The organism is Flavitalea plasmicola, assembly GCF_030546645.1.
Lineage (GTDB): Bacteria > Bacteroidota > Bacteroidia > Chitinophagales > Chitinophagaceae > Puia.
On the sequence record NZ_JAUOTO010000008.1, the window covers coordinates 173015 to 230685 of the forward strand.

24 protein-coding genes (2 of these 24 running past the window's edge) are annotated in these 57671 nt (G+C 52.0%); 4 read left to right on the top strand and 20 right to left on the bottom strand.

Features of this window, described 5'->3' with window-relative positions:
- The 15 genes from Q4E93_RS28640 to Q4E93_RS28710 form a co-directional block, all read right to left on the bottom strand.
- Positions 1–3859, bottom strand: partial view of an SDR family NAD(P)-dependent oxidoreductase gene (locus tag Q4E93_RS28640; RefSeq protein ID WP_303591247.1) — the 5' portion only. 641 nt of this gene lie to the left of the window's left edge; 3859 of the gene's 4500 nt are visible here — the first part of the coding sequence; it begins with the start codon at positions 3857–3859; its stop codon lies beyond the left edge, outside the window.
- Positions 3849–10043: a MupA/Atu3671 family FMN-dependent luciferase-like monooxygenase gene (locus tag Q4E93_RS28645; protein WP_303591248.1), complete on the bottom strand. Its 6195-nt coding sequence runs from the start codon at positions 10041–10043 to the stop codon at positions 3849–3851. Before Q4E93_RS28645 ends, Q4E93_RS28640 begins: the two co-directional genes overlap by 11 nt.
- A 22-nt stretch (positions 10044–10065) precedes the next feature.
- Positions 10066–10800 carry an aspartate/glutamate racemase family protein gene (locus Q4E93_RS28650; protein WP_303591249.1) on the bottom strand — a complete coding sequence of 245 codons (735 nt, stop codon included), beginning with the start codon at positions 10798–10800 and terminating at the stop codon, positions 10066–10068.
- Between the two features lie 19 nt (positions 10801–10819).
- Positions 10820–12718 carry a MupA/Atu3671 family FMN-dependent luciferase-like monooxygenase gene (locus Q4E93_RS28655; protein ID WP_303591251.1) on the bottom strand — a complete coding sequence of 633 codons (1899 nt, stop codon included), beginning with the start codon at positions 12716–12718 and terminating at the stop codon, positions 10820–10822.
- 29 nt (positions 12719–12747) lie between these two features.
- The gene (locus Q4E93_RS28660; RefSeq protein ID WP_303591252.1) at positions 12748–19074 is read right to left on the bottom strand and encodes a condensation domain-containing protein; all 6327 of its coding nucleotides are present in this window, start codon (positions 19072–19074) and stop codon (positions 12748–12750) included.
- The gene (locus tag Q4E93_RS28665) at positions 19074–22517 is read right to left on the bottom strand and encodes a non-ribosomal peptide synthetase (RefSeq protein ID WP_303591253.1); all 3444 of its coding nucleotides are present in this window, start codon (positions 22515–22517) and stop codon (positions 19074–19076) included. Before Q4E93_RS28665 ends, Q4E93_RS28660 begins: the two co-directional genes overlap by 1 nt.
- 29 nt (positions 22518–22546) lie before the next feature.
- Positions 22547–32404 (bottom strand): non-ribosomal peptide synthetase, encoded by a 9858-nt coding sequence (locus Q4E93_RS28670; protein ID WP_303591255.1) that lies wholly within the window; start codon positions 32402–32404, stop codon positions 22547–22549.
- Positions 32401–41763, bottom strand: a complete 9363-nt coding sequence (locus tag Q4E93_RS28675; protein WP_303591257.1) for a non-ribosomal peptide synthetase — start codon at positions 41761–41763, stop codon at positions 32401–32403. Before Q4E93_RS28675 ends, Q4E93_RS28670 begins: the two co-directional genes overlap by 4 nt.
- Positions 41764–41790: 27 nt before the next feature.
- Positions 41791–42147: a hypothetical protein gene (locus Q4E93_RS28680; RefSeq protein ID WP_303591259.1), complete on the bottom strand. Its 357-nt coding sequence runs from the start codon at positions 42145–42147 to the stop codon at positions 41791–41793.
- Positions 42148–42158: 11 nt separating this feature from the next.
- On the bottom strand, positions 42159–44522 hold the full coding sequence (locus Q4E93_RS28685) for a penicillin acylase family protein (protein ID WP_303591261.1): 2364 nt from the start codon (positions 44520–44522) through the stop codon (positions 42159–42161).
- A gap of 190 nt (positions 44523–44712) precedes the next feature.
- On the bottom strand, positions 44713–46356 hold the full coding sequence (locus Q4E93_RS28690) for a cyclic peptide export ABC transporter (RefSeq protein WP_303591263.1): 1644 nt from the start codon (positions 46354–46356) through the stop codon (positions 44713–44715).
- Positions 46357–46385: 29 nt separating this feature from the next.
- Positions 46386–47195 (bottom strand): FkbM family methyltransferase, encoded by an 810-nt coding sequence (locus Q4E93_RS28695; protein WP_303591265.1) that lies wholly within the window; start codon positions 47193–47195, stop codon positions 46386–46388.
- A 9-nt stretch (positions 47196–47204) separates the two neighbouring features.
- Positions 47205–48293, bottom strand: coding sequence for a glycosyltransferase family 2 protein (locus tag Q4E93_RS28700; RefSeq protein ID WP_303591266.1), 1089 nt, complete (start codon positions 48291–48293; stop codon positions 47205–47207).
- Positions 48294–48303: 10 nt separating this feature from the next.
- Positions 48304–48825 (bottom strand): UpxY family transcription antiterminator, encoded by a 522-nt coding sequence (locus Q4E93_RS28705; RefSeq protein ID WP_303591268.1) that lies wholly within the window; start codon positions 48823–48825, stop codon positions 48304–48306.
- A complete protein-coding gene (locus Q4E93_RS28710) occupies positions 48818–49078 on the bottom strand; it encodes a hypothetical protein (protein ID WP_303591270.1) in 261 nt (86 codons plus the stop codon). The genes Q4E93_RS28705 and Q4E93_RS28710 overlap by 8 nt, the downstream gene beginning before the upstream one ends.
- A gap of 183 nt (positions 49079–49261) precedes the next feature.
- Between Q4E93_RS28710 and Q4E93_RS28715 the strand changes: the two genes are divergently transcribed.
- Entirely contained in the window at positions 49262–50434 is a 1173-nt protein-coding gene (locus tag Q4E93_RS28715; RefSeq protein ID WP_411162138.1) for a cation:proton antiporter domain-containing protein, read from the top strand.
- Between the two features lie 13 nt (positions 50435–50447).
- On the opposite strand, the gene Q4E93_RS28720 is transcribed toward Q4E93_RS28715, so the two are convergent.
- The 4 genes from Q4E93_RS28720 to Q4E93_RS28735 form a co-directional block, all read right to left on the bottom strand.
- Entirely contained in the window at positions 50448–51131 is a 684-nt protein-coding gene (locus tag Q4E93_RS28720; protein WP_303591272.1) for a response regulator transcription factor, read from the bottom strand.
- Between the two features lie 330 nt (positions 51132–51461).
- Positions 51462–51947 carry a cytidine deaminase gene (locus tag Q4E93_RS28725; protein ID WP_303591273.1) on the bottom strand — a complete coding sequence of 162 codons (486 nt, stop codon included), beginning with the start codon at positions 51945–51947 and terminating at the stop codon, positions 51462–51464.
- A 48-nt stretch (positions 51948–51995) separates the two neighbouring features.
- Positions 51996–53534, bottom strand: coding sequence for a signal peptidase I (gene lepB, locus Q4E93_RS28730; RefSeq protein ID WP_303591274.1), 1539 nt, complete (start codon positions 53532–53534; stop codon positions 51996–51998).
- Between the two features lie 165 nt (positions 53535–53699).
- Complete coding sequence (locus Q4E93_RS28735) at positions 53700–54863, bottom strand: sigma-54-dependent transcriptional regulator (RefSeq protein ID WP_303591275.1); 1164 nt, start codon at positions 54861–54863, stop codon at positions 53700–53702.
- A gap of 69 nt (positions 54864–54932) precedes the next feature.
- Between Q4E93_RS28735 and Q4E93_RS28740 the strand changes: the two genes are divergently transcribed.
- The 3 genes from Q4E93_RS28740 to Q4E93_RS28750 all read left to right on the top strand — a co-directional run bounded on the left by Q4E93_RS28740 (position 54933) and on the right by Q4E93_RS28750 (position 56700).
- Complete coding sequence (locus Q4E93_RS28740; RefSeq protein ID WP_303591276.1) at positions 54933–55739, top strand: DUF4846 domain-containing protein; 807 nt, start codon at positions 54933–54935, stop codon at positions 55737–55739.
- A gap of 9 nt (positions 55740–55748) precedes the next feature.
- Positions 55749–56426 (top strand): 4'-phosphopantetheinyl transferase family protein, encoded by a 678-nt coding sequence (locus Q4E93_RS28745; RefSeq protein ID WP_303591277.1) that lies wholly within the window; start codon positions 55749–55751, stop codon positions 56424–56426.
- Between the two features lie 136 nt (positions 56427–56562).
- Positions 56563–56700, top strand: coding sequence for a hypothetical protein (locus Q4E93_RS28750; protein WP_303591279.1), 138 nt, complete (start codon positions 56563–56565; stop codon positions 56698–56700).
- A 54-nt stretch (positions 56701–56754) separates the two neighbouring features.
- Here the strand turns inward: Q4E93_RS28750 and Q4E93_RS28755 are convergent, their stop codons facing one another.
- Positions 56755–57671 carry the 3' portion of a pyruvate dehydrogenase complex E1 component subunit beta gene (locus Q4E93_RS28755; RefSeq protein ID WP_303591281.1) on the bottom strand. Its footprint extends 106 nt past the window's final position, so 917 of the gene's 1023 nt are visible here — the last part of the coding sequence; its start codon lies beyond the right edge, outside the window; the stop codon is at positions 56755–56757.

The following is a 57671-nucleotide window of genomic DNA, read 5'->3' on the forward strand; positions in this document are numbered from 1 at the left end:
TGGAAGCCACCCATACGAAATCCGGCAGGCGCGGAGCAAATACTTTATGCAGGGCTGCTATTCCCCTGATTTTGGGACCGAACATACCCAGCGCTTTTTCCATGGAAATGTCTTCGAGCAGCTCGAAATAACGACCGTCGATGATGCCGGCGGCATGCACTACGCCGTGTATTTGTCCGAAAGCTTCTTCTGCCTGGCGTACGACTGTTTCGAGCTTATCGGGCAGGGAGACGTCAGCGCTGTAATACAAAACGCTGGCCATGCTCCTGAGCGTGTCGAGGCGGCGGGTCCATTCTGATCCGGCCGCCTGTTCCTGTTCTTCTTTTCTGCCTACCAGGACAAGCCTGGCTTCATACTGTTCCACCAGGAATTTTGCCAGGAGGTAGCCCAGGTTCCCCAGTCCGCCGGTGATCAGGTAGGTGCCTCCCTTACGGAGCACTTCCTGCTGGCGGACCATCGGTTGTGTATTCTTCTGATGCTCCTGTATCCAGCGCCGGCCATTGCGAAGAGCCATGATCCGGGGACGTCTTTCGTCCCTGCTGCGGATCTCGTCCGCCAGCATACGACTGGTGTCGAAGGAGTTCCATTCTCCCTGGAGATCGATGTGCCGGCAGGACACTGCATATTCCTGGGGTATGACATTGGCAAGTCCCAGCAGCAACGACTGGATGGGCAATCCTTTTTCGGTGCCCAGTACCTTATAGAGTGAATCCGTCAGTATGAAGAGACGCCTGCCGGCGAGCTGCTTCTTTTGTGCCAGTGCCTGTATCAACCTTACCAGGCTGAAGAAGGCCAGGTGAAGGGCAGGATTAGCTTCGGACAATTCCAGGCAAGGACTCGCCGACATTCCCCATGCATAGATAATATCGGCCATGACCAATCCATCTTTTTCGACCTCACCCACCAGGGCATGGAGATCATCCGCGGCAGTGAAATCGAGCTGGTATTTAAACCTGGACAGTTTACGGAAGCCGGCGCCCGGCATGATCACGACGAGATTTTCCGTGTCTGCACCCAGTTTTTTCCTCAGAGGCAGCATGCAGTCTTCGTCAGGGCAGAAGAGCAGATAGCCTTTTTCCTCTTTCAGCGGCGCCGGCGGCAGCTGCACCTCCTGTTTCCAGGATGGATAGTATATCCAGTCCTTCAGCTCATTATTATCTCCGCTGTTGGTCAGGCCGGGCACCGGGGGCATGGCATCACCAAAGGGGTCTACTTCGGCTGGGTACCGGGCAGGCTCGAATGGATATGTCGGCAGGGATATCCTGTTCCGTTTTTCATCTTTATGATAGAGTGTCCAGTCCACGGGAAAGCCGTGGGCCCACAGATCACCTATACGCTCGGCAAGATATCTGTTGTCATCAATCTTTTCTTTAGGCGAGCGCATCATGTTAACCGACAGGCCCAGGGGATTGTCCTGTTTTATCTGTTTGACGAGATGTGTCAGGGTATGCCCTGCGCCCACCTCCAGGAAGGTGAGTTTTGGATCATGGTCCAAAAGCGTATGTATCCCTTCGGCAAACAAAACTGTTTGGCGCATATGGCGTACCCAATAGTCGGGGGAAGCGGCTTCCTGCTGCTGGATGAACTTGCCCGTGAGATTGGAGATGAAGGGAGTATGCAGCTGTCCGAAAGAAACTTTCTCCAATTCTATTCTAAACGATGGAATGATGGCATCCAGCATGGAGGAGTGAAAAGCGTGCGATGTATGGAGTTTTACATAACTTTTATTTTCATAGTCCAGCCGGTGCATCAGGGATGCGATGGCGTCGGGGTCACCGGAGAGGACCGTTTGTTCATTGCCGTTGACAGCGGCCAGGGATATCCTTTCATCGAGGTAGTCAGCGGCTTCGCCGGGGGACAGCGCCAGGCTGATCATGGCGCCCGGAGGGAGCCCGCCAATCAGTTCTCCCCGCCGGACTACCAACCGTAAGGCATCTTCAAAGCTGATCAATCCTCCGATGCAGGCTGCGACGTATTCGCCTATGCTATGTCCGATCATACAACCCGGAAGAAGGCCGAAAGACATCAGCAGGCGGGCCAGGGAATATTCCAGCAGAAAGACCAGGGGCTGGGTATAGCGTGTGTCATTGATCTTTGCAGGTCCCGGGCCGTCTGCCGGAGGGTAGATAATCTGTCGGTAATCCATCCCCGTCAGTTGCCGTATAAGGGTAAAACCGTTGTCCATTTCCCGGCGGAATACGGGTTCGCTGTCATAGAGGTCTTTTCCCATATGCTGGTATTGCGAACCCTGGCCGGGGAAAAGGAACACCAGGGGGCCCGTCTTTTCCGTGCTTTTCCGGGCCTGTTGCGGTGTAAGTCCTTTTTCAAGCAAATGAAGCAGTTCGCCGGTGTCTTTGTACACCAGAGGTGCGCGATATACGAATTCTCTACGGCCTACCTGAAAAGTATAAGCGATATCCGGCGCGTGGAGGCCGGGGTTGGCGGAGAGGAAATCCTTCAGTTTGGCATGGTATCTCAGCAATGCAGTGTCTGTCCGGGCCGATAGCGTCAGCAGGTGGTAAGGGCGACCGGGGGAAGCGTTGTCATGTACGGGCGCTTCTTCCAGGATGGCATGTACATTGGTGCCACCTATGCCAAAGGAGCTCACCGCTCCGCGAAGAGGGCCATCGCCCTGGGCAGTCCATTCCCGGAGCCGGGTATTTACATAAAAGGGCCCCTGGTTGAAATCGATCTCGGGGTTAGGTACGCTGAAGTTCAGACTGGCCGGCAGACGTTTGTATTTCAGGGAGAGCGCGAGCTTCATGAATCCTGCTACTCCTGCGGCTGTGTCCAGGTGTCCAATGTTGGTCTTGACAGACCCAATTGCGCAATGTTGTTTTTGATTGCGGTTAAATGCGGTGTTCAGGGCCTCTATTTCCACGGGGTCGCCTAATCTTGTGCCGGTCCCATGGGTTTCCACGTAGCTGATCGTGTCCGGGGTGGTCCTGGCGAATTTGTGGGCTTTGCGGATGCACTCGGTCTGTCCTTCCACACTGGAAGCGGTGAACCCTACTTTGCGGCTGCCATCGTTGTTGATGGCGCTGCCTTTAATTACAGCGTAGATGTGGTCCCTGTCTTCGATGGCGTCCGTCAGTTTTTTCAGCACCACTACACCGGCCCCTTCGCTGACGAGCGTGCCAGTGGCTTCTTTATCGAATGCCCTGCAGTGGCCGTCCGCTGAAAAGATCATTCCCTCTTCGTAGAAATATCCTTTTTTCCGGTGTGTCTTGACGGAAACACCGCCTGCGAGCGCGATCCTGGTTTCCCCCAGCAGGAGGCTTTTGCAAGCCAGGCTGATCGCAACAAGGGAAGTGGAGCAGGTGGTATTGATGGAATAGGAAGGTCCCCGCAGGTTCAGCTTATAGGACAGCAGGGAAGCCAGGAAGTCCTTATTGCTGAGATTGAACAGATTAAAATCGTCGATCTCCTGTTTGTTGTTCTTCAGCCTGGAATACAGCCTCCAGTTCGAGTCGTCACCGCCGCCGGCGAAGAGGCCTATGGCTCCTTTTACTCTTTCGGGATCATACGCGGCGTCTTCCAGGGCTTCCCAGGTGCATTCGTGAAAAATGCGATGCAATGGATTCATGAGGCTTGCCTCGATAGGCCGGTAGTCGAAGAAAGCAGCATCGAAACGGTCCTTGTCGGGCAGCAGGGTGACGGCATTGACAAAGCGTTTATTCTTCCGGGTCCTTTCGTCCACACCCAACGCTATCAGTTCCTCTTCGGACAGGAAATGTATGGATTCCACGGCGTTTTCCAGGTTGTTCCAGAAGTCGCGCCAGCACATAGCGCCGGGAAAACGGCATGCCATTCCGATGACGGCTATTTCCAGACCGGTGTAATTCGTGTTATTCTTCATCGGTGTCAGCGTTTACCAGGCGGAAGGTCTCCTCCATGAGATCGACCTGCTTGCCCGTGTCTTCCTCTGTGTCGGTGTTCTGTCCATTCTCCTCCGTCAGGAGATATGCAGCCAGCGACCTGATATTGGTGAATTTAAAGGCTGTAGCGACGGATGTTTTTTTATCAAAGACCTTATTGAGGGCCATGACCATTCTCACTATCCTCACTGAATTGCCTCCTGCATCGAAGAAGTTATCCGTTACGCTAACGTTGTCGCGGTTCAGTATCTCCTGCCAGATGCGGGCGATCCGGTTCTCGATCTCGTTAGCGGGCGCTTCAAACCTGGTTCCGCTGTCCAGGGATCTTTCAGAAGGGTCAGGTAGGCGCCGGCGATCGACCTTGCCATTGGGGGTAAGCGGTAAGGAGGGCAACTGTACGAAGCGTTCGGGAATCATATAGGCTGGTAATTTCCGGCCCAGCGTGGATCTGAGCGACGGGGTATTCAGTTTTTCGGGAGCCACTATATATGCTATCAGTTCTGCTTCCATGCCGGGGAACTCTTTTACCACCACGGCGGCCATTTCCACAAGGGGGTGGCTTCGAAGGGCAGCCTCGATCTCTCCCAGCTCGATGCGATGTCCTCTTATCTTTACCTGGTCATCCCGGCGTCCGACGTATTCTATATTACCGTCCGGAAGCCATTTCGCATAATCACCCGTCCTATAGCATTTTCCCCCGGGTACGAAGGGATCGTCGAGAAAGCGGCTGGCCGAGAGGTCAGGTCGTTGCAAGTAGCCCCGGGCAACCCCTTTGCCGCCTATGTACAGCTCCCCAATCACGCCGATGGGCAGCAGGTTGCGGTTGCCATCCAGGATATATATCCGGGTATTGGCTATAGGCCGACCGATGTGTATCTTATCCGCCTGCCGGTGGACTTTACTGCAGGTGGACCAAATAGTAGTTTCGGTCGGTCCGTACATATTATAGATTTCCACCTCCGGCAGCTCCCGGTACAGCTCTTTCACCAGCGTCAGCGGCAGTCGCTCGCCTCCCAGGATAAGTTTCTTCAGAGGCCGGAAAAATTGCAAATCCTGCTGCATCAAGGTCATCATCGAAGGAGTGGCTTGCAGGTGGGTGGGTTTATGTTTTTTCAGCTGTGTCTGGAGGGAATGCCCGAATGTGCTGACATCGGCTGTCTTGTCCTCGTAGGAGTTTTTGATGGTGGTGAGCAGCTCGAGGCTTTTCATAACGGCATTGTATTCCACTCCGAAATCGATGAGACAGGCAATTTCGTCTACGCCAATGTGTTGCAGCCGGTCGATCATTGCCTTACACTCGGGCACGGTGCCTATCAGGCTGGCGGAAGAGACGTACCTCTTAAAAGCATGCTCGAGGAGGGTATTCATATCCTGTTCCGAGAAGGTAGCGGCCTCCATATCCATGTCGAGGCCGACAGCCATATTTTTCAGGAGGCTGGCGGAGGTCCGGAGGTAGTCGGTGAAAGGTTGGCGGGCTTTTTCGTAAGTCTCTTCCTTACTATCTCCGATGTATGTATGCAGCATCAGCGCTACTTTCCCTTTATCCGGGTCGTGGCCGTTGTCCGCCAGTGAAGTGCGGTAGGCTTTGATCTTCACTGCCAATCCCTCCACCGTCTCGCCCAGTAAATGGGTAAGGACGTTCATCCCTTTCCTGCCTGCCGCGACAAAAGTTTCAATATGGTTGGCGGAAGTCAGCCACATAGGCAGCTCCTGCTGGATGGGACGGGGGAAGATGCGCGTTTCTTTCAGGAGTCCATTGCCGTCCTTCATTGCAACCGAACCCCCTTTCCACAAGCGTCGAATGGTGTCGATGAGTCCGTACATCAGCTCATGCCGTTGCTGGTAGTTACCGGAGGAAAGGACGAAATCATTGGAATGCCAACCCGAAGCGCAGGCGATTCCCACTCTCCCACCCGACAGGTTGTCCAGGACAGACCATTCCTCTGCGACCCGGAGTGGGTTGTGGAGCGGCAATACCACGCTGCCAGCCCTGATGCTTATGTTCCTGGTAATGGAAGATAATGCAGCCCCTGTCACCGACGGGTTCGGATAGAGTCCGCCAAATTCATGGAAGTGCCTTTCTGGTGTCCATACGGCGGTATAGCCGTTACGGTCTGCGTACTTTGCGCCATCCAGCAGCAGCCTGTATTTTTCCTCGTCGCCGGCACTATCGGGTAGGGATGCATTACCGAAGTAGAAAAGACTGAAATCCAGCGGGCGGGAAGTGACATCCGCTGGTCCGGAAAGTTCGCGAGCATTTTGCTGGAGTATTACTTTATACCCGAGGGTAAGCGTCCAGATGAGCTCAAGTACCGATATATCGAAGGTATAATTGGTAACTGCCAGCATGGTTCCCGCATCTTTTCCGAATATTTCGTTCATACCTGCAAAAAAACTGACGACGTTGGCATGTGTCAGCAGGCATCCTTTAGGCTGACCGGTGGACCCTGATGTATAGATACAATAGGCCAGGTCTGCGGCGCGGACCAGTCCCGGGTGATCTTCCGGATCCTGGTAGTCCAGGGTCTGGCGGATGACCTGCAGGATGGTGGAATCAATGACAACCTTGCATTTACTGTCGGAGAGTACATAGGCAACCCGTTCGTCCGGGGAGTCGGGGTCTATAGGGATATAGGCTCCTCCGCTTTTCAGCACGCCCAGGATGGTGATGAGCATCCATTCACTGCGATGCAGCCGGATGCCTATCATGTCGCCGGTCCGGACCATGTAGTTCTTCTTGAGATAGTCCGCCAGGCGATTGGACAGGGCGTTTAGTTCGTGATAATTGAGGGCCCTTCCCTGGCATACGAGGGCTGTCTGCAGAGGCGTTCTTCCCGCCTGCGCTTCGAACAATTCTATGATGGTCGCTTCTTCATCAAAGCGGACTTCCGTGTCATTGAAAGTCACCAGGAGCCGGTGTATATCTGCCGCACCCAGGTATATGAGTTGGTCCAGAGGGGCGGAGGGTTGGCTCACCATTATTTTCAGCAGCCTCGAAAAGTTATGGGTCAGGTGTTCGATCGTGCTCTTGTCGAAGATATCGCTGTTGTATTCCATATACAGCTGCACGGCGTCACCCCGTTCCGTGAAACTAAAAGTGAGATCGAACTTGCTGAACACCTGTTGGTCGTCGTCGTTTTCGGATCTATACACCGATGCCTGGAGGTCCACGGGCGGGCCGGAGGGGTCCGGCTGACCCGTACCGGCATTCTGTAATACCACCAGCACTTCAAACAGTGGATTACGGCTGATGTCCCGGTCCAGGTTCAGTTGATCGACCAGCTCGTCAAACGGATAGAGCTGATGGTCGTAGGCATCCACCGTCATTTGTTTGGTAAGCGCCAAAAGCTTGTCAAATCCATCTTCTCCTGCAATCCTTGCCCGGAGGGCCAGGATGTTGATATAAGATCCTATCTGTGCTTCCAGGTCCGGGTGTTCCCTGCCTGCGACGGGGGACCCCACAATGATGTCATTTTGCCCTGTGTAACGATAGAGAAGGGCGTATACTGCCGTCAGCAGCCCCATGAATACCGTAGCTTCCTGCCTGCGGCAGCATTCCTTCATTAAGGAGATGGTCGTCGCATCTATATAGGAAAGCGTTGTTCCTCCCCGATAGGTCTTTGTTGCCGGGCGGATACGGTCACCGGGCAGATGCAGCACCGGCAACTCACCGTCCAGTTGTCCGAGCCAATATGCTTTGTGCGCTTTCAGTGCTTCACCACCCAGTTGTTCCTGCTGCCAGACAGCATAGTCTTTATATTGGATGCGCAAGGGGGGCAAGGAAGGATCGCTCCCTTTTTTGCGGGCGTTGTAACAGGCAATAAGTTCGTTCATCAGTACGGAGACGGACCAACCGTCGCTGATGATATGATGGAGCGTATAGGTAAAGACCCATTTGTGTTCGTTGAGCCGGAAGAGCGCTGCGCGCCCCAGCGGTCCCGCAGCGAGGTCGAACGGGCGGGTCACCGATGCGTGGAGGTCTTTTTCCAATTCTTTTTCCGGTTCATCTTCCCCGGTGAGATCGCGGAAGGAGATCGTGAAGGCTGCATCTTCGGGACAGCGTATATACTGCCGCACTTCGCCATTGGTGTCTATCCTGAAAACAGTCCTCAGGCTTTCATGCCGCCGGACCACAGCCTCGAAGGCGTAATCGAGGGCGTCCCGGTCCAGCGACCCTTCGAAAACATATTTGCCGGGCATATTGTAAGCCACGCTTCCCTGATCGAACTGGCCGAGCACCCAAAGTCTGCGTTGCGCCGACGACAGGGGATAACCTTCCTCCTGCGGAGCCGGGTTGATAGAAAGGTAGCCGCTCTTTATCTTTCCGGAGATCAGGCGAGCGAGATCCCTGACAGTACGTTGTGTGAATATGTCGGCGATCTTCAGGCTTACACCCAGGGACCTGTGTATCCTCGACACCAGCTGGATGGCCCGTAGCGAATGTCCTCCCACGTTAAAAAAAGAAGTATTCCTGTCGACTTTTTCCAGGCCCAGGATCTCTTTCCAAAAACTCCCCAGAACTGTTTCCATATCTCCCTGCGGCGGCTCGAAAGCAGGGTGGTCGGCGACTGCCAGGCGCGGGGCTGGAAGGGCGTTCCGGTCTATCTTCCCGTTCATATTCAGCGGGAATTCGTGAAGATGGATAAAATAAGAAGGGATTACAGGAAGGTTCAATTCCGTGGAAAGCGCCGACCGTAATTCCTCCACCTCTTTCTTTTCCCCTGTATAATAGGCGACCAGTGCCAGGAGATTATCTTCTCCCCTGTGCGCTTTAACGACGGCCCCCGTTATATTAGCCATGCGCAAAAGCGCTTTTTCGATCTCGCCTGGCTCTACGCGGATGCCGTTTATCTTCACCTGGTTATCCAGACGTCCCATGACCTGGATGTTTCCATCCGGCAGGAGGCGCCCGGTATCCCCGGATCTATAGACGATATCTTTTTCGTCCTTTTGCAAAGGGTTCTGGACGAAACAAGTATCCGTCAGCTGCCGGTCTTTATAATATCCTTTGGTAGTAAAAGGAGTTTTGAGATAAATCTCTCCCGGCTCATTGACCTTGCAAAGGCGTCCATCCCTGATAATGGCCACGGTGGTATTGCCGATGGGGATGCCTACCGGGATGACATAAGAAGGGTCTTCAGGCACCGTGCCGATGCGGTAGAAGGTCTTGATCAGAGTAGTCTCGGTGGCGCCATAGAAGTTTACCAGGTTGATCCCGTCGCCCATCGCTTTTCGCCACTCAATAATATCACGGGCGTACAAAAGTTCTCCGGCCATAATCATATACGTGAGGTTACCCAGATCATACCGGCGGGTCTCGTTCGTCTGCAGTTCTCTGGTCATCACCCTGAAAAGGGACGGCACACAATGTACCAGGGATATTTTTGCTGTCTCCAGCCATTGGAGCAGGGCTGCAGGATCTTCTTTTGCCTGGGGAGGCGGGATGCAAAGGGTCCCCCCTGTTATCAGCGGCACAAAGATGTCCCGAAGGGAAGCGTCGAAGGTCGCCTGCGTCAGCTGGCTGACCCGGCAAGATGCCTCGATGCTGAACTCCTTGATTTCCCAATGAATGAAATGGCTTAAGGATACATTACATCCTTCGATGGCTTTCCCCTCGCCGGTTGAGCCTGAAGTATAGTAAATATAGTTGCTGGTATCTCCGTCAGCGTCTGACACAGGATCGCCCGACCATGCATCCGGCATGGAAAGGGGGGCGGCCTCCGGCACACCGTTGTACAGAACGTAATGACTGATCTCTCTGCCTGGGGTGACGACGATCAGATGATCAATGCGAATGTCCAGGCGAGCGGCAATAGCGACAAGGGTATCCAGCGACTCTTCCGCGACGACAACAATGCCATGAAATGTGTTCTGGAATACCTGGCGCAGTCTTCTCTCCGAAAAGTTAATATCCACAGGTAAGAAAACCGCTGCCGCTTTTAATACAGCGAGCAGGCAACCCACCATCCGGATGGAGGAAGGTATGAACACCTGGACGATGCTATCCTTCCCGCAGCCTAAGGAAACAAGCAGGTGGCTCATTTGATTGGCATAAATATTCAGCTGGTCATAGGTGATCCCACTACTTTCTTCTTCGATGGCCAGCTTATGAGGATACCTGCGTACCACCTCTTCAAAAACGGTGTGTATTACTTTTTTGTTCATCAGGATGGTCTTTATTGAAAGTTTAGATAGGCATGGCGGCGGAGGTGGTACTATAGCAAAGATCAACGGTCCTTTGGGCCATCAGGTCCAGGACATCCAGGTAAGCCACGGGCAGGTGTTGGCCATGAAATGCTATAGATACTTCCGTACATCCGCCGATGACAACATCGATGTTGTCCTTCAAGAGGGTCCGGACGGATCTGTCCATGAGGTGGTGAGCTTCGGCCGAGATGGTTGCCGATTTAAACCCGTTCTGCATATAAACAGAACGCATGAAAAGGGCCTCCTGGTTTTCGGAGGACAAAGTGACGAGGTCCACGTTACTGCCTTCCAGGTATTTCTGGAATAGGCCTGTCCTCAAGGTGCCGGTGGTTGCCAGCAGCCCGGCACGGCAGCCTTTGCCATACTGCTTTTTAAGATATTCCGCTACCATCTGCAATGGGTTCAGCACCTTTGCCTTGGCATAGCCGGCAAGTTCCTCATAATAATAATATGAGGTGATACAAGCCACGGCCACCAGGTCCACCTGGTTCCTGTTGAACAGGTCCATGGAATGCAGAAGGGCGGGCAGCGGGGATGCTTCATGATAGATGATGGCCCTCGTCCGGTCCGGCGCTGGGGCGTTGTTATGGAAGATGATCTCCGGAAATTCCTGGTCCGTCTCCGCGGGAGAATAATCTATGATCTTCTGCACCAAGGCCACGCCTGCGCGGGAGCCCATGCCGCCGACGATGCCTAATTTCTTTTTTGGTTGCATGCTGTAGTTGGTTGATCCGTCAGAATTCCTGGCTGACAGGAGCATTGAAGAATGGGGTATATGCCCCTTTGTTCTCTTCGGTGAAGACAATTCTCTGAGTGGCGAAAAAAGCCGGGAAGGCAGCCTCGGTCCTCAGATCTTCCAGTGTTTGCTGACTGCAATGGGTGATAGTGACGGGGAATTGCCAGTCATTTCCGCCGTTATATTCTTTTCGAAGGTCGTTCAGCAATTCAAGTCCCTGCATAATATCCTCCCTGGACAGGCCGAAGTCGATAAGGGCAGCGATCTCGTCGATACCGCAGTTTTTTATACGCCGGATAACGGATCTGCATTTATCGGGGTTTCCCAGCAATGCCGCGTGTTCGTAGAAGCGGTTAAAAGCGATCTCCAGCAGCTCTTCCATTAAATGTGCGGGCATTTCATCGTCATTGGCGGAGACGGTGGAGAGTTCACCTGGCTTGATCATGGCCCTGATCAACTGTGTGGAGGTCCTGAAATAGTCTTTGAGAGGCTGTTTCACTTTAGCGCGAACGGCTTCGTCGGAGGTTCCCAGGTAGGTATGCACCATAACGCAAACTTTCCGGGAGGACGGATCGAATCCGTGCTGTTCCAGGCAGGTGCGGTACCTGGCTATTTTTTCCTTAAGTTCTTCAAGGTCCTGCCACAGAAGGTGGGTGAGGATATTAGCCCCTACCCTGCCCGCCGCCAGGAAGGAATCGACTTTGCCCGAGACGGTTATCCATACCGGCAGTTCTTTTTGCACGGGCCTGGGATATATGGATAGTTCGGTCATTATTCCCATGCCATTTTTGAATTGAGCGCTTTCTCCCCGCCACAGTCGCCGGACCAGTTCGATCTGTTCGAGCATATATTCGTGCCGCCCTTCGTAGTGATCGGGAGAAAAGACGAAGTCATCCGGCTGCCATCCTGTTGCAAAGGAGATCGCCGCCCTGCCATTGGAAAGGTTATCAATCACCGACCAGTCCTCGGCGATGCGGATAGGATGATGCAGAGGCGCCACGATGCTTCCGCAGCGGAGCTCGACATGGGAGGTGGCTACTGCCAGCGCTGCACTCATTACCGAGGGGTTGGGAAACAGACCGCCAAAACCATTGAAATGCCTTTCGGGCGTCCAGACCGCATCAAATCCATTGTTATCGGCATATCGTACAGTATCAAATAGGAGGTCATACATGTTGCGGCCGGTGGCATCGCCGACACTTCCGAAATAAAAGAGGCTGAACCGCATGTCGAACCGGTCTGCTGTGGATGCGAGCCGGGGAAGCGCTGTATTTTTATCCAGCCATGTCACCAGTACGGGTATAGCTCTTGAAAAACTCCAAAGCATTTCCATCACGAGGTCTCGGAATGGTATACAGCGTGCCAGGAGCAACCTGTCGTGATCGTGGGGGCACAAGGACTGGTCCAGTTCCTTCAGCCTTTCCGACAGATCCTCATCGTGGATCGGGATCCCCTGGCTGTAACCGTCCTCTTCGTTGTAGAAGACATAGGGAATAAAATGTTTCTCGCAGGTCAGTGCAGGTTGTCCGGAGTGCCCGGACAGCGTTGTCCTGTCCATCACCAGCACGGAAGAGGTACCCAACTCGAAGGAATACTTCGGTTCGGTGATGATCCAATCAGCCTGGCAGAGGAGGGCTACGGCTTCGGGATCGGCCGCAGGCGATGCTCCCGGATCGAGGGGCACACAGGTGACGCCCAGACCGTATAAACCCAGCAGGGCCGGTAGCAGCAGGGTCTCGTCGGAGAGGTATAGTATAACCTTTTCCGGCAGGGCGGGGACTTTTCCGCGGAGATGATCCTGGAATGCTTTTGTGCTGTCCAGAAGGCGGCGTACAGACAGGACTGAATCATTCGTAACCAGTGCGATGCTTTGATCGCCTTTGACAAAAAGGTTCATGGCGGAATAATTGTAGGCGTGGGTAGAGATCAAAATTCCTTGCTGATGGTTGCACTGAACTGCTGGACTTCTTCCTGCAGCTCGTTCTTTTCCTGAGGGCTAAGGTACTCCAGCTGTTGCAGCGGCGCCGAAGGTCGTTTGATGATCTCCGTTACCAGTGCTTCGAAGTGACGGGTCATGCGTTGCGCCGTTGGTTTATCAAAAAGGTCCGTGTTGTATTCCAGGTCCAGGACGATTTGGTCTTCCGTTTCAAAGAAATTGAAGGTGAGGTCGAACTTTGTCGGTTTTTGTTCCTCCTGGCCGTATGTATAGACGTGCAGCCGGTCGGCTGCAAGGTGCCCTTTTTTAAGGGCTGACCCGGCGTTCTGCAATACGATCAGAACATCGAACAGGGGGTTGCGGCTGATGTCTCTTTGGATGTGGAGATCATTAACCAGGTCTGCAAGCAGGTAGGGTTGGTGTTGGTAGGCGTCCAGGGTTACCTGTCTGACTTTTCCCAGCAGGTCCAGATAACTGTCTTCTCCGCTAAACCGGGTCCTGAGTGCCATGATATTCATGTAATAGCCGACCTGATCTTCCAGCTCGATGTGCTCACGTCCGGCGATAGAAGTACCGACGACAATATCTGACTGGCCACTGTAGTAATAAAGCAGCGCGTTGACGGCGGCCAGCAATCCCATGAACAAAGTGCCTCCCTGAAGATGGGCGAGCGTGTTCAGCTGACGGCTATTGGTCGCTTCCAGGCTGAGGCGGGTGAGAGCGCCATTGAATGTCTTGACCTGTGGTCGCTGGCGGTCGTAAGGAAGCTCCAGCACCGGCGTTTCCCCCAGGAACTGACGCTGCCAGTACGATTGGTTGATCTTCCTGGTCTCTCCCTCCTGCAGGGACTGTTGCCAGACAGCATAATCCTTGTATTGTATGCGTAATGGAGGTAGCGCATCCGTCTGTCCATGCAGGTACGCGTTATACAACGTTATCTGTTCGGACATTAAAATGTCCATGGACCATGCATCACTGATGATGTGATGTATGGTATAGACAAAGATCCATTTTTCATGGGCTACCCGGCAAAGGCAGGCGCGGATGAGGGGGAATGCGGCAAGATCGAATGGAGCATGCAGGTCTTCCCGGATCAGCGCCTTCATTTTCCTTTCGGGCTCTTCTTCATGTGTCAGGTCGAGGCTGTGGATATGAAAGGAGATTGCGTCCTCCGGCAGGATCCATTGCCGCGGTTCATCCTCGTGGTCTTTGCGGATGACGGTCCGGAGTATCTCATGCCGCCTGATGACCATTCTGAATGCATGATCCAGGGCATCCTTTTGCAGGTCGCCTTCGAACACATAGACCTTTTGAATATTATAGGCGATATTTCCTTCTTCGAACTGGCATGATATCCATACCAGGCGCTGGGCGGGCGCCAATGGGTAATGCGGGCCGGAAGGTGCGGGTGAAATAGCGATGAATGGTTCTTTCGCAGACTGTCTGAGCAGCTTTGCCTGGTCTTCCAGGACAGGGTTCAACAGCAGGTCTTTGATCGTGATGCGGACCCCGAGATCCCGGAGGATCATACTGGCCAGCCGGGTAGCTTTCAGGCTGTGTCCTCCGGACTCGAAGAAATTATCTTTTATGCCTATACGGTCTTTTTCCAACAGTTGCCGCCAGATGGATATCAGTTTTTCTTCCGTATCGTTACTTGGAGGCATATATCTGCCTGCGGCCGACAAGGCCAGTCCTTTTGGGTCTGGCAGGCGTCTCCTGTCCAGTTTCCCGTTGACCGTCAGGGGCAATTCAGGCAGGCGTACGAATACGGTGGGATGCATATACAGGGGAAGGTGTTGTTCCAGGTGCCTGTAAATCCCGGAGATATCCGGATCGTTGGCACTTACCAGGTAGGCCACCAGCACAGGTTCTCCATCGCTGCCGGGCTTTTCCGATACAGCCGCAGCTTCGATGCCCTCGCAGGCCTGCAGGACCTTTTCGACCTCGTCTGGTTCAATGCGATGGCCACGGATCTTTATCTGCCTGTCTTTCCTGCCGCAAAATTCAATATTCCCGTTAGGCAGCCATCTGCCCAGGTCGCCCGTCCGGTAAATCTTTTCTCCTTTACGAAAAGGATTATCAACGAATTTGGTTTGCATCAGCAGTGGGTTGTTTATATATCCCCCTGATAGGCAATCTCCCCCGATACAGATCTCTCCGACGACCTTTTCAGGCAGCAGCTGCAGCTGATCGTCCAGGATATATACGGCGGTATTGGAGATTGGCCGGCCGATGTAGATACTGTCCATCTTAGTCTTTTCCGATGGCCGGACCACGGCGCCTTCGATCACTGCGGCTATAGCTTCCTGTTCTTCCAGTATTTCCAGCAGATGCCGGCGCGTGGTGTATGGGTTCATCAAGACCGCTCGCAGCATTACGGCAGGCGGTCCTTCCTGCATCTCGACCTCCGTGTAGGAAACGAAGGAATTGCCTGCTGCAAACTGGTGCTGCTGTATCTTTTTATTCAGATCATTAAGCGTTTGCGTCCCGGCATATCCGAATGATTTCCCTCGACGGAGATCCCGCAGCGGGAAGGGAATATACCTGTATAGGACGATGTTGAGGTCTGAGTGCCCGAATAGTTCGAAGGCTTCATTGTCGTTTATGAGTGCCCTGAACATTTGGGCTCTTTCATAGTTGGATTCGACGATGCCGGCGTAGCCTTCTTTGCCTATTATACTCAGGGCGCCGTGAAGAACGAAAGAAAGGAAGGGCCGGGAGCCTTCGATGGTATAGCGGCCCAGGTCCTGGCTGCCTTTGCGGGCCTGATAACGTGCATTATTCTCGGAATATCGGGCCAGGGAAGGATCGCGGAAGAGGCATACACTCAATCCCATCGGGAGATACAGTTGTTTATGGCCGCAGATGGTAACTGAGTCGCCCATGGATATACCGTCCAGCTTATGCGAAAGAAGATCCGAGAACAGATAAGCGCCGCCGAAGGCGGCATCTACGTGAAAATGCACCTGGCACTCCCTGGCGACGGCGCCCAGTTGCCGCAACGGGTCTACATTTCCGGTCTCGGTAAACCCCGCAACGCCGATGATAGCAAGGACCAGCGCCCCTCCGGCCTTTTTCCGGCCAACCAGTTCGCGCAGGCCCGCTGAAGCTCCCGGGTCCTTCTTATCCAGCTCGAAAGGAATAAAGGCTTCCTCTCCCATGCCCAATATCCTGAGGGTTTTACCGATAGAGTAGTGGCATTTCGGGGACCCGATGACGATTGCTTCGGTATAATTATATGCAGCCAGCGCTGCGGCCAGCCCCTGCCTTGTCCAGCCCCGGAAGCCTTCTTTTTCCGGCAGCCGGCTTGCAAGGGCATAACTGAGAGCGGAGACATTCGACAAGGTACCTCCACCTGTGATAATGCCGAGGGCGCCGAAAGCATCTTCCGAACACCGCCGGTAGAATGCGTCCTCTTCCCTGTACACTGTCCGGTGAAGGCTGGCGATGGTTTGCTTTTCCAGCGAAGTGCCCAGGCCGGATGTTTCCACCTTTACCATGTTCTGGTTCCAAAGGTGCATCAATTTTACCAGCTCGTTAAGCACGGGAGGGACAGGGCCGGTCATATGACCGATGAATTTGGGGGACGATACATTGACGATGCCTCCCAGCAAGGTATCTTTTACAAAAGCGGCATATTCCTCCGGTGAAGTCTTCCCCAGGTCCGGCAACTGGAAAGCAAAGGCATCTGTGAGCCCCGGTCTCCTCACGGATGTTCCGGAGGGTGCTGCGTCGCTGACGAGCAGCGCGAGTTCGCGGCCTACGCTTTCCCTGAAAAGCAAGGGAACGCCGCCGGTCATGTCCGTAATCCGCCCCCCTGCGGAAGTATCATAGCAGGTGGCGTCTGCCGTCACTTCTGTCGAACCATAGATATTCAGCAGCCTGTGTCCGGGGAATACGTCATAGAACTTCTCTACCAGGGCGGCATCCAGCTTCTCTCCGCTGCAGGTCCATTCCCGGAGAGCTGACAGTTTGTTGCGGCAGGCTTCTTCATCCGAAAGCAGCTGCCGGAGCAGAGAAGGGACAAGGACAATCCTGGTAACCTTATGAGCACAAAGGCTCGTCATGAAATGATCGGTATCGAGGACGTCCTGTTTGCTGAATATTACCAGGCGGATGCCTTTTAACAGCGGTCCGAATATCTCCCACAGATGGTCCACGAAGCTGATGGAGGTCTTCGCGGCACAAACTTCGTCTTCGTTGAAGGGGAAGGCTGCCCACATCCAATGCAGCCTGTTCTGCAGGTTCCTGTGCGAGATGGCTACGCCCTTGGGCTGACCGATGGAACCGGAAGTGTATATCACGGCGCATGGGTCGTCCGGCGCCGGGGGAAGGGCCGTACCTGAAAACGTTCCATAAGGCGTGGAGGTCCTGAATCGGCTGATCAGATCTGTATCGATGACCGTTCTGCAACCACTATCCCCGACCATGTAGGCTATTCGCGAAGGCGGGTAACCGGGGTCGATCGGAACGTAGGCGCAGCTGTTCTTAAGGACGGCAAGAATGGCGATGATCATCCATTCGCTTCGCTCCATGCTGATCCCCACCCTATCACCGGGATGCACCCCGTATTCCGTCTGCAGACAACGTTGCAGTTGTCCTGACAGATCGTCCAGCTGCCTGTAAGAGAATGCACCGGCCCCGGATACCAATGCAATACGATCCGGCCTAGCCGCGGCCTGATCGAGGAAGAGCTGGGTAAGCGTGGCATCTTCCGGGTAGTCCATTTTCGTGTCGTTAAAGTTTACCAGGAGCCGGTGATGTTCTTCCGGCGTCAGGTAATCCAGGCCGTCCAGGACCACATCCGGATGTTCGACAGCGGCTTCCAGCAACTGCACGAAATGGTCAGCCATCTGCATGACCGTGCTCTTCAGATAGATATCGCTGTTATATTCTAGGCGGAGCTGGTAATCTTCTCCTTCATCGGAGAATTCGAAGGACAGGTCGAACTTGCTGCCTGTTTTCCGGCCCATGTCATATTTGCTGATCGAAAGGTCCCCTGCCGCCCTGTCAGCGGTGACATCGCGGTCCTTCGCATGCTGCAGGACCACCAGTACGTCGAACAACGGGCTGCGGCTTATATCCCTGCGCAAGTCGAGCGCCTGGGTAAGCTCGTCGAAAGGGTAATCCTGATGAGCCAGTGCTTCGAGGCTGACCTTCCGCGCTGTTCGCAGCAGGTCCCTGAAACTGTCTTGCCTGTTAAATTGCATTCTCAAAGCGAGGGTATTGATATAATAGCCTATCTGGTCCTGCAGGACTTCATGATCCCTGCCTGCAACCAGGCTGCCCAGGATAATGTCTTGCTGGTGGGAATAGCGGTGTAATAAATTGGCGACTGCCGCCAGGAATCCCATGAACAAAGTGGTGTTCTCTGTTCTGCCAAGGTGTTCCAGCCGGCGGATCAATGCAGCGCCAATGCATTTATGCAATTTGTCGCCGTTGTACGTTCTTACGGATGGTCGCGTTTTATCTGCCGGCAATTCCAGCACGGGTAACGCTCCCTGGAGCTGCCGGAGCCAGTAATCCCGGTGAATGGCAAAGGCTTCGCTATTTACCATCCCACGTTGCCACGCTGCATAATCTTTGTACTGTATCCGCAGCGGCGCTCTTTCGTCCGGCGCACCAATTACGGCCGCGTTGTAGGACTGCAGCAATTCCCTGATGAGGATATCCATGGACCAGCCGTCACTGATAATGTGATGCATGGTATAGGAGAATATCCACCGGTCAGCGGTAAGCTGGTAAAGGGAGGCTTTCAACAGGGGGCCGGCCGCCAGGTCGAAGGCGCGGCAGGCCGATGCACGGAGCATTGCGTTGGCCTGTTCTTCTGCATCCTGTCCGTACGCACGGAGGTCGTGGCAGTCTACCTGGTAACCCGCATCGTCCGAGGGGCGGATGTATTGCCGGATCTCGCCCTGATCATTAGACCGGAAGACGGTCCGAAGGCTTTCATGCCGTTCTATCAACTGCCGGAATGCGTATTCCAGGGCAGGCAAATTCAAACTTCCTTCGAATACGCAGGCTCCCGCCATATTATAAGCCACATTGCCTTCGGGGATCTGGCTCAGTATCCAGATCCTTTGCTGAGAAAAGGAGACAGCGTAGTCGGGCTGATATGCCACCAGGGGGATATGATCATTCATCCGGAGATATTCCCGATGGGACCTGATAAAGGCGATGAGGTCCTGCCGGTAGTGTTTTATCTCGGCCAGGAGACCTTCATCCAGCACCCCCCTGGGGGCCCGGATATCCAGCTGATCCCCCACGAGGTCCATGGAGACCCTGAGCTTCTTCAACCTATGATACAGATGTTCCATTATAATAAGAATTTCTCTTCATCACCGATGAGTTCCACCTGGGCAGTCCCCGTGCCGGCCCATTCAGCCATTTCCAGGTATTCCGCCAGGGCCATGATAGTGGGGTGTAGAAAAAGGATATCCAATCCAAGCGATATGTTGAATGCGGACCTGATCTTTGCCATGAGCCGCATGGCTTTCAGGCTGTGTCCTCCCAAATCGAAGAAATTATCATCGATGCCGACCTTATCACAGGCCAGCACTTCCTGCCAGATGGGCGCTAACTTTTTTTCAAAGATTGTGCGCGGAGCGAGATAGGGTTTCCCTGCCGATAGATCGGCAGCATGGGTATGCAGCAGCGCCTTTTTATCGACCTTTCCGTTGCGGGTGAGGGGAATATGGTCTACAGGGATCAATCGTTGCGGGATCATATAATAAGGCAGCTGTTTTCGCAGCGCCGCTTCTATGGAAGCCGTCGCCTGTCCGGTGGCGTTCACAGGCTGTTGTTCATTGCCGGCAGGGATGTAGAAGGCGATCAGGTTCTTTCCTCCTTCTTCATCAGTCTTTGCCAGCACCACAGCTGTCTGCACATCAGGATCTTTTTCGAGGGTCTTTTCTATTTCGCCCAACTCAATCCTGTATCCCCTGATCTTCACCTGTTCATCCTTACGACCTATAAATTCCAGCCGTCCATCCGGTTGCCACCTTCCCCAGTCTCCCGTCTTATACATCCTGTCGCCTTCGACAAAAGGATTGGGGAAGAATTTCAATTTATTCAGTTTTTCGTCAAGGTACCCTCGGGAAAGGCCTTTCCCGCTGATATACATATTGCCGGGAATACCTATGGGGCAAGGCTGGTCATTGTCATCGAGGATGTAGATCCGCATGTTGGCCAGCGGTTTGCCGATGAGAAAAGGTCCCTCTTCCGACAACTCTTCAATGGTGGTTCCCACTGTCGCCTCGGTCGGGCCGTATTCGTTGAATATTCTTACAGAAGGGTTGATGGTTTTCAAAATACGGACGTGTTTACCGGACATCTCTTCACCTCCCACCACTACGCAGGAGAGATCGGGAGAGGATAAACCCATGCCGTCCAACAGGGTAATATGGGAGGGAGTGATCTTGGCGCTGTTGATGCCGCTGCCGGCGCCGAAGCTATGCAAAAGCGCATCAGTGAGGGCATCGCCCGCTTCGTAGAGGTGCAGCCTTCCACCCGTGGTCAGTGGGCAAAAGACAGTGGTAACCGTCAGGTCAAAAGACAGGGACGTGAATAGGCCGAAAGAAGGCCGGCCCATGTGGGAGAAGAAATGGTCAACGGACCAGCGAATATAATTATAGAGGTTCCCATGTGTGATGGCGCAACCTTTCGGTTCTCCTGTCGATCCGGAAGTATAAATGACATATACGAGTTCGTTCTGGCCGGGCGGGGCATACCTGCCATGATGATAAGCCGGTGAATGGACAATATCGTCAAAAGCCGATTCTGTCATGACAACCGCTTCGCAATATCCTAAGGTATCCAAATAACGGGTGTGTGTTATCAGCACTTTCAGTCCTGTGTTTTTGCAGATGTATTCTTTTCGGGCCACGGGATATTCCGGATCAATAGGTACATAAGCAGCCCCTGTCATCATAATACCCAGTATGGATATAATGGCTGCTTCAGACCTGTCCAGCAAGATGCCGACCAGATCGCCTTTTCCAATGTGGTAAGTGTCTGCCAGGAAACCGGCCAGCCTGCCGGCCTTCCTGTCAAGTTCTCCATAGGAAACGGCAGTGTACCTGCTGGTGAGGGCTATGGTATCCGGCTCCAGGTTTGCATAGTGCCGGAAAAGAGAGAGCACTGTTTCGGTAGCCGGGTAGTTGATTGCGGTGTCATTGAACTCATACAGCACCTTCTCCCTTTCCTTTTTGCCCAGGTAGATCAGTTGGTCGATGGGCCGATCGGGGTTTTTTGCAATTGCAGCCAGGAGATTTTCGAGATGTTCTCCCATTCTGGCAACCCTGTCTTCATTAAAGATGTCCGCGTTGAACTCGATCAGGAGTGCGAGTCCTTCTCTTGCCTCTGTAAAGAAGAACGTCAGATCGAACTTGCTGTACGTGGTCGTTTCCTCTTCATATCCTTCGACACGGAGATTGCCTAAACGATCCCATCCATCCTTTCTTTCCATAAATCTGTCCCGGAGCTCGACCATCACATCGAAGAGCAGGTTTCTGCCCATGTCCGTACGCAGCCGGAGTGTATCCACCAATTCATCGAACGGGAGCTCTTTATGCCGGTAAGCTTCCAGGGACATCTGCCGGACCTCTTTCAGTAATTCGCGATAGCCGGAAGCTCCTTGCAGTTTTGTCCTTAAAACCAGGGTATTCAAATAGCAGCCTATCTGGTCTTCCAGGTCGCTGTGATCGCGACCTGCGACGGGTGTGCCTATCAATAGATCGGTCTGTCCCGTATATCGATACAGCAATATGCCGACTGCCGTCAGGAGGCTTATGAACAGGGTCGCGTCGCCTTGCTGTGCAAGGGATTTCATTGCAGCCGCCGTTTGTTTGGCGATCACACGCCGGACAGCCCCTCCCCGGTAGGTCCTTACGGCAGGGCGAGCCCGGTCGGAAGGAAGGTCCAAAACGGGTAGTTCTCCGTCAAGCACACCCAGCCAGTACTTTTTATGGTCATCGTATGTGCCGTCCATCAGCTGTTGCTGCTGCCACGACGCGTAGTCTTTATATTGAATGCGTAAAGGGGGCAACGGCTCACTTACGCCTTTTACAGCTGCAGCGTAAAGCCGCAGAAGCTCGTCGATCAGCACATCCATAGACCATCCATCGCTAATGATATGATGCAGCGTATAGGTGAAGATCCATTTTGCTTCGTCGACGCGGTAGATGAATGCCCTGATCAGGGGGCCGGAGGATAAGTTGAAAGGCCTGGCGGATCCCTCATCGATCAGCCAGTTGACTTTACTGCGACGGTCGTGGTCGTTTCGCAGATCCTCATAGCCGATGTCCAGTCCGGATGCATCGATGGGAAGTATAAATTGCTGTAACTCCCCCTGTTCATTCTCCCTGAAGACCGTGCGCAAGCTTTCATGCCGGGCGATGATCTTGTTGACAGCATCTTCCAATGCCCGCCGGTCCAGCATTCCTGAGAGCATATACGTACCTGACATATTATAGGCTACGTTGGCATCGCCGAGATGGCTTAGCAACCACAACCGCCTTTGAGATGAGGACAGGACATAAGAGGGACGTGTGGCGGCTGGCTTTATGCTGTCGAATTTACTGATATTTCCATGTCTCCTCGCAGACAGGTATCCAATGAGAGCAGGTTTCTGTTCTCTCAGGATCCCGATCCATTCTTCGTCAAGGACGCCCTTTGGTGCATTCACGATCATCTCACCTTCCCTAACGCTGACCAGAATGTTCTTACTTGCCAATTGCATGATCAATTCGTCCAGTGTCATAATGTGCAATTTCACATGAATAAGTCGTCTTATAATCTTATTATCTCCCTTGTCTCACTGACAGCAGCTGCATGCAGCCACGATTCGTCCGCCCACAACTTCTTTTGGATTTCCTGTGCAAGCTTGCGGACAGTAGGATGTTGAAATATATCCATCAGGGTGATATTCACGCCGTACTCTTTTTTGATCTTATTGACCAGGGAGGTCGCTTTCAGACTGTGACCACCCAGGTCAAAAAAGCTGTCATCGACGCCGATCTTTTCTTTTTGCAGGACCTTATGCCATATTTCCGTCAGCCCGATCTCCATGTCGGAGGACGGCGCTACGTACTCCCCACGGGCATCCAGCTTCACGCCCGGATGCGTTACCAGCGCCTTCCTATCGATCTTGCCGTTTTCCAGCAGCGGGATCTTATCCATCTGTACGAAATAGGACGGCAGCATGTAATCGGGTATCTTTTGTTGCAGGAACCCGCGAACCCCAGCCACGTTGAGCGCGTTTTTACAAACAATATAGGCCACCAGGCATTTTTCGCCGGCACTTTCCGGGCCCGAACGCCGGGCGTTGCTCTCCAGGAGAACAGCTGCTTCTTCAACGCCATCATAACCCAGCAGCATATTTTCCACATATCCGGTCTCGATGCGATAGCCCCTGACCTTCACCTGGTCGTCAGTCCTTCCGAGGACTTCCAGTGTTCCGTCCGGCAACCATCTGGCCAGGTCCCCGGTCCTGTACATAATATTCCCATTCTCAAATGGATTGGGGACGAACCGTTCTTCGGTAAGCGCCTGTTTGTTGATGTAACCTCTGCATACGCCGTCGCCGCTGGTATATATCTCTCCGGTCACGCCCACCGGGTTGAGGCGGCGATAAGGAGAAAGCACGTAAATGCGGGTATTCCGGACAGGCGTGCCTACCAGGACGTTGGACGAGGCATAAGGATTGGGTATCCGGTAAGACACCGTGACATCAGACGATTCCGTCTGTCCATAGGTGTTTATAATTTCCAGATGAGCATTCCCGGCATAACATTTATTGACGAAATACGGACTCAGTTTTTCACCTGTAAGTATGAGCGTCCTGAGCCAGGGGAGGTACAAATGTTCTTCGTGTACCAGGTATTCATTCAGCTGGGAAGGGATCAGTTCCAGGACTTTTGCTCCGGACGATCGGCTTAATTCGAACAGCCGGCCGATGTCTTTCATTTCCTTCTTATTGCATAACGTCACGGTGCCCCCCACAGTCAGCGGCGCCCACAATTGCCATATCCCACCTACGAAATGCAGCTCCGAATTATGGCATATCATGCATCCTTCTTGCAACTGCAGCAAGTCCAGCTTGCTGAACAGGTGATTGACGACGCCCTTGTGTTCCAGCATACAGCCTTTCGCCCCTCCTGTGGACCCGGACGTGTAGATAATATAGGCGAGGTCGTGCGAACTGCCCGCGGGCGCCATATCTGTCGTATCATAATGCTGTGCCTGTGACAGAAAACGCTGCAGTTCGTCTTCATCGATGATAGCAGTGCATTTGCAGTCATCGGTGATATATTCGATCCGGGCGGGCGGGTATTCATTGTCCACAGGCACGCAGGCACCCCCGGCTTTCAGGACTCCCAGCATTGAAATGACCATCCATTCATTCCTATCCAGGATGAGCCCTATCCTGTCATCGGATTTGACGGCATACGTCTCTTTCAGGTATGCGCACAGTCGGTTGGCCATCTCATTCAGCCAGCGATAGCTATAGGTCTTATTTTCAAACACAAGCGCCGTAAGCTCCGGCGTGCGGGCTGCCTGCTGTTCGAAAAGTGACACCAAAGTGGCCGCTCCCGGATAGGGTCTGGCCGTATCATTGAATTCCGTCAACACCTGCAGCTTCTCCGGGTCAGGGAGGTAGTCCAGCATACCCACCGGCTGGCGGGGCTCATCGATGAGGGCGGAAGACAGCTGTATAAGATGGCCTGCCAGCCTTTGGATCGAGGACTCGTCAAATATATCCGTATTGTATTCGATGGAGGTTTGCAATCCGTCCCCGGTCTCTACGAAATCGAAGGTCAGATCGAACTTGCTGCTGGCGTGGATAATGTCTTCGTAGGGAGTTATCTTCAATTCATGTATCTCTCCGAGCGCTGCGGAATCATCTGCCCGGTGGTTTTGAAGGATAACCATCACGTCGAACAGGTTGCTCCTGCTGACATCGCGCCGGATATCCAGGTCTCGTATCAGTTCGTCGAAAGGATAAGACTGGTGGGCAAAGGCCTCCAGGGTCATTTTCTTGACATGCTGCAAGAGCTCCAGGAAGCTGTCGTCGCCTGAGAATTTTGTTCGCAGCGCCAGGGTGTTGACGTAAAATCCGATCTGGTCTTCCAGGTCTACGTGATCTCTTCCGGCAACGGGACTGCCGATGACAATGTCTGTTTGGCCGGAGTACCGGTAGAGCAGGGTGTCGATCACGGCGATCAGCGTCATGAAAAGCGTTGCGCCCTGTTGAAGGGCGATAGCCTGTAATCCTGTCAATATTGCCGGCGGGATCGTTCTCCGTATGGTATTGCCGTTATAGGTCTTTACTGCGGGACGTGCTCTGTCGCCGGGCAGTTCCAGCACCGGCAATTCGCCTGCGAACTGTTGCAGCCAGTAGTTCCGGTGCGCCAGGGCATCAGCTCCCTGTAGCAATTGCTGCTGCCAGAAAGAATAATCTTTGTATTGGATAGGCAACGGGGCCGGCCTGATGCCCGTGCCCGATGTATAGTGTTTGTAGAACAACAACAGTTCACGGATAATGATCCCCGTGGACCAACCGTCACTAACGATATGGTGCAGGGTATAACTGAATACCCATTTATCGTCCAGGAGCTGCAGGAGGCAGGCTCGTAGCAGAGGTCCGGCTGCCAGGTCGAAAGGTGTTGCGAGCTCCTCCTGTATGAACTGGCGGGCGAGCTCTTCTTTGCCGTCACTGGTGCGGAGGTCCCTGTACCGGAGTTTGCCCCCCATTGCCGAAGGAAGGCAGATGAATTGTCCTGTTTCTCCCTGGCTGTCGGTGGTGAATACCGTACGCAGGATCTCATGCCTGTCGATAAGCTGTTGAAAAGCATATTCCAGGGCTTGTACGTCAAGCCTGCCTTCGAAAACATATACGCCGGGGATATGGTAGGACTGTTGCCCTTCTCCGAACTGATCCAGCAGCCACAGCTGACGCTGAGAGGCGGAAAGAGGGTAATATTCCATGGCAGGGGCCGGTCTGACAACGGCGAAAAGATCGCTTCCGCGGTGGTCCAGCAAACGAGCCAGCGCTTCTATCGTGGGATGAAGAAAGACTTCCCTGATCGGAAGCAACTGTCCCAGTTCACGATGCACCCGGTTAACCAGCGTACCTACGGATAAAGAATTAGCGCCCAGTTCGAAAAAATTATCCCTGATACCGATATCATCACGACGGAGAATAACCGCCCATATGGATGCCAGCTTCCGTTGAACGTCCGTGGTGGGGGCGATGTTGGCTGAAGCGTTAACGTCCTCCCTGGCCGGCGGCGAGGGCAATGCCGACCTGTCGATCTTACCGTTGCTGTTGAGAGGGATGGCGTCCATCCGGACATAGAGAGCAGGGATCATGTACGACGGAAGTATCGCCCTGAGGTAGGTATTAACCGCTTCCCTGTCCGGCTCCTCCTCCGTCACCAGATAGGCACAGAGCTGGTTATTGGCGGCGTTTTTGTATACGCTGACGATAGCGTCCTTTATGCCCGGGTATTTCAACAGGATGCTTTCTATTTCTCCCAGCTCCACTCTAAACCCGTTGATCTTTACCTGGAAGTCCTTCCTTCCCAGGAATTCCATATTTCCTTCGGGCAGCATCCTTCCCAGGTCGCCCGTTTTGTACATCCTTCCGCCGAGGCGGGTGTTGAATGGGTCTGCCTTGAAAGAGGCGGCCGTCTTTTCCCCGTCATTGGCATATCCCCGGGCTACCCCTACCCCACCTATATACAGCTCTCCGGTAACGCCTTTGGGCACAGGGCGGAGCCGGTCGTCCAGGATATAAAAATAGTTATTACGGATGGGGCGTCCGTACGGGATACTGCTCCACCTTGGTCCCACCTGCCCAATGGGATAATAGTTCGACCACACGGTGCCCTCTGTTGCTCCCCCCAGGCTTATCACCTGCGCCTGCGGGAAATATTTGCGTATGCGGTCGGGCAGTTGTACAGGTATCCAGTCTCCGCTGAGGAACACCAGGCGCAAGTCTGTCTGCCGGTGTTCTGTCGCTTCTTCTTCCATTTCACCGACCAGGAAGTTCATGGTGGTTGGTACGGAATCCCAGAAAGTGATCCGTTCCTCGGTCAGCATCTTTTTCAATCGCATCACATCCTGCACTTCTTCACGCCGCCCGATGACCACTGTGCCGCCTGCGGCCAGGACGCCGAATATATCATATACCGACAGGTCGAAGCATATCGATGTTATAAATAACAACCTGTCGTCATGCCCGACATTGAATGTTTCGTTGACCCACTCTATAAGGTTGACGGCGGAATGGTGTTCGATCATTACTCCTTTGGGACGTCCTGTGGACCCCGACGTATAGATCGTATAGGCCAGCTGCCTGCTGTCGATGTGGAGCCCTGGGTTGCCGCCGGTCAGTTCTTTATACCTATCCGCGGGCGACAGCCCTTTGCCGGTATGTACGACCCGGAGGGCGCTGTCCGAAGAAGCTGCCGCCTGTTGTATCAGCGGATATTCATCATCGGTAACAAGCGTAGTTACACCGGAATTGGACAGGATATATTCCTGGCGCTCTACGGGGTAGTCCGGATCAATGGGGACATAGGCGCCGCCGGCTTTCAGGATGCCGTACAAGCCGACGATCATGCCGAAGCTCCTTGAAGCGAGCAGCCCTACGGAATGGCCCGGTCGTACTCCCTGGTCTATCAGATGCCTGGCCAGCCGGTTGGCTTGCTCATTCAACGCTCCGTAGGTAAGCTCCCGGCCATCCTGGCGAAGCGCTATTCCACCGGCGAATACGGCCGCCTGTGCCTCCAATAGTCCGTGCAGTGTCTTATTGCTGCCATAAGGTGCCTCGGTGGCATTGAAAGCAACCAGCACCTCGGTGCGCTCCGGCGTTGTCAGGAGGTCCAGGGAGCCGATGGGTTGCCTTACGTCCCGGACGATCTGTTCCAGGATGCGCTCATACAGGCTGGCCGCATAATCCACCTCTTCTTCCCGGAAATAAGCAGGTGCATATTTTATCTTTATTGTAAACTTGTCCAGCGTTTTATCCACTTCTACATCGAAAAGTGTATTGGTCATCTCGTTGGCAACCTCCATATTCGATATTTCAGGGTCCGCAAAGGAGCCTTTTAGAGAAAGGTTTTCGTATGTATGAAAATCCGTAAAGTTCAGGATCGTATCGAATATGGGGTTAGACGAAGAGGTCGTATCACCTATGATGCGGGATATTTCGCTGAGGTGGACCTCATATGGTCTCATCCCCGCCAGGTAATCGTCGGCTTGCTTCAACAGGGAAAGGAGGTCCGTCAGTTCTCCTACATTCATCCGGATGGCAACTGTATTCAGGAAACATCCCATGATCTTCTCGCCGTCTTCCAGCTCGGGCCGGTCATGGGTCACGACTCCTGTGACGACGTCTTGTTCCGAGCAGATAATATGCATCAGGCAGACATGCGCAGCTACACACACCGATTTAATGGACAGGCCATGATCCAGGGCTACCTGCCTCACGTCAGCCAGGAGCGCATCCGGCAGCATGTGCGTGACCCGTCTCATTCCCGTCTCCCCGCAAATACGCAATCCTTTATAATTAAAAGGCAGCTTATTGCGTGTGTAGCCTTTCAATTTCCCTTTCCAGTAGGCTTCTACGTCCGCAGACCGGTCTCTGCCGAGCTGCACGGCGCAATAATCCTTATAACTGTGCGCCAGGGGCGGCAGCTCCTCTCCGGTGTAGTTCGCAAGGGCTGTTTTGAATACAGATACGCTCCAGCCATCCAGGAGGGCGTGGTGGAAGCTGTAGGTAATATGATATTCGTCCGTGTCCAGGCGGAAAAGGTTCACCCGCCATAAAAGGTCGCCGTCGAAGCTAAGGCGCCGATCGAGATCTTCCCGGATATAATCGTTGATCCTGGTGATCTTCTCTTCTTTTGAGAGGCCGGACAGGTCTTCATAGACCAACGGCACTGTTATTTCCTGTAAAACAATTTTCAAAGGTGTGTTGAACCTGCTCATGTAGTACACTGTCCGAAGAATAGGATGGCGTTGGACCAATTTATGGATTGCCGCAATAAACCGGTCTTTGTCTTCGATGTATATCCTATAGGAAAACTGATCGTAATACACAGGCTCTTCCGGGTTGAGCAGCGAGGAATAGATCATGCCTTGTTCTATCGGCACCATGGGATAGATATCTTCATATTGTTCAGGTAGCTGATGGAGCTCCCGGTCTTTTTCTTCCATCTGCTGCCGGATCGCATGGATCTTCTGCAGGCCGGACTGGTGATAATCCGCGATCAGCTTCTTAGTGCCGGTGAGGTCATCGGTGCCGGATTCCTGCAAAGCGGACAGGAAAGCAGCCACTTTTTCCAGTGTCCTGAGCTCATAGAGCTTGTCCAACGGTAATTCGAGTCCCAGCAATTTATTCACCTTCACAACGAACGTGATGGCCCTGATAGAATCTCCACCCAGGGAGAAGAAGTTATCGTCCAACCCTATGCGTGACCGGCCCAACAGTGTTCTCCATTCTTCCGACAATCGTATCTCCAGGTCGCTGAGCGGAGGCCGGTAAGCGGGTTCCTGTCCTGCCAACGGCAGCTCTGCCAGTTTCCGGCGGTCGGTCTTCCCGTGTGCTGTCAATGGCAGGGCCGATACGCGTATATATGTTTCCGGTACCATGTAGCCCGGCAGTCTCCTCGCCAGCAGGCTTTGAATATTTTCCTGATCCCACGCATCGGATGTCACCACATAGGCCACCAGCTTCCGGCTGCCGCTGCGGTCCGGCGCAGCCACTATGGCTGCCTCGTGTATGCCTTCCACTCCGAGCAATGCCTCTTCTATTTCGCCGGGCTCGATGCGGTAGCCCCGGATCTTTACCTGGTCGTCCAGGCGCCCCATGTATTTTACACGGCCGTTTGGCAGCCATTTACCTCTATCGCCTGTCCGATATAACCGGCCTTCCCCGAAGGAGTGCTGTACGAACCGCAACGCCGTTTGTTCCTCTTTTTTCCAATAACCAAGGCCTACGCCCATTCCTCCGATGCATATCTCTCCCGGCACACCGATGGGGCACAAGCTATTCCCTTCATCCAGTATATATATCTGCGTTCCGAAAATGGGCTTGCCGATCAATACCTCCTCGCCCTCTTCCAGTTCCTGCACCATGCAACCGACCGTCGTTTCGGTAGGGCCGTATTCGTTGTATATCCGCATGCTGCCGTTGATACCGCGAAGGATGCCCACTAACTCCGGGGTCACTTCTTCTCCTCCCAGGATCACACAATGTATTTTCTCCGAACGCAGCTCCATGGCTTTCAGGAGGCGTACATGCGAAGGGGTCAGCTTTACAGAACAGACTTTCCCCTGGCCTTCAAACATATCCCGCAGCACTTGCGGCAGGTCTGCGTGATGATCATAGATGGTGAGGACGGCTCCCCGTGTCAGGGAGCAGAACAGACTTGTTACCGTCAGGTCGAAGGACAGTGAAGTAAAGAGACCGAAGTGCGATTCTTCCGCGGTATGGAAGTAATAATTATTCGCCCACTGTACATAGGCTGACAAGTTTCCCTGGGTGATGGCACAGCCTTTTGGACGGCCGGTGGACCCGGAGGTATACAGAACGTAGGCCAGTGCGTCGGGTGAAGTGGATGCAGGCATGGGGGCCGGCTCTTCCTCCTGTTGCAACAGGTCCACGGCAAGGATCGTCCCATCATACCATGACAATTCCAGCAGCATGTCGGCCTGTGCAAGCAGCACTTTTATTCCCGTATCCTCCACCATGTATCTTTTCCGCTCTTCGGGATATTCCAGATCGATGGGGACATAGGCGCCGCCCGCCTTTAGTATCCCCCAAATAGCGACCACCATATCGATAGACCGCCGCATCAGGATGCCGGTCAACCCGACCGGCGCTGGCGCCAGGTGACGTCGCAAGGCCGCTGCCAATTGTTCTGACCGCCCGTCCAGCTGAGCATACGTGAGACGGTCTTCTCCGCAGATCACGGCAGTGGCGTCCGGCGATCGCCGGACCTGGTCCGCGAACAAGGATATTACAGGTCGGTAACCGTCATAGTTGGCCGTGGTCAGGTTGAAATCTATCTGCAGCCGGCGCTGCTGTTCCCTGTCGAGGTACGGCAGCCGGCTGATGGGCAGTCGGGGCGCAAGGAGTACAGCGTCCATCAATCCTGAAAAATGTGTATGAAGGCGTTCGATCGTCTCTTTTGCATACAGGTCGCTGTTGTATTCAAGTCCCAGGGTCAGGCCATCGCCAGCATCGGTGAACATGAATGTCAGATCAAACTTGCTTACCGTCTGACCTACCATATCATATGGCTTCACGGCTGCCTCTCCCATATAACGGATCTTCGACAGGCTGCTGTTGTCATGAAAGTCGATGAATACATCGAAGAGAGGGTGACGGCTTGTGTCACGAGGCAGCTGGATGTCGTTCAGTATCTGGTCAAAGGGATAATCCTGGTGACTATGCGCTTCCCGCATTGTCTGTCTTACCAGTTCCAGTATTTTCAAAAACCCATCCTCTCCCTGAAGCCTTGTTCGCAAAGGCAGCGTATTCAGGTATAGCCCGATCTGGCTCTCCAGCTCTGGACGGTTCCTGCCCGCCACCGGACTTCCGATGATGATATCTTTTTGACTGCTGTACCTGTATAAGAGGATATTGACGATGGCCAGGAGTCCCGTGAAAGGGGTTGACCCATGGCCTGCGACAAGGGCGGTAAACTGTTCCCAACTGCGCTTTTCAATCGTCCGGTGAAGGATACCGCCATTATGGGTCCTGACTGAAGGACGCTGCTTATCGACAGGAAGTTCCATCACCGGGAGCTCACCGTCCAGCTGCTGGCGCCAATAAGCCCGCTGGGCTTTATACCTATCCAGGCTTATCTGCGTCTCCTGCCAAACAGCAAAGTCCTTATATTGTATTTGCAGCGGAGGGAGATCAAGGGCTTTGCCGTTCATGCCGGCATCATACAGTGACAACAGCTCGTTGACAAGGATACCCATGGACCATCCGTCGCAGATAATGTGCGGCATCACGCAATAGAGGGCCCATTTATTTTCCGACAGGCGGATCAGGCCCGCCCGGAGCAACGGACCATGATGCAAATCGAAGGGTTTGTTATAATCTTCCCGCAACGCACGGACCAGCATGGCGTCCTGGTCCGGTTTGTTTTGGAGATCACGTTGCGTGATATGCCAGTCCATTTTTTCCAGGGTAAGGACCTGTTGACGGATATCTCCTTTGTCGTCCGGTCGGAAGACGGTCCTGAGACTTTCATGGCGATCCATCAGCCGATGGAAGCAATCTTGCAGGAGCTGGGGATCCATCCGACCTTCCAATAAATAAGCCTGGGGCATATTATAGGCAGCGCTGCCCAGTTCAGACCGGCTTGCCAGCCATAATCTCCGCTGGGCGGCAGACAAAGGATAATCCTTCCGGTCCGGCGCAGGAAGTATGACGTCCTGGGGGCCTTCTCCCGGATTGCCCGGGCGGGTATTGGCCAGGTAGTGGATCAGCTCATCCTTGCGCTGCCTGATCTCGGAGATCAGTCCTGCATCGACGTTTCCCTGTTCCGCGAACACTTTCAGGTTTCCGTCCACTACCTCCAGCAGGATATTGTTATCCCGTATATCTTCTAATAGCTTTTTCATATATCGATCTGGACTAAGTTTTCCTTATTTGAGCGTTGTTGATCCTGGTGAAGCGCAAAAGTGATCTGCCCGGCGATGCGTTCGATCGTCGGTTCGCTGAACATGCCCGACAGACTTATCCTGACGGAGAATGCTGTATGTATCTTCGAAATAAGCTGGGCCAGCTTCAGGCTATGGCCGCCCATCTCGAAAAAATTATCGGTAATGCCTATTTCCTCTTTTCCCAGCAATTCCTGGCAGACCGCTACCAGCCATTTTTCCATTTCATTACGGGGAGGCATGCAGGGTGTTTTTCGTCGTCTTCCCGGGAGATGCGGGTCGGGCAGACTTTTCCGGTCCAGTTTGCCATTAGGTGTCAGTGGGATGGTATCCAGCTGCACAAAACAGGCGGGGATCATGTATGCCGGAAGCAGTTGATGCAGCCATGCGGTCAACTCGGCAGCCTGCAGCCCCGGCCTGCCGGTGAAATACGCCACCAGTTCTTTTTCCCCGGAGGGACTACTGTGGGCGATCACAGCGGCCATTACCACGGATTCGTGCAATTGCAGCGCATTGACGATCTCTCCGGCCTCTATTCTATAGCCCCGGATCTTCAGCTGATCATCCTGCCTGCCCAGGAATTCGATATTGCCGTCTTCGAGCCAGCGGGCGAGATCGCCCGTATGGTACATCCTTTGTCCGGCAACGAAGGGGTCGGCCACAAATCGCTGTGCCGTCAGGGTTTCTTTATGGAGGTAGCCCCTGGCGAGCTGGATGCCTGCGATATAAAGGTGTCCTGGAACGCCCTGTGGGACCAGGCGTCTGTTATCGTCCAGGATATATATGCGGGTATTGGCGATGGGCCGGCCGATGGTGGTACGGTTATCCGCCAGCAAAGGCATGTCTGTCAGCGTGGCGCAAACAGTGGACTCCGTAGGACCATATGCATTGACGAGGCGAATGCCATGGCGGAGGAGCTCTTTAGCTGCGTCCACATGCAGGGGTTCGCCGGCGGAAACGATAAGACGCAACCGCTTGGCCGCCTCCTTCATATTGCTGTAATAAGAAGGGGGAAGCACCGCTACGGACAGATGGTGTCGTTCGATCATTTCCGACAACAGGTGGGAGGACAACAGCGTTTCCTGTTGAGGGAGCAGCAGGTACCCGCCGCTAAGCAGGGTATTGAATATCTCATAGCATGCTGCATCAAAACTGAAGGATGCGAACTGCAGTGTCCCCATCCCTTCCTGCAGTCCCAGGGCCGCGGCCTGGCTCAGGCTGAGGTTGACGACGCCTCTATGTTCGATCATGACGCCTTTGGGCTGTCCTGTAGAGCCGGATGTATAGATTACATAAGCGAGGTCCGATGGGCTATTGATGACAGGCAGCGGTCCTTCATCATAAGTATCCTGGTGCCGGAAGAAGGCAGTGAACCATGCTTCGTCAAGCACGATCCTGCAACGGCTGTCGGCCAGCATGTAGGCTATCCGGTCAGGAGGGTATGCTTTATCCAGCGGCAGGAAAGCTGCGCCGGACTTCAGGACACCTAAGATCGCGATGATCATATTTTCATCCCGGGGAAGGCTGATGGCGACCAGCTCATCGGGGCGTATGTTATATTTACGGAGCAAGCACCAGGCCAGCCGGTCTGACCTTTCATGGAGGTCCAGGTAAGTGAGTATCGTCTCTCCGCAGATCACTGCTTTATTTAGGGGTGCGGCAGTGGTCTGCCTGAGGAACAAATCGACGATGGTCAGGTTGGCTGGATAGGGCGCGGGAGCTGGATTGAAGGCCAGCAGCCTGTCTATTTCCGCGGCGCCCAGGTATTCGCATGCAGCGACGGGTGATAGAGGGTCCCGGACCAGGGAGGTCAGCAGTTGTATAAAGTGGCCGGACATACGATGGATCGTCTCTGCGTTGAAGACGTCGGTATTATATTCCAGCTCGAATAGACAACGGTCATCCATTTCCCCGAAAAGGAAGGTGCAATCGAATTTACTGACCTCCGGTACGACGTCCCTGTTTTCTTCGATATGAAGGCCTTGCAAGCTCCGGCCAGCCACCTGTTCGTTGCCGTCATGGCGATAGACCACCATCACATCGAAAAGTGGATTTCTGCTGGCGTCGCGGTGCAGGTCCAGATGATTTACCAGCTCATCAAAGGGATACGCCTGGTGTTCGTAAGCCTCCATGACCACCCTGGCCGTAGCTGCCAGCAAGTCTTTGAAGTTGCGATCGCCGGCGGGCCGCAAGCGGAGCGCCAGGGTATTCACATACAATCCGATCTGGTCTTCCAGGCCGGGAATATCCCTGCCTGCCACAGGAATTCCTATGATCATGTCTGGTTGTCCTCCATACCTGTGCAGGAGGGCGCTGACAGCGGCCAGCAATACAATAAACGGGCTGGATCCCTTTTCAAGTCCCAGTGAGCGGACGGCGTTAGTGAGCGCCGCCGGCAGCGTTTGAGTAACTTTTGCACCTTTATAGCTCTTTATGGCCGGACGTAATCTGTCGGCCGGCAGCTCTGTAACAGGAAGTTCATCCTGGAACAGACTTGTCCAGTAAAGGCGATGGTCTGCCATGGCAGGTCCGGCCATCCTTTCCTGTTGGAAGGAAGCATAATCTTTATATTGGAACGGCAAGCGGGGCAATGGTGAAGGACTGGCCTGCCTGTAGGTCTTGTAAAAAAAGAACAGCTCCCGGATGACGATATTCATCGACCAGCCATCGCAGATAATATGGTGGAGGACGCAGGCGAGGATCCACTCATCGTCCCCCATATGATAAAGGGTAGCCCGCACCAGAGGTCCGGAGGTCATGTCGAAGCGTTCCGTAAATGCTTCCCGGATCCGCAAGCGAGCTGTTTCCCGGCGCTGTTCGTCCTGACGGAGATCGATGGTTGTTATGGTAAATCCCGAAGTTTCAGGCGGCAGGATCATTTGCTCCGGTTCGCCGGAAGAATTTTGCCGGAATACGGTCCTTAAAATTTCGTGTCTTTCCAGCAAGGATCGGAAGGCGTGGTCCATTGCGTCAATATCCAGGCTGCCTTTGATGGTATAAGCTGCCGGTAGGTTGTAGGCGGCGCCACCGTCTTCTAGCTGGTGCAGTATCCAAAGCCTGCGTTGAGCTGCGGACAATGGGTAGGCATGGCGGGAAGGAAGTGGTATGACCTGAAGGAAGGGAACCGTGGCGGCCTGTTGTATAAGGAGGGCCTGCTGTTCCAGCGAAGTATGAACGAATAATTCCTTCATGGCCAGCCGAACCTGAAATCCCTGGTATATACGGTTAGCCAGCCGGATGACCTTCAGGCTATGTCCGCCGCGTGCGAAGAAATCATCCGTGATGCTGATGGGTCCGGTATTCAGCAGTTCCTCCCATATAGCTGCCAGCTTATTTTCCGTCTCATTGCGAGGAGCGGTAAAGCCCGTAGCGGGAGATAGGGAGAACAGTTGCGGATCCGGCAACCTGCTCTTGTCAATCTTTCCATTGGGTGTCAACGGGAGTTCTGCCAACTGTATGAAGTGACGGGGCACCATATACGATGGAAGGACACTGGCCAACTGAATGCGAACTGCCTCTGGGGTGATCGGGGTCGTGGCGACAAGATAAGCGACCAGTTGCTTTTCTCCCGGCTCATTGCCTTTCGCCGTCACTACTGCATCGGAGATCCCCGGTATGCTCCGAAGGGCGTTGTTTACTTCGCCCAGCTCGATGCGGTGCCCCCTCAGCTTAATCTGGTCATCCGTCCTGCCGGATAGGTCGATAATGCCTTCCGGCAGCCATCGTCCAAGGTCGCCTGTGCGGTATAATCTTTCGTCTTGTTTAAAGGGATGAGATACGAAGCGGTCCGCCGTCAATGCCGGCTGGCCTATGTACCCCCGTGCCAACCCTGCCCCGGCTATGTAAAGTTCGCCAATGACGCCGAAGGGCTGCAGGCGAAGGTTCCGGTCCAATATATATATATCCGTATTATCGATGGGTGCGCCGATGGGAACAGGGACTTTGTCATTTCGAAGGCGGTATGAAGTGCTATAAGTTGTGTCTTCGGTAGGTCCGTAAAGATTCCTTATCTGCATGCGGTCTGTATCGAAGTCTTCAATACATTTGGCGGTGATGGGTTCGCCGGCCATGTTTAGTACCTGGATGTTGTGAAAATCGACCTGTTCCCTTCGCAAGGCTGCTATCACGGATGGGACGGTGTTGAGCAGGATGCCACCGGCGCCGGTGATATATTGAGGAATAGACAGTGCGTCCGGGAGGATCCGTAATTTCTTGCCACTGCAAAGGGTATAGAAAATTTCAAAGATGGAAAGGTCGAAGCATAGGGAAGTTACACCCAGCACCGTGTCAATAGACGCCTGGTCGAACTCTTTCCTGCACCAGGTGATAAATGCGAGCAGGCTCCGATGTTCGATCATCACGCCTTTCGGATATCCTGTGGAGCCTGACGTATAGATAACATAGGCCAGGCTGGAAGGCGCCGGATGTGGAAGAGAGGCTGTAGGGCGTATAGCCGGATTGGCGTCATATTCTTTAAAAGTATCCAGCACATTCTCGTCCAGCACCAACTTGCAACCGCTGTCAGAACGGATATATGCGATGCGCATCCCGGGATAAGCCGGGTCAATGGGCACGTATGCGGCGCCGGACTTCAAGACGGCCAGCACGGCGATGATCATCCATTCATCTCTGTGCAACTGTATGCCTACCCGGTCTTCCGGCTGTAATGTATAATGATCGATAAGCCAGGCGCCCAGCTTGTCGGAGACATCATGCAACTGCCTGTAAGTAAGGGTCCTGTCGCCCGCCATGATGGCCGTACATGCCGGAGTGCGGTGTAATTGTTCTGCCAGCATATCCACAATGGTGGCGCCGGGTGGGATACTGGTGGACATGCCGCTGGATACTTCAAGCAGTCTTCGTTTTTCCGTCGCCGGGATATATTCATGTTCTCCGATAGGCGTACCGGGAGACGCCACCAGCAGCCGCAGCAGTTGCCGGTAATGTTCTGTCAATCGTATGATCGTAGCTCTCTCGTAGAGGTCGCTGTTATATCGAATGCCCATCTGCAGGCCATCCGGGCGTTCCCAAAACTCTATGTACAGATCGAACATGACGGAGCAGGGTCCCATGTCCGTAATACCCGTGGGGTCTGCAGGCATGGAGTCATGAGGATTCAGGCGCGCAGACTGGTTCTGTAACACGACCATGACATCGAATATGGCCGATCGGCTCAGGTCTCTGGACACTTCAAGATCACCCACCAGCCTGTCGAATGGATACAACTGGTTGGAGTAGGCAGCGAGCAGTACATGGCGAACTTTCTCCAGTATTCCGGAAAGATTATCTGTATGTTGAGGCTTCACCCGCAGTGCCAGGGTATTGACATAAAAACCGATCTGATCTTCGAGATCGATGTGTTCCCTGCCAAGAACGGGCGTTCCGATGATAATATCTTCGGCGCCGCTGTAGCGGAGAAACAGGCTGTATATGCCCGCCAGCAGCCCCATGAACAAAGTCGATTGCCGGGAAAGGCAACAATCCCGCAGCTGTTCTGTCAATTCACGGTCTAGCCAGACCGAGAGTTCATGCCCGTTGTGCGTAAGCAAGGGAGGCCTTGTCCTGTCAGCCGGCAAGGAAAGTACCGGCAGTTCGCCCGACAGCTGATCCATCCAGTAGGTTCGTTGGGCGGCGAATCCAGTGCCCGAAAGTCTTCGCTGCTGCCAGCGGACGAAATCTTTGTATTGAATGCGCAGCGGCGGTCTTTCAGGGATGTCTTTGCCTGCCGCCAATATCGCGTATTCCCTGATGATATCGCTGCCCAGTATTTCCATCGACCAGCCGTCACTTATGATATGGTGCATGCAATAATAAAAGATGTGCTTCCCCCCGGAGGTATACAGCACGCCGGCCCGGAAGAGCGGTCCGTTTGCAAGATCAAATGCTTTTTCCGAAGCCGCCCGGATGTATGTTCCGGCGTCTGCAGGGGCTATGCTGTCGCTGTAATTAAGCGTAAAAGAATAGTCCTTCATGTCCATGACGACCTGCCGGAGCTCACCATCGGGATCCTCGCGGAAAACCGTGCGTAATATCTCATGCCGCTCTATCTGTATTTGAAGTACCTGTTCAAGCAGGACTGGCTCCAGCGTCCCCCCCCATTCCCAACTGCCCGATAAATGATAGCCGCGGCCTTCATCTTCCAACTGGCTAAGTATCCATAACCTTCTTTGTCCGTCAGACACAGGATAGTCTGCTGCAATGGGACCTGCGGCGACAGGTTCGTAGTTATCTTTGGATCTGCCCGCAATCAATGCAGCCTGGGTACGGATGGTAAAGTTGGCAAACAATTCGTGCAGGGTCAACTTCACTTCGAAGTGCCGGTAGCAGCGATTCTGCAGTTGCATGACCGACAGGCTATGGCCGCCCAGTTGAAAGAAGGAGTCTTCTACTCCAAACTCACCTGAAGGGAAGATCTCCATCCAAATATCGAAAAGCTGTTGTTCGACAGGTGTGAGGGGCAGGACCCTGTTGGCCCTGGCAGGAAAATGCTGCGGGCCGACGGCAGGCAGTTCCTGCCTGTTGATCTTTCCGCTGACGAGTAGGGGGAATTCCTGTAGTGGGATGATCAGATCCGGCACCATGAATGACGGCAGTTGCCGGGCAATGGTTTCTCTGACTGTCGACGCCCAATCTTCCGGCAGGGACCGGTAAGTATCTCCCACCTGGGTGTAGGCCACCAGTAAAGGTGCCTGGTTGTATTCCCGGATACAGACAAGGCAATCACCCGCGCCGGTAGCCGATAGGATTGCTTTTTCCACCTCCCCCGCCTCTACCCGGTAGCCGCGGTAATTAAGCTGATCATCGACACGACCTGTAAAAAGGAAGTTACCATCCGACCGCAGAATGCCTGTGTCTCCCGTCCGGTACAATCTCTTGCCTTCCCAAAGGATATGCGGGATAAACTGTTCATTTGTCAGCGTGTCGTTATTCACATACCCCTGGGCAAGTCCTTCGCCTCCCAGGTATATTTCTCCCGTCACTCCGAATGGCTGGGGCTGTCGCTGCCTGTCGAGAACATATACTTCCCTGTTGGTGATAGGCCGGCCGATAGGCACGACGGGGACAGGTTGTTCCAGGGGATAATAGGTTGCACAAACGGTGGCTTCCGTAGGGCCATAAGTATTAAATATTTTTATACCCTGATGAAGGAGCAAATCGACCTGTTCCGTTTTAAGCACGTCTCCCCCGCTTATCAAAACGCGCAAAGAGGGAGGCATCGTCTCTGCATTTAGTTGTCTTAATACAAGGGGGGTAGTGCTCAACACTGTCACTGACTCCTGGCGGATGGTCTGCAGCAGTTGAAGGATGTCCCTGCGATCTTCGATGATATGCAATCGTCCCCCTATGCCCAATACCGGGAATATTTCCTCCACGGAGGTGTCGAAGGAAATGGAGGCCTGTTGCAAGACCACCTCTTTTTCTGTCAGGTGAAAGTAGTCCTGGAAAGTGCATACATAGTCCACCAGTGAACGTGAGGAGATAGAGACTCCTTTGGGTCTTCCGGTCGTGCCGGAAGTGTACAGGATATAGGCGGTGGAGGGAATGCCCGGATCATGCGGGTCAGCATGCATATTGCCGGCCGGCGAACCCAGCAGGTCTTCTATGTAGCGTACATCGGTCCCGGGAAAATGCAACGGTCTGTCCATAGATAAAGAGGTCAATAGAATGGAGCAGGCTGCGTCCTCCAGTATAAAGCCGATCCGTTCGGAGGGACCATCCGGGTCCAGCGGGATATAGGTGAACCCGCCTATCATACTGCCCAGCATACCAAGGATCATTTTTTCCGATCTGGGCAGCAGGAGGGCGACTCTGGCATTACGCCCGGAGACCGCTGCCTGCAAGGCCCGTGAAAGCTGTAAGGCAAGGGTGTCCATTTGCAGGTACGTAAAAGACCCTGATTGGCACGAGACGGCGATGCGTTCGGGGTAGGAAAGGCAGGAACGCATCCACATAGCCGGGAAAGAAGGCCATATGTTTTCCCTTGCAGGACCTTGCGAGGATCTCAGGACCGCGATGCGGTCCTCCTCTGCGAGCAGGGACATCATGTTCACCGGATTGTCCTCGTTCAGGGCCAGCGATGCGATGAGGTGATCCAGGCTATGCATGAAGGAGCCGATACTGTCCTTATTGAAATACGCTGTATTATATACCAGGCGTACGTCGAAGCCATGGTCATGGTAATCCCGCATGTATATGGCCAGCTTGTCGGTCTCGTAGTGGTTGGACAGGGCCGTTGCACCGGCTTTCAATCCGCCGAAATCCGAGGTAAAAGAGAAGTCTTCGTACGACAGGCGCAGATCATAAAGTAAATTGTCGGGAGGCACCTGCAGGTCCTTTACCAGATTGCCATAGGGGTAACGCTGGTGGCGGAGGGCAGCGGACAATTTTTCCCTTACCGACCTTGCCAGATCCCGGAACGTATCCGTCTCCCCTATTGAGAACCTCAGCGCCAGGAGGTTCATGAATACTCCTGCAGTGGAGCGGTAGCGTTTCTTCGTCCTGTTCAGCACGGGAATGCCCACAACTATGGACTGCCGGCCCTGTGTCCTGCTGAAATAGATCAATACAAGGGCAAGCAATATATTGAAGACTGAGACCTTATGCCTTTGCGCTATCTCCTCCAATGCAACTTTGGACTCCCTGGATAAATAAAGGGTATCGCTTTGCGCCGGCCCCTTTTCAGCGCCCGGTATCTTATCGGGCAGCAGGACAGGAGGGATATCCCTGAACTCCGTCAGCCAGAATTCCCTGTCAGCGGCAGCTTCCTGGGATGCGTAATATTCGTTATCGTCCGATGCATACTCGCTATAATTGTATATCACGGGCTCGTAGTCTGTCTTTCGGGACAATGCGTTGTATACTTCCGCCGCCTGGTTCAGCAGGAGCTTAAAGGACATGCCGTCACTGATAAGGTGATGGATCTTGGCATACCAGAGATACCTGGAAGGTCCGACCTTAAAAAGCCGGAAGGTGTACAAGTAATTATCTTCCATCCGGAATGCAAGGCCAAAATCCTGCTGCATCCATTCGATGGCGTTTGCTTCGGCATCCGCTTCTGCAGCAAGATCGACGAGCTCGATGTCATAATCTTCCCGGTCTGTGTGGACGCAGCTTTGCAATTCGAAATCCACTTCCCGGAAGGTGGTCAGATAGACCTCCTGCGAACGGATGATCTGCCGGATAGTCTCCCGGAACAGCCTTACGGACAGGTCCCCTTCCAGGCAGGCGTATCCGCCAATATTGTACTTGGCAGATCCTCCCGATATTGCCTGATCTGTCCAGATCAGCCGTTGGGACATGGATGGCTTATAGGGCGTCATAATTCTTTTTTTCCTTAAAAGTGCGTATCAGGAAACAGGTGGTTTCACCGATATCCGGGTGAGATAGAAAAAGGTAGTGCTGCAAAGGAAAGCCGTGAGGACATTCACGGCAATAGCCAGCAGGGGCCAAAGGACCGGGGATGTGCCGGAATGATAGGCAATTTGCCGAAGCCCTTCATTGCCGCTCCAAAAAAAAGTCCAAAAGGCTGCACCGATGACTAATTCCAAAGCCATGATGTTCAGCAGCGGATGGCGTGCTTCCCTGATCCAGGTGCAGGATACGATCCCCAGCAAGCACCAGGCGGCTATCAGCCATGTATTGCTTAAGAAAAAATGCAACAGGAAGAATAGTATCAATAACGCGATGTACTTAATGTATATCATACGGCCGGCTATTATTTATGCTCGAATAATATATTTTCTCTTATGTATTTCAGCTCACGGGGATTGGCGGTAAATTGGGTTGGGTGAGGGGAATTCTTTTTCCAGTCCGCCAGCTGTTGATAGTATTGACGATCATTGATCCGTCCGGTTTGCCCGATTGCATTGATCATCCAGGAGCTTATCGTATCATTTTTTATCTGTATCAGGGTCCTGATCACCGGGTGGGCCCCGTAATTGACATTGATCGTGTTGTCGCTGCCTCCCAGATCATTGACATCTATGTCAAGTCCCGGCAGGAGGGTCATTTGGGGGATATGAAAGTCGAAGGGTTTGAATCCTTTCTCGCCTTTGTACCTGGCATAGAGCGAATCAGTCATCTTTACGATGTGTTTAAAACATCGGCTGCTGCTGATGGTAACAGAGTCGTAAGAAAGAGTCATGTCTCCTGCCAGGAAATGCATGAGCTGATCATAACCGGGCGAGGACCGGACACCGAGGGACCTGGCTAATTCTTCGCCCTCTATTTTAGCAGACCTTCTGAAGACCTTATAAAATATTGCTTCCTGGTTACCGGGGTCCAACACTCCGTCCCAGTTTCTCATTTTTTCCCATTCGGGGGAAAGCATCGTATCGGGGAAATATAACTTCAAAAGGGCGGCGATATCCGCGGCAGACAGGTCTTTTGTATCGGATTGCATTTTGAGAAATTTCTCTCTGCCAACCTTTTTATCTTCAGAAAGCAACCCGGCTATCCTGCGTGGCCGGTAAAGGTCGTCGAACCAGCGGGAGGAGTAATAATATTTACCATTTTCCGGTTGCTGGTTGGCGGAGAACAGATAGCCTGTCCCGGGATGAAAGGAGTGCGGAAGGGAATCGAAAGGAATGTACCTATCGATGGGAGAGCGCGTTCCGTCGAGAACACCGCCGGCGTAGCCCTCCGGTTTTACTGGCATTTTACCGGCGCAGATCATCCCTATATTACCATGGACATCCGCATAGGCAAAATTCTGTGAAGGGTAGTCATAGTATCTGAGGGCGCTACCGAATTCTTCCCAGCATGAAGCCTGCATCAATCGCCAGAAGGAAGCGACAGCGTTGCAGCTATAAAGAGGATGCCAGCGAAGGCTGAAAGTAAAGGTATCCTTTTCGACCACCTGGCCGAAAACGGTGTAGCGGACTGTAAGTTTCTGGGACGGCCTGTCTTTCACGGCGATGACAAAATCTTTTTTAGTCATGGCTTTCCATTGTCCGTCGAGCCAATAATTGTCATGGCTTTTGGGGTCCACTTTCAACAGATACTGTTCCGTGACGTCCCAGCCGCCGTTGGTGATACCCCAGGCAATCTTATCGTTATGGCCTGTCAGGATAAAAGGCACACCGGGAATGCTAAACCCATAGGCATGCAACCGGGCGCAGGACAGGTGCAGTTCATAGAAGATATCGGGGGATGTAAGGAACAGGTGGAGGTCATTGCAAAGCAACAACTCACCGGAAGCCGTGTGACTGCTGTCCACGACCCAGTTATTACTCCCCAGGCTCCTGTTGAATTCCCTGGGTATATAGTTATTTTTCTCCCCTGGTTTAAAAAGGGTTATTTGCGGGCCGCCGCTTGCCTCCGGCGCCGGGGAGCCCGTGTATGCCAGGTTATGCCCGGCACTGTGCCCGGAAGGTATGATAGTAGGCTGATCGGCAGGCTGAGTGGGATATAACATCTGTCGTATCGCATCCGGTAGCTTGTCCAGGATCTCCTGCCTGTTAAAATAATCGTCGTACAGTGCCAGTTCGGAGCTCATATATGACTGAACGAGGAAGATATAATATGGCTTCCATGGCCCGGGAGAGTAATTCCAGATCTTATACATCGGGTCCCTTTCCCTCGCTGATTCGGCATTGATGCAGGCATTGACCCCATCGCTATAAGCCACCAGGTAATGGTAAAGGTCCGGCGCTTTATCATGTATGCTATCCAGGTATTCCTGCGCCCTATTTTCCAACTCGAACCTGATCCAGTACCTGTCCGAACCTATCCCGGCTTCACCCAGGATCGTGGACAGACGGCCCATCACCGTATTAGCGATCAGTTCCATCTGAAAGTAGCGGTCACGTGCATGCATGAATCCGGTGGCATATGCCAGCCCCTGAAGGTCTCCTGCGAAGATATGAGGGATGCCCAAAGTATCGACGAATACTTCCGCATCCTTTCCCTGTCCTTTAATAACCTTATGGCCGGCAGATCGGGGCGCATTAAGGCTAAGCATGCCGTCATGATAATTGGCAATACCTTGAATTGAATTCAGGCCGCTGTAATGTACAGAGGTCAGGTAGACCCATGCAGCAGTCATCAGCGTCAGCAGGATTACGCGAAAGTATTTCAATTGTAAACTCTTTTAAGCGAGGGAAATGAAATTATACGGGTGGCTCCGGAAAAGCATGGCTATCGCCAAGGCAAGTAACATCCTCTATTTATCAGGTGTCGAATCTTCGATACCGGGGAATAAAAATCCTGATTAAATCATAAATTAAAAATGGTGACAATACGAATTCGTCATTCGGATTTTACGAAAGTTATGAGGTTGTATATTCATACAATGACGACAGCTGCTGAATCTCGAACATACGTCCGCTATCCATCTTATACAGCTTATCTGCATATTGATAATAATTGTCGTCATGAGTGATCGCTATCAATGTAAATCCTTCCTGTTTGATATATCCAATGATCTCTTTATAGAACTTCCTTTTGAAGTGCGGATCCTGATCTGCCGCGAACTCGTCGAGAATGAGGACAGGTTTCTTTTCGAGCATGGCATAAATGAGGGCTAACCGCTTTCTTTGACCGGTAGAAAGATTGATATCCGAAAATCCTTGCCTGTTTACAGTCACCTTCCCGTCGATCTCAAAAAGCTTCAGATATTCGTTGGCTTTCTCCAGGTCGACCTCCGGCAATCCGTAAAACTCGTCGAACAGGTGACAGTCGCTGAATACGGGTGCGAACTGAAGTTTATAGCATTTCAGGTGTTCCTGTTTTATGGACAGACCGTTTACAAAGACTTCTCCTTCATCCTGCCGCAGAAGGCCTGTAAGAATATTAATAAAAGTTGTTTTTCCGCTGCCATTGCCTCCGCTGATAAAGATCGCCTGTCCTTTGGAGATCTGGAAATCAACAGGGCCGACGGAAAAAGGTTTGTCCTGACCGTCAGTTTCTTCGGGAATATAGGTGAAGGCGATGTCTTTCAGTTCCAGCCGGTGGAAATCGCCGGAAAATGTGATTTCTTCCGCGGCTGTATTGCCGTTTACCTGGTCTTCCAGGTCGTTTATCCTTCTCAGGGAGGCCCGGGCCTGGGAAAGATTGGGGATCAACAGAACTACCGTCTCGATGGGACTCCAGGTATACAGTAACAGGAATATAATATTAACGAGATTGGCTTTGTCGACGCTGAACAAATCACCCAGGAGCAACAATATGAGCCCAATAAAAATGTAGAAGGCAATCTGACCTATCACGCGGTTGATCAGGAAGCTGACCTGGGCTTTTTGATTCAGGACGGAGGACGCATTTATTGACCTGTGAATGTGTCTTTCCGATATTTCTGCGCCTTTAATGGGGGCTATATTTATTTCTTTAAAACCCCTTATTACTTCATTCAGGTATTTTATGAAGATGTCATTCTGCTCAAGCGCCAGCTTGAATAATCGCAAGGCTTTGCGGGCACAGAAATAGTAGATCACCAGGGTGAACAGGATCAGCCCTACGACACAAACCAGTAGCTTCCAGGATAATACAGCCATATAAATCAGGCAGATCACCACCACCAGTATATTCGTGATGATGTCCACCACATTAATAGAAGCGTTCACTATGTTATTGGTGTCGTTTGTCAGGGTGGAAAGGATCCTGCTCTTATTCCTTTCCAGTACGGCCAGCGGCGAGCGCAGGATCATCTTCAATATTTCGATCCTGGTCTGTTTGAGGAGATGCTGGGTGAACCGTATAATGCCTATTGCCACCAGCCACCTGCATAGGACAAACGAGCATACGGAGCCCACGAACATAAACAGATACATTCGTGTGCCCGACTGGGTCCGTGTGACATAATCGTGTATGATTAGGTTGATCGTGTACAGAACGCCTATATTACCCAGGGCGGACAGTATACTCAACACTGAAAAATAGATGTATTTATTCCAATTCCCCTTGCTGATGTTCATAATAAGACGCTGAAGTTTATGTCGATCCGCTAGAATGTCGCGTGTGTATCATACCAGCCGACGTCCGGATATCCGATCCTCATTTTATGTAGTATGGACTTGCAAAACTTATTGTTGAAATATCCGTAATCCCCGAACAGTCTGTACATGCGGAAAAGCCTCCTGTAAGTCTTTATGCATTCTTCGAGGGTCATCCATTTTCCGGGCAATTCGCCCCCAAACAGTCCGCTGCTGCCTTCCTTAAAAACATGGTGCACGAATTGGCCTTCGAGGGAAATTTCAGGGCATTTTTGCTGCTGGATGTATTTTTGGTTGATGATCTTGAAGTTGGTATACCCCAGGGTTTTTAAAACAGAACATTCATCCAGCAACTTTTGCCATGAGATCTTTTCCGACTCGATCGAGAGGTATTTGGGTCTTTCATGCAGGCCAGTGAGCTGTCTTATGGCCAGGAGATCCGTTCCTTCAATATCTATCTTCATGTAATAGGGCATCCCGAATTTTCTGATCAGCGTGTCCAGTCTCACCGTCCTCACCTGTTCCCGGATGGATTGTGCTCCGAACATTTCGTTCCTTTTCGCCCAGTTGATATCAACTGTTCCCCATACTGAGATCGAGGTGTTCTTATAGAATGATATCGTATCGCCGTCCTTGTCTCCGACGGCGCAATTTACGATCCTCATCTGGCCGTTGTCGATATACTTTTTAAGCGCGACCCTGCTGATCCTGCACAGTTCTTCAGACGCCTCCACTCCTACTACCCGGAACCCCTTTTTCAGGTAAAATTCGCTGTCTTCCCCTTTATGCAGTCCCAGATCAAAAATCAAGTTGGTATCCATAAAAGTAGCTTAAGACACTTGAATGGGTGTTGACATATCAAAATTTAAATAGACCGTGCCCCTGCCCCATCCCCTGGCATTGATGGTCACGTCGTCCCTGTCGTTTTGAAAGTACCTGACGCGATTTATGCATTCACCATACCCTATGATCAAAGTATGATACAATTCATTTTCAGGAGATATCTGCCGCCAACCTTCTATCCTGCCGGCATCAGCCGTGCCAAGCATTCCTATTGCGCTTTCATTCACTATCTCCATCGGATGGTCCGGTGTCTTTAATTGCAGAACCCCGTTTTCCCTGGTAAAAGCCCCTTCCCTTTTTGATCCTTCCTGCATTGAAAAACCCCAGTAGGTATTTAGCCAATCGTGCTTCAATGCTTCATTGAAATTGAATTTTGCCTCTATGAAGGTGTGGTCCTTAAGGAGATATAGCACTTTGAACCGCTCGGATGAGACAAAGTATACGTAAATGATATCCAGGTTATCAAATAAATGATAGTTGATAAGGCGTTCCATATTGGAATGACCAATGTATCTCAGGTATTTTTCATCCTCGATGAACACCCTTTTACCACCGGCTTTTTCAAGCCGGTTGATCAGATCCACGTCATCGATCCCATATCCTGTCAGGGATTCGTCAAAGCCGCTGACAGAGTGGACGAGGTTCCTGGCGAACCCTACCTTTCCTCCCTGATCCCTGTAAGGGATCTGCGATTTTCGCAAGGTAGTTATAACGGAATTTTCACCATTGGCGGCAAATTTTGCATCTATCCAATCGGCATAACCTGGTCCGGCATAGTTGTCGGCGTCTATCATGCATACGATATCTCCTGTTGCAAGTTTAAGCGTCATATTTTTTGAATGGGACATATTAAAATACTTCGGCTCGCATGTTTTATAATATTTAACTATGCCCATTTCGATAAACTTTCCAATAGTCTCTTTCGCCCAATTTTCCATGTTGTCGCGGGAATTATAATCAAGGATAACGAATTCAACATTGGGGTGGTGGATATTTTCAGCGATATTTACGGGAAGCGTTTTGCTTAGGTGTTTCAGTCTATTCATGCATACCGTGCAGATAGATATCTTATTCATACCTCTAAATTTAAGCGATGCCGGGCTCAGCCCGGATCAAGTGTTCGGTTGGCAGGGAGACCAGGATATTTCTCTGTAACAATTCAACGCGCACCAGCAATTTTGTTTTATTCCTGAACTGAACTACTTCACAGGAAAGACCGGCCAATGCTCCTTCTTTAATGACCAGTTTCTCAGCAGGCTGAAACTGGGTATCGGACACCTCCAGATCTTCAGAATGTCCGGCGATCAACTTGATATTATCGACTACCGAATCGCTGACCTTCGCGATCGTTTTTCCGCTCCTTACATAGTACAAAGCGCCCCCCGCGTCAATTCCCTCGTAATAATCATGCATGCTATTTAAATAAATGAAGACGTAGGACGGAAAGAGAGGTTCATTTACAAATTTCTTTCGATCGTGCCACGTGCGAAGCTTTTTTGTAAGCGGCAGATAGGAGTTGATATTAATTTCGGTCAAATAAGTGTGAACAGTTTTTTCGTGGCGGGGCTTTGTGTAGATGAGATACCATCCTGCATGAAATTTATTCATAGTGCCAAAGGTTTAATTTAGCTTGTGATACAGCTACCGCTAAAGCGAGTAACAGCGCCTGCAACCAGGTTATCATGTGAATAGTTTTCAAGGAAGGAAATTGCCTTTCAGGGAAACAAATTAATTCAAAAAAAGCCGGATGATATTGAGTAGTAGCACCAAATTTCGATTCGGTTTTTACGAAATAAGTAATTTTCATTTGAAAAAATGCAGGCATATCATAGTGAGCGATGATTAGCAAAAACCGAAACATTATTTGGCAGTTTTACTATCTACGGATTTAGGGCTTAAGATTAGATTACAGGGCATGAACTATAACGATATATTTATACAGTTGCTGGTAACTGTAGCAGTCATTCTGATCTCGGCCAGGTCCCTGGGACGATTGATGGTCGTATGCAAACAACCTAAAGTAGTCGGAGAAATGATAGCCGGCATTCTCTTAGGCCCTACCTGTCTGGGATATTTCTTTCCAGGTCTTTCCGGCAGGGTCTTTTCGCAGGAAGTGATGCCATTCATTTTTTCACTGAGCAACCTGGGTTTGATCCTGTATATGTTTCGCATTGCTTTGGAGATCGATTTCAGGTTATTTACCAGGTCAACCTTCCGTCAATCTTTTTTACTGACTGTTTCTGCAACTGCAATACCGTTCCTGACAGGGTTATCAACAGGCATGTTCTTTTTTGATAAATTAAAGGGCGGCAGCACCAGCCTGCTCACTTTCAGCTTGTTCCAGGGGTGTGCGATCGCATTAACCGCTTTTCCGGTGCTTGCGCGGATATTACAGGAAAAAAAACTGATAAAGTCCAGGATGGGAGCGGTGTTGTTGCTTTCTGCGAGCATGCAGGATGTAATCGCCTGGTGCCTTCTTGGCTTCATCACCATCTCTGTACAAAAGGGCTCGCCATTTATAGGTACAAAAAACATTATTGGGATGATAGCATTCGCTATCATACTGGTATCCGGAAAGTATATCCTGCGGGTATTATACAAAAGGGTCAAGGCAGGCAGGTTGACAAAGCAGGCCTATTCATCGGTCGTGATCGCTTTTGTTTTAACGAGTGCATTGATGACAGATCACATCGGCCTTCATTCGGTTTTTGGAGCGTTTATCTTCGGGATCCTGGCCCCCAAAAATGAAATTATTGTCCATGAACTTTCTGCCAGGCTCCAGGAGGTCACTGAGCTTTTGTTGATTCCTCTCTTCTTTGCCTATGCCGGTTTAAAGACTAACCTGCTTATACTGGGTCAGTTGAATTTCCTGTTGCCTGCCATAGTCATTTTGCTGGGGGCATTTGCCAGTAAATACACCGTTACCGCTTTAACGATGCGATGGTCGGGATTTGGGTACAGGGAGGCCTCTGCGGCAGGGGGATTGATGAATGCAAGAGGGATGATGGAGCTTATTATTGCCAACATCGGATTGATGTATGGGATCATTTCTGAAAAATCATATTCAATTTTGATCCTTTTGGCTATTTCATCTACCATGCTAGCCATGCCGATCTATCATTTTTCGATGAATTTCAGAAGAAAAAAAACAATGCGACCCACATCGGCCCCCTCAATGCAGGCACAGGAGAGCCCTTCTGTTATGGTAAAGGGCTAAGCACACGGGGCATTCATTGAATGGTGCCGGTTTTTCGCAGGCCGACGGCGATGATCTTCCTGCTAATGGCGTACTTCAATAATCCTACAGTAGACCTGACCCCAATCTTCTCCTTCATGTCCTGGCGGATCTTTTCAACAGAGCGGACGCCTAAAAAAAGCTCATCGGCGATTTCCTTGTTACTTTTCTCTTCCCATATCAATTGCAGAAGCTTTTTCTCCCGGTCGCTCAACGTAACATCTGATTTCCCAACGTGGTTCTTGATATTGTTCTGCTTATTCCAATACAATGCTTCTGTAAATATCCGGTTCCTGTAAATACGGTTATCCGCGACTGCCCGAATGGCCTGAAGCAATTCTTCCGGTTCGTCCGCCTTGGATATATATCCGTGTATCCCGGCGTCGAGCAGATCACTGATCAGATTCATATCCGAACTCATTGACAGGACAAGTATTTTTAAGGTGGGATGTTCCGTTCGAATAAGATTCAAAGCCTCGCTGCCATTTAATTCGGGCAAAAAAATATCCATCAACAATACGTCAATGGATGCAGCTCTTAATTTATTCATCAGGTCGAAGATGTCCGTGGCCTGTACTGTTACATTAATATTTTCCTGGTCAGAGAGAAAAGCTTTGAGCGTTTTCCTAAATAAAACATGGTCATCGACAATCGCGAGGTTAATAGGTCTCGATAGCATAAGGTTGTAGTTATAAGGTCGCACACTTCCGGTGCTAAATAAAAATCTTATTAATAGCACATATTATCATGCCAGACATTTATTTCAGCATTTTGCAGCCATCTAATCTTTGCCTTTCCTATTTGCAGGTTAAACTGGGGACGGAAAAATCATTACAGCCGGTAGGGGTAATTAAGTAGGTAGAGTGTGATCTTAAGTGTTGACTATACTAAAATACAATAAATCAAATAAGAAAAAAAATGTTTCGACATTAATGAAATGTTATTACAAGGCAAAAAAATCTAATTTAACATACTTATAAAATCGTGCCATGGTCGGTTAACCATCCGATCATTCCAGTTCGTCGGCCGTGAAGGCCAGGGGCAATAATGAAGATGCTTGTGGAATAATATACACGGTTCCTTGCTGGCCGCCCAGAATTAACCGGATCGGTCTTCCCGCCCGCTGCTCGAATTCCTGCAGCGACTGGCGGCAGATCCCGCAGGGAGAGATAGGATTTTCGCTCGGGCCCTGCTCGTTGAAGTAGCTGATTGCCAGGGTATCAATGGGTATACCTGGATAAAAGGAAGAAGCCGCGGACATCAACACCCTCTCCGCACAAATGCCCGCAGGAAAAGAAGCGTTCTCCTGGTTGGTCCCCGTAACCACCTGCCCGTTCTCAAGCCGGGCCGCAGCGCCTACACGAAACCGGGAGTAAGGTGCATAGGCATCGCTTGTCACCAGCCTCGCTTTTTTCAACAATTCGGCATCGGCCAGCGCTAACGCTTCAGCAGAATCATACACCTCATAAGAAAATTGATGCACATGCTTTTCCATGTCCTTTTATTTTCAACCGGTTGAAACATCCCGAAATGATAATTCCACCTATTTGATCTTTTTGAACAGCCGGCTCCAACGTACCCCCTTGTTCCAGCTCATCCAGATCAGCCACGCCTCTCCTACTACATGGTCTTCGGGCACAAAACCCCAATAACGGGAATCCTGCGACCCATGACGATTGTCCCCCATCATCCAATAGTAGTTCATCTTAAAGGTATATTGCGTGGCAGGCTGTCCATTGAGATAGATCTTGCCATCCTTCATTTCAAGGTCATTGTGCTCATATACACGAATGGCCCTTTCATAAATGGGGTAACTTTCCGGCGTCAGTGGCAGCGTTGCCCCCTTGGCTGGAATCCAAATGGGACCATAATTATCCCGGCTCCACACGTGAACATGATCATATGGATAAACATCGTGATTGCTGTCGATCTCCGGTACAATGCTCTTGGCCAGCCCATTCTTCAGCATTTTCTCATGAGCGCTCCAGGTCAGCAGCATGTCATATTGATTATTATTACCGTTGCCGGCACTGCGGACATCCTCACCATTGGTCATATCCAGGTTATATTCGTCCTTCATCACCGTCTCGTCCAGTGGCTGCCCCTTGGTCTCCACTTCATAATTGGTCTGTGATTCGGGTGGGAAAACCTGCGCCTTTCCATTGATATAGACCACCTGGTCCCTGATCTGCAATGTGTCGCCCGCGACCGCTACACATCGTTTGATATAGTTTTCCTGTTTATCCACCGGACGGATCACCAACGGATAATCATCCGGCTTGCTGAGGATCACCTGACGTCCCGAATCCATATTGCCCCGGCCGATCTCCCGGGCTACGTCATAATACGGACGCTGTGACTGGAAGTCCGGCAAATTGATCACCGTATCGCCCGCAGGGAAGTTGAACACCACCACATCTCCCCTGTTCACCGGGCTGGCAAACCAACGGGTATAGGGGATCTTGATCCATTCCACGTAAGAATTCCCATTTGTGATGGGCATCGTATTATGCACAAAAGGAATGGATAAAGGCGTGTTGGGTATACGGGGACCATAACTGAACTTACTTACGAAAAGAAAGTCATTCACCAGCAGCGTCTTCTCCATCGAGCCCGTTGGAATAGTGTAGGCTTCGAAGACAAAGGTCCGGATGAGCGTAGCCGCCACGATGGCAAAGACCCCGGCGTCAACCCATTCCCGGGCCGTGCCTTTTCGATGCTTCTTCACAGGACCAGACCCCGTGAATTTATCCTTGGGGTTGAATCCTACATAAGGGAAATAGACCACTGGCAGCAGGGCCGCCAGCGCATGCTCATAAAAACGGAATTTACCAAAGGTTTTCACGAACTCCACATAGATCCCCATGGAAATAAACCAGCCCACGACAGGGATCAATTGCCAGAAAACCCAGTGCTTGGGCCGTTCTGCGAGCTCCAGCATCACCCAGGTGTTATATAAAGGAACGAATGCTTTCCAGCCGGCAGCACCTGCCTTTTCAAACATTTTATAGAGTCCGACGGAGGGTAATAAGAGTATAAGTAATTGAATGAGCACTAAGACCAGCAACTGATGAGTCGACATTCCTTTGGTTTTTTTATGATTCCGGGCAAATTTATAATAATAATCGTCCCCCCAAAACATTGAACTGGAAAGTTTTGCTAAAACATTTGGGGAAATAACCTATTTGTCGTTAAATGGACCGGAATATTACAGGGTTCCTGCCTGTTTTTGGGCTGTCTGGGTCAATTATTTCTTTGGAAGGACATAGCTTTCCACATCGTCCCGGTCGATGTTCTTGCCGGAAAGAATGATCAGCCGCTCCACCACATTCCGTAGCTCCCGGATATTCCCCGTCCAATTATGCTTCTGCAAAGCTTTAATGGCCTCTTCCTCTATAGCCTTCTTCGCAATACCATAATCAGCGCAGATATCTGCCAGGAATTTATCTACTAACAAAGGGATGTCATCTTTTCTTTCATTCAGGGATGGCACGTGAATAATGATGACGCTGAGGCGATGGTAAAGGTCCAGGCGGAAATTCTTCTCGTCCACCTCTTTGAGGAGGTCCTTATTGGTAGCAGCGATCACCCGTACGTCCACATTGATATCCTTATCGCCGCCCACCCGCGTTATCTTCCCCTCCTGCAAGGCCCTGAGCACCTTTGCCTGGGCCGTCAGGCTCATATCGCCGATCTCGTCCAGGAACAGCGTTCCGCCATTGGCCTGCTCAAACTTGCCAATACGCTGCTTGACCGCGGAGGTAAATGACCCCTTCTCATGCCCAAACAGCTCGCTCTCTATCAGTTCACTGGGAATGGCGGCGCAATTCACTTCGATCAGGGGACCTCCCGCACGATTGCTTTTTTCATGCACCCAGCGGGCTACCAATTCCTTTCCCACGCCGTTCTCTCCGGTCACCAATATCCGGGCTTCCGTGGGAGCCACCTTTTCTATGGTCTCCTTGATCTTCTGGATCGGTGTGGATGAACCCACCATTTCCTGCACCTTGCTTACCTTCCGCTTCAACACCTTGGTCTCGGCCACCAGGGTAGTCTTGTCCATGGCGTTGCGAATGGTGATCAGCAGCCTGTTGAGGTCCGGAGGCTTGGAAATATAGTCATAAGCACCTTTCTTCACCGCTTCCACGGCCGTCTCGATGGTACCGTGCCCCGATATCATTATAATAGGAATGTCAGGATTTGCTTCCTTCGCTTTTTCCAGGAATTCTATCCCGTCGATCTTGGGCATCTTAATATCGCAGAGTACAACGTCGTATTCCTTTTCCCTCACTTTTTTCAAACCTTCCTCACCGTCGCCGGCCTCATCGATCTTATAACCTTCATAGGACAGGATCTCACTAAGTGTTTTACGGATAGCTTTTTCATCGTCAATGATCAGGATGTTCGACATGAGCTTTAACAAATCTTTTTATGGAAAAATAAATGGCCAGGCTTCTCTTAGTTCCGTTCAACGAATAATATGAACCTGGCAAAATTAACGATTATAATCTTCTCTTGCTGCTGCACGCCGGCAGTTCTCAATCCTTACCCTCTTATAGGCGCCATTCCGCCGCCCGGAGGCTTCCGACGGTCGGCAGGAGACGATCCCTTCGCAGCCTGGCTACGAACACTTCCTTTGAAAAAAGACCGCACCGTTCATCTTTTCAATGGCGCCCTCAAACGCAACCAGGAGGCTCAGTTTGCCGTGCTGGACGTCTCCGTGGGCACCCAGGATCTTCAACAATGCGCAGACGCAATTATGCGCCTGAGGGCGGAGTTTCTTTACGCACGGAAAGAGTATAAAGCCATTTGTTTTTATACCGCCCAGGGTATGCCCCTGAATTTCCTGGACTGGACCCTTGGCCGCCGCTTCCGGCAGAAAGGCGGCCAGCTCGTGGCCTGGTCGCTTCCAGGCCATAACCCTTGCGAAGACCGTGCCTGTTTCAATGAATACCTGCAAACGGTATTTTCCTATTGTGGGACACTGAGCCTGGAAAAACAGCTGGTCCCGGTCCCGCATTTCAGCGACATCCGGCCGGGAGATGTGCTCATCACAGGCGGATCTCCCGGTCACGCCATGCTGGTGATGGACCTGGCCATCGATGCCGCCGGCCATAAAGCCTACCTCCTCGCCCAAAGCTATATGCCTGCGCAGGATATCCACCTTGTCAAAAATCCTAAGGACGAAGGTGCCAGCCCCTGGTACCGGGCTGATCAATCCATTATTATTACACCCGAATGGACTTTCTACCCTTTCCAGTTGCGCCGCTGGCCGAAAAACAATTAATTTTAGGAAATGAGCATCTGGATCTATTCCACGGAATATAAAACTCCCATTCCTGAAAATGCCTTGCAATCATTGATAGCTGGCTTGCCCCCGGAGATCTCCGCCAAGGCGCGGCGGTTCAGACGTTGGCAGGATGCCCATGGATGCTTGTTAGGCAAGCTGTTGCTGACCACAGCCCTGAAAGTAGGAGGCTGGCCGGCTGACCTCCGTCATTTACAATACACGGATTACGGAAGACCATTTCTCTCAGGTGGCCCGGATTTTAATATTTCCCACTCAGGCCACCGGGTCGTCTGCATCCTTGCTACAGAAGGAGGGGTCGGTATCGACCTGGAAGAGATCAAAGACCTCAACATCGAAGATTTTAAGGGCCAGTTCAGCGCCGATGAATGGGCAACGATCACAGGCGCCCCCCATCCGCTGAAAGCTTTTTACCATTTTTGGACCGCAAAGGAGTGCCTGTCAAAAGCCGATGGACGGGGACTCAATCTGCCGCTGGCAGGCCTGCGTATAGAAGAGAACAGGATCATCAGCCTCGGCAGCCGCCACTGGCGCCTCCAAGCCCTGCCCCTGTCAGCCGGTTACGCCTGCCATATCGCCGCTGAAAGCCCCATGGACCACCTCGCTTTGAAAGAACTCTCCCTAAGGGATTTGGCAGATCAGTCTGCGGCCAATTATTTTCATTGATAATCAGTCATTTAGCAAACCATCGTAATTATCCTACGTAAAAGAACCTTGTAGCAGGAGGCTACAGTTATTATCTTAGCTATATCTAAAATCCATGAAGAACCAAATCCATTTATAATCCAAAAAATATTTCCCTATGAAGCAAGACCTCGAAATGCAGGCTCTCCCCACCGGTAAAGTGCTTTTTAAACTGACTGTTCTCGGATGCGTATTACTGGGTTGTGTATATGGTTTCCTCGTGCTGTTCAATACAGCCCTGGAAGCGATCAAATAGCCTGTGCCACCTCTGAATGAATGAAAAAATCCCGGTCTTTGACCGGGATTTTTTTTATTTGTTTAAGTACATCACTTCTTTCACCAGCTTCACCGTCCGTACGACGTCTGGCAACGCTAAGCTCACCAGGTTGGGTGCGTAATGCAAAGGTGCGTCGGCAGCCGTAATACGACGGATAGGCGCATCCAGGTAGTCAAACCCCTCTTTCTGGATACGATAGGTGATCTCCGAAGAAATAGAAGCAAACGGCCACTGCTCTTCTACGATCACCAGCCTGTTGGTCTTTTTCACGCTTTCCAGGATGGTCATCCAGTCCAGCGGACGGATAGTGCGCAGATCGATCACCTCGGCGCTAACCCCTTCCTTCTCCAGTTCGGCAGCTGCGCCCAAAGCCACTTTCATCATTTTATTAAAAGAGACGATGGTCACATCTTTCCCCGCCTTTTTGACATCAGCTTTACCCAGGGGAATATAATATTCCTCGTCAGGCACCTCTGATTTGTCCCCATAGGAAACCTCGCTTTCCATGAAGATGACCGGGTCTTCTTCATAACGGATGGCCTGCTTCAACAGCCCTTTCGCATCGTAGCCGTTGCTGGGGGAGACCACCTTGATACCAGGTATATTGGCGTAGTAGCTTTCAAAGGCCGTAGAGTGCTGGGCGCCCAGTTGACCGGCAGATCCGTTGGGACCGCGGAATACAATAGGACAGCTTACCTGTCCGCCGCTCATTGCCAGCATCTTGGAGGCCGTGTTCAGGATCTGGTCCAGGGCCAGGACAGCAAAATTCCAGGTCATAAATTCTACGACAGGCCGCAGGCCATTCTGGGCGGCGCCCACCGCAACAGCAGTAAACCCAAGCTCTGAAATGGGCGTATCGATCACCCGCTTCGCCCCAAACTCATCCAGCATTCCCTGGCTTACCTTATAGGCGCCATTGTATTCTGCTACCTCCTCACCCATTAAAAAAA

What these genes read in the sequence shown, in the direction of transcription:
- Q4E93_RS28645 (WP_303591248.1), bottom strand. Translation starts at nt 10,043, where the DNA reads ATGAACAAAAAAGTAATACACACCGTTTTTGAAGAGGTGGTACGCAGG.
- Q4E93_RS28650 (WP_303591249.1), bottom strand. Translation starts at nt 10,800, where the DNA reads ATGCAACCAAAAAAGAAATTAGGCATCGTCGGCGGCATGGGCTCCCGC.
- Q4E93_RS28655 (WP_303591251.1), bottom strand. Translation starts at nt 12,718, where the DNA reads ATGAACCTTTTTGTCAAAGGCGATCAAAGCATCGCACTGGTTACGAAT.
- Q4E93_RS28660 (WP_303591252.1), bottom strand. Translation starts at nt 19,074, where the DNA reads ATGGAACATCTGTATCATAGGTTGAAGAAGCTCAGGGTCTCCATGGAC.
- Q4E93_RS28665 (WP_303591253.1), bottom strand. Translation starts at nt 22,517, where the DNA reads ATGACACTGGACGAATTGATCATGCAATTGGCAAGTAAGAACATTCTG.
- Q4E93_RS28670 (WP_303591255.1), bottom strand. Translation starts at nt 32,404, where the DNA reads ATGAAAAAGCTATTAGAAGATATACGGGATAACAATATCCTGCTGGAG.
- Q4E93_RS28675 (WP_303591257.1), bottom strand. Translation starts at nt 41,763, where the DNA reads ATGACGCCCTATAAGCCATCCATGTCCCAACGGCTGATCTGGACAGAT.
- Q4E93_RS28680 (WP_303591259.1), bottom strand. Translation starts at nt 42,147, where the DNA reads ATGATATACATTAAGTACATCGCGTTATTGATACTATTCTTCCTGTTG.
- Q4E93_RS28690 (WP_303591263.1), bottom strand. Translation starts at nt 46,356, where the DNA reads ATGAACATCAGCAAGGGGAATTGGAATAAATACATCTATTTTTCAGTG.
- Q4E93_RS28695 (WP_303591265.1), bottom strand. Translation starts at nt 47,195, where the DNA reads ATGGATACCAACTTGATTTTTGATCTGGGACTGCATAAAGGGGAAGAC.
- Q4E93_RS28700 (WP_303591266.1), bottom strand. Translation starts at nt 48,293, where the DNA reads ATGAATAAGATATCTATCTGCACGGTATGCATGAATAGACTGAAACAC.
- Q4E93_RS28705 (WP_303591268.1), bottom strand. Translation starts at nt 48,825, where the DNA reads ATGAATAAATTTCATGCAGGATGGTATCTCATCTACACAAAGCCCCGC.
- Q4E93_RS28710 (WP_303591270.1), bottom strand. Translation starts at nt 49,078, where the DNA reads ATGTTTCGGTTTTTGCTAATCATCGCTCACTATGATATGCCTGCATTT.
- Q4E93_RS28720 (WP_303591272.1), bottom strand. Translation starts at nt 51,131, where the DNA reads ATGCTATCGAGACCTATTAACCTCGCGATTGTCGATGACCATGTTTTA.
- Q4E93_RS28725 (WP_303591273.1), bottom strand. Translation starts at nt 51,947, where the DNA reads ATGGAAAAGCATGTGCATCAATTTTCTTATGAGGTGTATGATTCTGCT.
- lepB (WP_303591274.1), bottom strand. Translation starts at nt 53,534, where the DNA reads ATGTCGACTCATCAGTTGCTGGTCTTAGTGCTCATTCAATTACTTATA.
- Q4E93_RS28735 (WP_303591275.1), bottom strand. Translation starts at nt 54,863, where the DNA reads ATGTCGAACATCCTGATCATTGACGATGAAAAAGCTATCCGTAAAACA.
- Q4E93_RS28740 (WP_303591276.1), top strand. Translation starts at nt 54,933, where the DNA reads ATGAACCTGGCAAAATTAACGATTATAATCTTCTCTTGCTGCTGCACG.
- Q4E93_RS28745 (WP_303591277.1), top strand. Translation starts at nt 55,749, where the DNA reads ATGAGCATCTGGATCTATTCCACGGAATATAAAACTCCCATTCCTGAA.
- Q4E93_RS28750 (WP_303591279.1), top strand. Translation starts at nt 56,563, where the DNA reads ATGAAGCAAGACCTCGAAATGCAGGCTCTCCCCACCGGTAAAGTGCTT.